Origin of the sequence: Streptococcus ruminantium (genome assembly GCF_003609975.1) — a bacterium.
In the GTDB taxonomy this organism is placed as follows: Bacteria; Bacillota; Bacilli; order Lactobacillales; family Streptococcaceae; genus Streptococcus; species Streptococcus ruminantium.
On sequence record NZ_AP018400.1, the window covers coordinates 270,515 to 317,500 of the forward strand.

Here is a 46,986-nt window from a genome sequence, read left to right on the forward strand (position 1 = left end):
GCAAACAGAACAACATTTTTCGGTCTTAGCTACTAAGAGTCAGCAGGTCAATCAGCAAGAGCGGGAGGTAGCGCAGACCAACTTTATGCAATACACACTATCTTTTTTGGTAGTAGGACTGTCGGTTTTAGGTTTTGCAGGACTTATATTTGACTTGGTGGGAAGAGGTCAGTTGGACTTAGGTAGAGGGGTGGAACTTCTCTTGGCTTTTACGAGTTCTTTTGCCCCTTTCTTGGAACTTAGTCGGCTCCCACTTGGTTTTAAGCGAGCTATGAATGCAGGGCGTCATGTTTATGGGCTGCTGGATGAACCTGAAGCTGAGCAGACGGGGCAGCAAGTTTCGGTGACGGTGGATGAAATTGTGATCTCCGACTTGGATTTTGACTACGATGAGCGTGAGACAGGCCTTTTTCGAGAGCTGTCTGTAATTTTTTGCCAGCCAGGAATTATTGGTCTGGTTGGCAAATCTGGAGCAGGAAAATCAACGCTGATGAAACTCATCATGCGCTGGTATGATTGGCAATCAGGCCAGATTTGCTTATCGGGAATAGATAGTCGTCAAATAGACAAGCGACACTTACAAGGTTCCTTTGCCTACGTGCCACAAGTGCCACAGATTTTTAAACAAACTATTCGGGAAAATCTTATCTTGGGTCGAACAGATGTGTCGGATGAGGAAATCTTGGAACTGGCTGAAAAATGTTATATGAAGGAACGTATTTTGGCGGCACCACAAGGCTTGGATACGGTGGTTCAATCGGCTGGGGATTTTTCTGCCGGTGAGGGTCAGCGATTGGAACTTATGCGAGCTCTTTTAAAAGGAGCGGATTGTTATATTTTTGACGAGCCAACCAGTAACCTAGATTCCTTGAACGAGGCACGTTTTATCCAGTTAATCAAGGAATATTGTGAGGGCATGGTATTCTTGATTTCTCATAGAAGTTCAACCATGGCTTGTGCGGATCATATCTTGCGCTTGGAAGATGGACAGTTATTCTCGTCAAAAGAGGAAATGGTGTGTCGTTAATTTGACCTGATAAGAAAAATCTTTTTTAAATATTTTTAGTTTGCACTTTAACACAGGGGAGGGATAGGAGAGTTCTTGTATTTTTTAACAGGACTTTATCTGCTTCATTTTCCCGCCTTCGATACCCCGCTTTTTCATTTCTTAACGATGACTTTTCTGACGTGACAGTCGAAACTAGTTTAATTGTATAGAGTATTTGGTAAAGGAAAGATATATGAACAAGTTAAAAGTAAAAGATTTGATGGTAACAGGGGCATTTTCCGCCCTCTACTTTGTTTGTGTTGGTTTAGGAACCTTGCTAAGTCTAGTTTTTGACCAAACAGGTAATATGATGTATGCTCCTGCTGGAGCTGCCCTTTTGGCGGGGCCAGTCTATATGTTATTGGTAGCTAAGGTTAATAAGTTTGGAGCCATTAGTTTGGTCGGAGCTGTAATGGCAACCTTTTTCTTCCTGTCTGGCTATATGACTGCTGCTTTTTTACCTAGTTTGACTTTTGGTTTACTAGCTGAATTGGTGGCAAAATGCGGACACTACAAACAGAGATGGAGCAACCTTCTAAGCTATATCATTTTCTCCTTTGGTAATTTAGGTCCGATTTTTCTCATGTGGTTTATGAGAGAAGCTTATGAGGCCAATCTCTTAGCACGTGGGAAATCTGCTGAGTATGTGGCCCGTGTGATGTTAGATTTTACCCCGGCAAATGCCCTCTGGTTATCCACTACGATTGTTTTAACTGCGGTTGTTGGTGGTCTATTCGGTCAGTATCTCCTCCAACGCTATTTCAAGCAATCAGGTCTGGTATCATGAAACTAGATGCTCGTACCAAAATCATATTGGTCATTTTTGCTAGTTTTACCTATAGTATGCGTTTGACCATCTTAGTAAATACCTTGCTGGTCCTTGGATTTAGCCTACTTTTCTGGTTTTCAGGAAAGAAAAAAATAGCAGTTATCAGTCCAATAACTTATATTAGCTTGTGGAATCTATCCTATCTACCTTTTTTACCAGCTTGGTTGGCGCACTTGTTGGTGGTATTGACATATATATGGCCTCCCCTCTTAGCCGGTCATCTGCTTTTGATGACCACCAGTAGTTATGAACTTATCCATGGCTTACGAAAGTGGCATTTGCCTGAGGTTTTTCTTTTAACACTAGGAGTCATGTTTCGTTTTCTACCAGCCATTAAGCAAGATGCTCGTATCATTCATGCTTCCTTGAGGAGTAGGGGAATTTTTTTGCGAAAAAGGGATATTTTTTACCGTCCCCATCAATACCTAGAATACTTCTTTGTCCCTTTGATGATGTCACTGTTGCGAACGGCTCAGGAACTTACTATAGCCAGTCTTACCAAAGGTTTGGCGATGTCTAGAAAGCCACACGAGTTTGTCACATCATCTTGGACTGTGCTAGATTGGAGTCTTTGCCTATGTTGTCTCGGTTTTCTTATTCTTGTCCGGCTCTAACTGTGAGGAATCTGGAATTGACCTATCCAGGTTCTTGCAAATCTGCTCTGTCTATTTCTGAATTGACCATTCCAAAAGGAGAATGTGTTGTCTTATGTGGTCAGAGCGGATCTGGGAAGTCCAGTTTTCTAAAAGTGCTGAATGGTTTGGTACCTGAATATTCTCCAGCAACCCTGTCCGGTCAAATCACCTTAAACCAAACTCCGCTCGGTCAATTGGGAGTGGAAGAACTCTCCTATCATGTGGCTTCGGTTTTTCAAAATCCTTCTACTCAGTTCTTTCATAGTCATGTCCTTCAGGAGTTGGTGTTTCCCTGTGAAAATCAGGGGATGGCTAGGGCAGATATTGAGAAGCGATTGGCTTGGGTCAATCGCCTATTTCAGCTAGAATCTTTTTATACCCGAAAAATTTCTAGCCTATCGGGTGGTCAACAGCAGCGTTTAGCCTTGGCTGTCGCAGCTATGCAAGGGGCGGATTTATTGGTTTTAGATGAGCCGACCGCCAATCTGGATAAAGCAGGCATCGCCATGGTTCAGGAAGCCTTACAGGCATTGAAAGAGCAAGGAAAAACGATTATGATTGCGGAGCATCGATTGTCCTATTTGAACCAATTAGCGGATCGCTATTTGTATTTTCATGATGGTTGCTTGGCTTTGGATATGAGGGGAGAGGAGTTTCTGTCCCAGTCAGATGAAGAGAGACAGAAACGCGGATTACGTCGTCTTATGCCAACTACTTTTCGTTGGGAGACACCAATACAGTCTAGTCAGAGTCGTTCAGTGGGCATTGGCTTGTCCATCCAGCAATTATCTGTCCGACAAGGACAAAAAGAGTTATTCTACATTGAACAGTTGGAGATGACTGCAGGTCAGATAGTTGGTTTGATCGGCCCAAATGGTTCGGGGAAAACGAGCTTGGCTCGTTATCTGGTTGGGCTCCTTGAAGAGAAATCATCTACGATTAAGTGGCAGGGTCAAGCCTTAACCGCTCACCAAAGGTTGGAGAAGACATCCTTGGTCATGCAGGATGTTCGACTTCAGCTTTTTGCAGAAAGCGTAGACCGAGAGCTTATGCTCGGAAAGAAGGTCCGGTCTATTGATGAAAACTTGGTGACTCGATTTGGTTTGGTTGATTTGCTGGATAGACACCCAGTAAGTTTATCAGGTGGTGAGCAGCAACGAGTTATGTTAGTTGCCAGCTTATTGGCGGATAAAGATATTTTTATTTTTGATGAACCAACCAGTGGATTGGATTTAAAACAGATGGAACAAGTAGCTCAGGCCTTGTTGGACTTGAAAAAAGAAAATACGCTGGTCTTGCTTATTTCTCATGATGAGGAATTATTGGAGTTAGTTTGTGATAAAATAGTGGATATTAAACAGTTGAAGTCTAGATAATGAAAAAACAAACCTACAAAGAAATTTTAACGATTGCCTTGCCGAGTATGGCTGAAAATATTCTTCAGACATCTATGGGAATGGCAGATTCCTATCTGGTCGCTATTTTAGGGACAGTTGCTTTATCAGGAGTTGCTCTTGCCAATAATATTCTTGCTGTTTATCAAGCGGTTTTTATTGCCCTAGCAGCGGCTGTGTCCTCTTGCTTGGCTCGGACTGTGGGGCAAAATAAGCTGGAAGAGGTCGGACGTGTTATTGGCGAGAGTTTGAAGGTGACACTATTTATCAGCCTTTTGCTAGGTCTTCTGTCAATTCTTGCTGGTCCCAGTCTGCTTGCAATCTTGGGAGCAGATCTTGAGGTGGGACGGACTGGCGGTCTTTACTTGATATTGGTCGGTGGAGGCATTGTTTTCCTTGCCTTGTCAACCACTCTTAGTGCTATTCTGCGGTCGTTAGGTCAACCTCGCCTGCCTATGTATATTGGTTTGTTGACGAATCTTCTTAATATTCTCCTATCGGCTGTCTCAGTTTTTATTTTCCATGCAGGTGTAGCAGGAGTTGCTATTGGGACAATTCTATCACGATTGCTTGCCTGTTTACTTCTTTGGATGCGGTTGCCAGTCTTTCCAACAGACTGGACCTGGTCCATAGATAGAACATTACTAGAACTTGCCTTACCTGCAACCAGTGAACGCTTGATGATGCGAGCAGGAGATGTGATGGTTGTGTCTCTCATCACCAGCTTGGGAACAACTGTTTTAGCGGGAAATGCTATTGGAGAAACCTTGACTCAATTTAATTATATGCCTGCTTTGGGGGTTGCTACTGCAACTCTTATCTTGGTAGCCCGGCACAGAGAGGACAAAGAGACGATTCATCATATTTATCGAACCAGTCTCAGTCTAGCCCTTGTTTTAATGTTTTTAATAGCTGGGTTAATTTACCTAGTCGGTCCCTCTTTGATTGGATTTTATACCAAGAATAGTCAGGTTAGTCTAGTTAGCCAAACGGTCTTATTATATTCCTTTCTGGGAGTTCCTTTCACTGCAGGCACTCTTATTTTAACTGCTCTTTGGCAAGGTCTTGGAAATGCACGTCTTCCTTTTTATTCAACTAGCTGTGGAATGTGGTTGATCAGAATTGGTATAGCTTATATCTTAATGACAGTTTTTCAGATTGGATTTCATGCCATCTGGATAGGGACCAATTTAGATAATGCTTTTCGAGCAGGATTTTTATATTTTCGATATAGGCGAAAAAATAGATAATGGATTTAGTTTTCTTTAAGTTACAGGTTGTATACTATACCCAAGCTAGAGATAGCGAACAATTTTCTTTTTCATAATAAATCTCCTAGAAAACAGTTGGTTGCGGCCAACTGTTTTCGTGTCTTCTATTCTTTTGTAAAAATGGTATAATAGAATTGATTGTATAAGGAGAAGATTATGACAGCAGTAGGAAAATCGACAGGAAAGATTATTTTAATGGGGGAGCATTCGGTGGTCTATGGACAGCCGGCTATTGCTATGCCTTTTTCTGCTGTGGAGATTACTGCAAGGGTCACTGCTCAAGGAGATGCTCTGAGCGTTACCTGTGACTTTTACAAGGGCCTGGTTCATAAGATGCCCAAAATTTGGGAAGGGCTTAAGCATGCCATTCGTTTTTCTCTCTACCGTATTGGAGCACCGACAGATCCGGCGATTCATATTGAAATCACCTCAACGATTCCAGCGGAGCGAGGAATGGGTTCCAGTGCAGCGGTAGCTGTTGCGGTTGCCCGTGCCCTCTTTGCTTATTATAAAAAAGAACTGATGGACAGCGAATTATGGGATATTGTCCAGTCGTCGGAAAAGATTGCGCATGGGAATCCCTCAGGCATTGATGCAGCAACAACTAGCGGAAACTCTCCTATCTTTTTTATCAAACATCAATCCATCGAGCCTCTCCATCTTCATCTCCACGCATACTTAGTTGTGGCGGATACGGGAGTGACTGGTAATACCCTAGAAGCAATTTCAGATGTCGCAGTTTTATTGAAGGAAAAGCCAGAGGCCATACAGTTGATTGACGAATTGGGGAGCTTAGCTAAAGATGCCAAAGAGGCTTTGGCCAAAGATCAAGCAGAGCTTCTAGGTAGAAAAATGAGTCGAGCCCATGTGCTTTTACAAGAATTAGGTGTGTCTGATCCCAGCCTGGATCAACTAGTGACTCTGGCTCAACAAGCAGGTGCGCTCGGTGCTAAATTAACAGGTGGTGGACGTGGCGGCTGTATGATTGCTCTTGCTAGGACAATAGAAGATGCTCAGTTTATTGTTCAAGCTTTGTCACAAGCAGGTGCACGCCAGACATGGATACAATATTTAGGAGAATAAGATGAATCAGAAAATCGGTATCGCCCGTGCCCATACCAACATTGCTTTGATAAAATATTGGGGTAAACGAGACAAGGAATTGTTTCTTCCCAAGAATTCAAGCTTGTCCCTGACTCTGGCTGCCTTTTATACAGATACCAAAGTTATCTTTGATACAGCATTGACAGCAGATGAGTTTTATCTCAATGAAAAATTACAAAATGAAAAAGAAATTTTTAAAATTTCTCGATTTTTGGATTTGTTTCGCGAATATATAGGTGAGAGGACTTTTGCCCGAGTGGAGAGTCTGAATTTTGTTCCAACAGCAGCAGGTTTAGCTAGCTCAGCATCAGCTTTTGCGGCTTTAGCATTGGCGACTACCACAGCCTTAGGCATCAATTTGTCACCTGCCCAGCTCTCAACCTTTGCCCGTAGAGGCTCAGGGTCTAGCACCCGTAGCTTGTTTGGTGGATTTGTTGAATGGGATATGGGAACAAGTTCAGAAGATTCTATGGCTCATCCGATTGATGATGCAGATTGGGATATTGGTATGTTGGTACTTGCTGTTGATACTGGTCCTAAAAAAATTGCTAGCCGAGAAGGAATGGAGCATACGGTAGCTAGTTCTCCCTTTTATCAAGCTTGGGTGGAGACGGCCCGGTCTGACCTAGAAGATATAAAAAAGGCTATTGCATCCCGAGATTTTGAGAAAGTTGGTCAAATTACAGAGCATAATGGCATGAAGATGCATGCCACAACCCTATCTGCCAACCCACCTTTTACCTATTGGTCAGCCGACAGTCTGCTTGCCCAAGAAGCTGTCCGTCAGGTCCGTGAGGAAAGAGGACTATCCGCCTATATGACTATGGATGCCGGGCCTAACGTCAAAGTTCTCTGTCGAGCAAGTCAGATGGATGAGTTGGTGGAAGCTCTGTCTCATGTATTTCCTAAAGAAAAAATCATTACCAGCTTACCAGGTCCTGCTGCTCATGTCTTGACGGAGAAAGCTTGGCAGGCTTCCCAAGCCACATTTAAAAAAGGATTCTAGTATGAGAGCTCAAGTAAGTGTACCGGGCAAGCTCTTTCTGGCCGGAGAGTATGCAGTAGTGGAGGCAGGTTACCCAGCTATTATTGCAGCGGTTAATCAATACCTGACTGTCAGTGTTGAAGAAGCAATGCAAGGGACGATTCATTCTAGCCAGCAGCCAGATGTCTATCTGGCTTGGAATCGTCAGGATCAGAAAATCCATGTCCAAGGAGATAATCCCTACCAACTAATTACGATGGCTGTTCAAGTAACGGAGGCCTATCTGTACACTAAAGGAGTCGCTTGTCAAGGTTTTTACGCCCTGGATATACAGTCTGAGCTAGATAACCAAAGCTCAGGCACCAAATACGGTCTAGGTTCATCCGGTGCAGTAACGGTAGCAACAGTCAAGGCAATCCTTGCCTATTATGGCTATAGACCAGATAAGCTCCTAGTTTATAAATTAGCAGCTCTAACTCAAGCTAAATTAGGAATGAAAGGATCCTTTGGGGATTTGGCAGCTTCAAGCTTTGGTGGCTTGGTTGCCTATCATTCTTTGGATCGTTCGTGGCTTTTTAAGAAAATGGCAGAGCTATCCGTGGTAGATTTGGTTGAGCTAGACTGGAAAGATCTATCTATTTGCCCTATTTATCTACCTAAGGAGTTGGACCTTGTAGTAGGCTGGACAGGTTCGGCTGCCTCGACAGACCATCTGATTTCGCAGATGGAAGACCAAAAGAATCAAACTGAAAAAGAAGCTATTTATAGTCGGTTTTTGGTCGCTTCTAAGGAATGCGTTGAACAGTTTATTTTTGCCTGTCAGACAGAAAATCAAGCACTTGTTTGTCAGGCGATAACAGAGAACCGTAAGTTGCTACGAGAATTTTCTACAAGTATGGGATTGGTGATTGAAACACCTAAACTAAGCCAACTATGTAACTTGGCTCAAGCTTATGGGGCGGTAGCCAAATCATCAGGTGCAGGCGGTGGCGATTGTGGCATTAGCTTGGTGAATAGTCAGAAACAAAAAGCAGCAATAGAGGAAGCTTGGCGACAAGTCGGTATTTTTCCACTCCCTCTAAGAATTTCAAATGAAGAATAAGGAGAAACGATGTTTTATTTAGAAAAATTTGGTGCCAATCGCAAGGATCAGCATCTTGGCCTAGCCCATCAACAATATAGTTCTCAACCAGCCACGGATTTTACGGAAACCTTATTTGTCCATCATTCTTTACCACAGACAAAGGTGGATGAGGTGGATATTTCGACCCGTGTCGTTGGTTTGGATTTCCAATTTCCATTTTTCATCAATGCGATGACAGGTGGTAGTAAAAAAACGGGAGATATTAACCGCCTTTTGGGGATTATGGGACATTTTGGAAAGATCGCCCTTGCTTCTGGGTCGGTTAGTGCAGCCATTAAGGATCCGTCTGTTGCCAAGACCTTTTCGGTCATGCGTCGAGAAAATCCCTACGGCATCATTTTTGCTAATCTCGGTGCCCACCATGATGTGGATGATGCCAAACGAGCGGTCGATTTACTAGAGGCCAATGCGATTCAAATTCATGTCAATGCTCCGCAAGAGATTATAATGCCGGAGGGAGACCGTGATTTTAGTATGTGGTTGAAAAATATCGAAGCCTTGGTGCGTGAGTTGAAAGTGCCAGTTATTGCAAAAGAGGTTGGTTTTGGTATGAGTCGAGAAACAGTTGCTCAACTGGCTTCTGTCGGGGTTGAAACGATTGATGTTTCCGGAACTGGCGGTACCAATTTTGCCAAGATTGAAAATGTTCGTCGAACGTTCAATGATTACGATTATTTGGAAGATTGGGGGCAGTCAACGGTTATTTCCTTGGTGGAGGCTATGAGTGTTTCTGAAAAAGAGCGTCCAGCTTTGATTGCTTCAGGTGGAATAAAAACGCCTTTAGATATTGTTAAGTCCTTGGCTCTGGGAGCAGATTTGGTCGGTATGTCCAATCGCTTCCTCCAATATGTTAAAGATGTCAGAGGTAATCGCTTTGATGAAGGCTTGCAGGCAATCTCTTCTTTCCAGCGGCAGATAGCTGAAATTATGACCATGTTGGGGGCTAAAAATATTGCAGACCTCCGTAAGAAAGATTTGATTCTAGCACCGAATGTGCAAAACTGGTGTGAGGCACGTGGCATTGATTGGAAAGCTTATGCCAACCGATCACGGAATTAAAATCCATCGAAACCTCCCTTTATAGTGAATCATGATTTCTTCTTTTTCACGATAAGGGGAGCATTTGTGTGTGCGAATGATATTAACAGTTACTGAAAAACAATTCTAGCTTCTCTGGTCTTATTGGTAGGATTGAGGAGGACTTCATCATCACAAAAGATTGTTAGAATAAGCGTCCGACTGTCAACTATGGTGATTTTGTAAAACAAAAAGAGACTTGTTCATTTTCATCTATTTATAAAGTTATAAATAAGATGCGAACAGTCTCTTTTCTTTTTATTAACAGCTAATTGTCCTCACTGGAGTCAGTACTTTTTACCTACTCAGCAACAGAAACAGAGATTCCGTTTCGATCAAATAGTTTAGACTTCATATCCATCGTGAATGGAGTGATTGTTGCCTTGCTACACATCGGTACGTCTTGACAATCTGTTACGTTTGCAGCACCCGTAACAATGCCGATCATTTTACCATTGTAGTAAACGGGAGATCCAGAATTTTGTTCAGCAATATAAAAATCAACGGTTAAAGTTCCGTCCTCTTCTACATTCAGTACAGTTCCTTGAGTCTTAGTCATGTCTCCTTTAAAATAACGTGAGTAACCTATGGTACTGACTGTTTTGCCGACAAGAGACTGTAAATTCTTATGAACAGTGAGAGAAGTAGTGCTTGTATCAAGAGGGATAGAGCTAGGTTCTGTCACTTTGATTAGTCCAACATCATTCTTAAAATCATGGAAACCTGCATAATTCTGCATTGGTTTGAATGGCTTTTTATGGAAAATCGTTTTTTTATACATCTTGAAAGCTACAGTGTGGCTATCAGCGTTTGTTTCCACAGTGGCGCTTTTTGTTGAATTGATGCGACCATTGCGATCTGTCATACAGTGACCTGCAGTTAAGAAGTGATTATTTCCAATGTAGGTTCCTGTACATCTCATTGATCCATTTTCTGACTTATCAATGGTTAATGGATAGATTAAATGATGAGGAGCAACAAGTCTTTCTTCATTCGTAAGTGGTTCCCGTACAGATGCAGTCACGATCGTAACAGGGGCTCTACATGAAACGCAAAATAATAGAAATGCAACAATAGCTGCTACTTTTTTGGACATACTTTTCTCCTTTTAATTACATGACGGACTCCTTTCAGTTGTGAGCATTAGCTGTTCGTATGCCTTCGTTCAAGTTTATTATATTGCTAATATAGCGCTTTGTCAAAGAAAGATAGTGTATAGAGCTTTGACTTTGCACGAACGATGCTTAAAGTCAGGGGAGAATAGAAGAGACTTCAAATAGCAAAAAAACAATAGGGTTTGGATAAATATGTATATATGGAATGTGATGAATAGTGCTTTTCGGATTCGCTCGGCCTCATGGCATTAAAGAAAAAAATGGAACGAGATATGATTCATCAAGTCTATGCGCCTATTCAGTTTTTTAGAAGAGATAGCATAGTGAACCAAAAGAAGAAGGAGATTCAGACATCAGCGGAGGAAACATAACAGGCTATCAGGTTGATTTCAGAACAATTAGACGATAGTATAAAGGGGCAATGGTCTGTTGCGATTGATAGAGAAATTTCTAAGCAATCCAATAAGTATAATGAATTGTAATCTATGGAACAACAAGTTAAACTTGTTGTCAGATTACGTAAGCAATCGGTTTTTTCTGTATGGAAAGTAGTTCATTTGTTTCTACTGTTGTAGTAAAAATGACATTTCTTAGATGATTGTCGAGATAAATAATTCTAGAGACTGCTTCGTTTTGGATAGCCGATAAGATCAATGGGGGTAGGTGATTAGCTATCGGATAATAGGGAAAATCAAGAGGTAAACTACATGTGTCGGCTGCGACAAGAGGTCAAATTTTTGTTATACTAATATATAGTAAGAAAATGACAAGGAGTAACGTATGTCAGAAATAAGATTGTATATTTCGCGTCATGGAAAAACCATGTTCAACACTATTGGCCGTGTGCAAGGTTGGTGTGACACCCCTCTCACTCAAAAAGGAGAAGAAGGTATCCGTGAACTTGGTTTAGGTTTAAAAGAAGCAAACATTGATTTTAAGTTGGCAGTGTCTAGTGATTTGGGACGGACGGTACAAACCATGACAATCGCCCTTCGAGAATTAGGAGAACTAGGGAAAATTCCATATTATCAAGACAAACGAATTCGAGAGTGGTGTTTTGGCAGTTTTGAGGGAATGTATGATGCAGAACTTTTTCAAGGCGTTCTTCCGCGTTTGAAAGGAACAGTGGATACGAGTGGCATGTCTTTTGCGGAGATTGCAACAGGTATTCAAGAAGCGGATACTGCTGGTTGGACGGAATCTTGGGAAGTTTTGAGTAATCGAATTTTGGCAGGCTTCGAGTCCATTGCTCAAGATTTGGAAAAACAGGGTGGTGGTAATGCGCTCGTTGTCAGTCACGGTATGACCATCGCTACCCTGGCTCATCTCTTGGAACCTGAGCGTGGAGCTAATGTCTTTCTAGATAATGGTTCCATTACCGTTTTAAAATACGAAGATGGTGAATTGAAAATTGAAGCTTTCGGCGACTTGTCTTATCGTCAAAGAGGAGCTGAATTGATTGCACAGGGAAAATAGTATTCTACGAAGACTAGAACGATATAGATTAGCGTGTTTTGATGGGTAGGATGTTTTTTAGCCTGTTATCTAAAATCTGAGAAGTAGCAAAGTAACTTTTTGTTTCAAAAATAGGAATTTCCTATCTTGCTTTCGTTATCTTCAAACTCCAATGGTTCGTTCGCTCGATGTAGTTAGCCTGCTTTTGATTTTCATTGAGTATAAAGTATCAAAACCAGAGGTGAAAATCTTTGGTTTTTTTTGATAGATATATCGAAGTGTGATATAATTTTTATATATCGAGGCTCGATGCACATTGGAAGGGAGGAGGTAAACAATGAATGATAAACTAAAGCGAATCTATGTTCCTATGACAGAAACAGCCTTTTATATCCTCTTTCATTTGCAGAAAGAGCGACATGGTTATGACATTGCCCAACAGACAAAGGCTATAACAGCAGGTCAAGTTGTCATTAGTCCAGGAACTATGTATGGTACTCTTTTCAAAATGGAAAAGGATGGCTTGATTGATTTTGTACGAGAAGAAGACAAGCGAAAGTTGTATCGGATAACAGAAGTAGGGCAGGAGATTTTGGAAATAGAATTGGTCAGAATTGAACGCCTCTATCGCAATAGCAAGGGGAGAGACTATGGAAACTAAGAAAGAAATTTGTTTCTTTTTCCTACCTGATTTTGAAAAGGAAGAAAGATATTTAGCTGAACAGCACCTTCAGGGCTGGAAGCTTATTCAAAATAAATTTGGCCTTTTATTTATCTTTGAAAAGTGTCAACCAGAACACGTAGTCTATCGGTTGGATTTCAAACCTAAAACTCAAGATAATCTTGAATATTTGCAGTTGTTCAAAGATTACGGCTGGGAGTATGTTGGTCGTTGTAACCATTTTTCCTGCTTTAGAAAGAGTAAGGTATTAGGGGAGATTGAACTTTATAGTGATCGTCAGAGCAAGTTTGAGATGATTGGTAGAATCATTGGCAGACAATTTCTAATGGCTTTATCCTTGCTTATCTTGTTTACCTTCCTATTCTATTTTTTGGATATGCCTGCGGCTATTATTGGTATGGCTACCCTTGCTATTCCGGTATTGCTGTATTGTTTGGTTGGTTTGCTGCGCTTGCGCCAGAAATATGAGGAGGTTGGATAATGAAAAAACAGAAGTATATCGCAACTGTAATCAACTCACTTTGTATCTTCGCAGTTATTTTTCTAAATAAACATCGTTTGGCTACTCTTGTTTTTATATGTCTGATTATGCTCCTAAATTTTTGGAATCTAATGGATTTAAAGAAAAAGTGTAAATAGTCTAGCCATTTTCGTTTTTAGGGTGGAAATGACCGGTATGGATAAGATGCAATAGAATAGTACTAGGTCCTTAGACTGATTTTTAGCACTCTTGTAAAAAGAGTGCTAATTTTTTGTCTTTTTCCCTTGACTTTGCTTCTCTAAAGAGTATAATAGAGATAGAAACGCTAGCACTCTATGCATGAAAGTGCTAAAGATAATTTGAAGTCATCAAAGTACTGGCTGTCACTCATGAAAGGAGCGAGCATGATTACACAACGTCAAAATGATATTTTGAATCGAATCGTTGAATTGTTTACGCAGCATCATGAGCCAGTTGGTTCCAAAACTTTGCAGGAAATGATAGCTTCTAGTTCTGCCACCATCCGTAATGATATGGCTAAGCTTGAGCAGCTGGGACTGCTTGAAAAAGCCCATACTTCCAGTGGTCGTATGCCCAGTCGAGCAGGTTTTCAATATTTTGTCAGCCACTCGCTCAACCTAGAGCATATTGATGAAGATGATATTTATCAGGTGGTTAAGGCTTTTGACTTTGAAGCCTTCAAGTTGGAAGATATTTTGGAGCGGGCTAGTCAGGTTTTGGCTGATTTGACAAGCTACACTTCTGTCATTCTTGATGTGGAACCAACTAGTCAGCGACTGACTTCCTTTGATATCGTTCGATTGAGTAATCATGATGCCTTGGCAGTTCTGACCCTAGACCAATCTAAACCGGTCACTGTTCAATTTGCCATTCCTAAGAACTTTTTAACAAGGGAGTTGGAAGTGTTCAAACGCTTGGTAGATGAACGGTTTGTGGGGCAGACAGTCCTGTCTATCCATTACAAGTTGCGGACAGAAATTCCGCAGGTGGTACAGCGTTATTTTACACCGACAGATAATGTTTTGGACTTGATGGATTATATCTTTTCAAATCTTTTCCAAGAACTTGTTTTCATTGGTGGTAAGGTTGCCTCTCTTACCTATGGCAATCTTGCGACCTATCAGTTATTGGATAGTCCGCAGGTACTTGCTGCTGAGTTACGAGAAGGTTTGGCACCGGGACAGTCGACTAGGATTGTGGTTGCAGAGCATAGAGATCCAGCCCTTTCGGATGTGACGGTCATTCATCATCGCTTTCCAATTCCTTATCGTGGGGAGGCACAGATGAGCCTACTAGGTCCTGTTGATATGGATTATCGGAGGCAGATGAGTCTGATTAACATCATTAGTCGTGTCTTATTCATGAAACTGACGGATTACTATAGATATTTGAGTAGTAATCACTATGAAGTAAACTAAGATATGAAAGTGCGAAGGAAACGATAGAAAAATAGGAGAGTGACGCTGTGTCATCAGATACAAGACAGTCTATCTTTTTTCTAGGTTTTTAGCCTGAACTCAGTTGGTTAAGATATGAAGCGTTAACGAAACAACAAAAAGAAGAGGTGAGACATTTGTCAGAAGAAGTTAAAGATGAAGAAATGTTAGAGAAAGCAGAAGCTACGCAAACAGAAGAAGTTGTCGAAGTTCCTGAAAAATCTGAATTGGAATTAGCCAATGAGCGTGCAGAGGAATTTGAAAATAAATACCTTCGAGCTCATGCCGAAATGCAAAATATTCAACGTCGTGCTAACGAGGAACGCCAAACCTTGCAACGTTACCGTTCGCAGGACTTGGCGAAGAAAATCTTACCAAGTTTGGATAACTTGGAGCGTGCGCTTGCTGTTGAAGGTTTGACAGATGATGTGAAAAAAGGAATCGAGATGGTACAAGAAAGCTTGATCCAAGCATTGAAGGAAGAAGGTGTTGAAGAAGTTGAAACAACAACCTTTGACCCGAATCTTCACATGGCAGTTCAAACGGTTCCTGCAGATGACGATCACCCAGCTGACAGTATTGCTCAGGTTTTCCAAAAAGGTTATAAACTCCATGAGCGGTTGTTGAGACCTGCTATGGTGGTGGTTTATAATTAGCCACTGGTGATTGGTGCTGAAGCACCAATCACCAGATGGCAACCGCTATGGTGGCTTGCTTAGGATCCACACTAGCTCCACTTGTTCGGCTAGATTATTTTTGTCAGCTTAGAATAAATTATGAGTTTTTTTAGCTCTGCTTTGGGAATAACTTTGTCCGCAATGACGGTAAACTAGGCGGTAAGTCAGATATCTTTGATGTCGTTGACGCACCCCAGCAGGGCTGATTAGGTCTTTCATAGCCCAAAGGTGAAGAAAGACCTAATCAGCTACTGCTAACTAAATTGTTAAAAAAGAAAAAATAAACGAGGTAATTATTATGTCTAAAATCATCGGTATTGACTTAGGTACAACTAACTCAGCAGTTGCAGTTCTTGAAGGAACTGAATCAAAAATTATTGCCAACCCGGAAGGAAATCGCACAACTCCGTCTGTTGTATCTTTCAAAAATGGAGAAATTATCGTTGGTGATGCAGCAAAACGCCAAGCAGTAACTAATCCAGATACAATTATCTCTATCAAGTCAAAAATGGGAACTTCTGAAAAAGTCTCAGCAAACGGCAAGGAGTACACTCCGCAGGAAATCTCTGCAATGATCCTCCAGTATTTGAAAGGCTATGCAGAAGAGTACCTCGGTGAAAAAGTAACCAAAGCAGTTATTACAGTTCCTGCCTACTTCAATGATGCACAACGTCAAGCAACGAAAGATGCAGGTAAAATTGCAGGTCTTGAAGTAGAACGTATTGTCAATGAACCAACTGCGGCAGCTCTTGCTTACGGTTTGGATAAAACAGATAAAGACGAGAAAATCTTGGTATTTGACCTTGGTGGCGGTACTTTTGACGTATCCATTCTTGAACTTGGTGATGGTGTATTTGATGTACTCGCAACAGCGGGTGATAATAAGCTCGGTGGTGACGACTTTGACCAGAAGATTATTGACCACATGGTTGCAGAGTTCAAAAAAGAAAATGGCATTGACTTGTCAGCTGACAAAATGGCCCTCCAACGCTTGAAAGATGCGGCAGAAAAAGCTAAAAAAGATCTTTCAGGTGTGACCTCAACTCAAATCAGCTTGCCGTTCATCACAGCAGGTGCAGCCGGTCCTCTTCACTTGGAAATGACACTTACTCGCGCTAAATTTGATGAATTGACTTATGACCTCGTAGAACGTACGAAAGTTCCTGTTCGTCAAGCACTTTCAGATGCTGGTTTGAGCTTGTCAGAAATTGATGAAGTGATTCTTGTTGGTGGTTCAACTCGTATTCCTGCTGTTGTAGAAGCAGTGAAGGCTGAAACAGGTAAAGAGCCAAACAAATCTGTGAACCCTGACGAAGTAGTGGCGATGGGGGCAGCAATTCAAGGTGGTGTGATTACCGGTGATGTCAAAGATGTTGTTCTACTTGATGTGACACCATTATCACTCGGTATTGAAACGATGGGTGGTGTCTTCACCAAGCTTATCGATCGCAACACAACTATCCCAACATCTAAATCACAAGTCTTCTCAACTGCGGCTGATAACCAACCTGCGGTAGATATTCACGTTCTTCAAGGTGAACGTCCAATGGCAGTAGATAATAAGACACTTGGTCGTTTTCAATTGACAGACATTCCTGCGGCACCTCGTGGTATCCCACAAATTGAAGTAACATTCGACATTGATAAGAACGGTATTGTTTCTGTAAAAGCCAAAGATTTGGGTACTCAAAAAGAGCAGACTATTGTGATTCAGTCAAATTCAGGTCTGACAGACGAAGAAATCGACCGTATGATGAAAGATGCAGAAGCAAATGCAGAAGCAGATAAGAAACGGAAAGAGGAAGTAGACCTTCGTAATAATGTTGATCAGGCCATCTTTGCGACTGAGAAAACAATTAAAGAAACAGAAGGTAAAGGCTTTGATGCTGAGCGTGATCAAGCTCAAGCAGCTTTGGATGAGTTGAAAGCAGCCCAAGAAGCTGGCAACTTGGACGACATGAAAGCGAAACTTGAAAATCTCAATGAAAAAGCTCAAGCACTTGCAATGAAGCTTTATGAGCAAGCGGCGGCAGCTCAGCAAGCAGCAGCTGGACAAGAAGGCGCAAGCCAAGCAGGTTCATCAAACTCTGGTGATGACGTCGTGGATGGAGAATTCACGGAAAAATAAAAAGGTTCGGGGAACCTTTTTATCCCGAGCCAAGAAACCCGAAAGCGAGGTAAGGTAAAGACCGTTTAAAAATCCGTATGAAAATAGGGAACTGACACAGTGTGCTTACACACAAGGAAGTTCATCTCTTTCACTAGGATTTTAGGTTGCACTCAGTTAAAACAGGATGTGTAACTGCTTTATCTCGAACTCGAATGTCATAAACAATAAAATCCAAATCCAGAGGTTGAACCCCAGCCTCTGTTTTTGGGTAATGGAACAAAATTGTCAACTAGGGTGGTGGCTAGCTCTAAAAGGAAACCCTGTAATGTTATAGATAGGAAGAGACACACCGTTTAGAGTTGTTCTTTTCAGAAGTTTAGCTCAGTTGATATGCCTACAACTCTGTGAAAAAATAAATGTTACTTAGGTGTTAAACTTTATCAGACTGTTTCCAAATTTTCTTGAGTTTCTTAGGAGCTTGTCCACAGAAAATCTCTTATAGAAGGGAATACAGGTGTTCTTAGTTGAACCCAGGCTCCTTATAAAATTATTGAAAGAAACTGAACGCGTCCTAAAAGCTGTGTGGAAAGTCAAAAAGCCTAGGGATAGACTTTTTGAGGAACGCCTGTCGCTCATTGTTTTTTACAACGGGGCTGAAAGTGTCCACTGGACACTTTTACTCCCTATTTTCACTTTGCTTAAACTTTTACAGAAAGGAAGTGTTCGTAACTGAAAACGGGCTACTTTCTACATTTTAAGGAAAGGAATATAAGTTCGTTTATTCGAACTCAGGCTTCTTTCTGAGTTTCGTCTATTATTTAACGAAAGGAAATGAACCCGCCCTAAAAGCTGTGTGAAAAAGATAAATCGTCTAGAAAATCAGGATTTTCTGCCGATTTCCTATTTTCACTTTGCTTTTAACGGGCTTGGTATCTTATATGAACAATACTGAATATTACGATTGTCTGGGGGTTTCAAAAAATGCCTCTCAGGACGAAATAAAAAAGGCTTATCGTAAGCTGTCTAAAAAATATCATCCAGATATTAACAAGGATCCGGGTGCGGAGGATAAGTACAAGGAAGTTCAAGAGGCCTATGAGACCTTGAGTGATCCTCAGAAGCGTTCTGCCTACGACCAATATGGTCCAGCTGGAGCTAACGGTGGCTTCGGTGGCGGTGCTGGTGGTTTTAGTGGCTTTGATGGAGCAGGCTTTGGTGGCTTTGAGGATATTTTTTCTAGCTTCTTTGGCGGTGGCGGTGCGACTCGCAACCCAAATGCTCCTCGTCAAGGCGACGATCTTCAATATGCTATCAATCTTAAGTTTGAAGAGGCTATTTTCGGTGTGGAGAAAGAAGTTTCTTATCATCGTGAGGCGGTTTGTCGCACCTGTACAGGTTCTGGTGCTAAGCCGGGAACTAGTCCTGTAACCTGTGGGCGCTGTCACGGTACGGGTGTCATCAACGTTGATACACAAACTCCTCTTGGAACTATGCGTCGTCAGATGACCTGTGATGTCTGTCATGGTCGTGGCAAGCAGATCAAGGAACCGTGTCAAATTTGTCGTGGAACTGGTCATGAAAAACAAGCTCACACGGTAACAGTTAAAGTTCCTGCCGGTGTTGAAACAGGGCAACGGATTCGCTTGGCTGGCCAAGGTGAGGCTGGTTTCAATGGAGGGCCGTACGGTGATCTCTATGTAGTTGTTCAAGTGCAGGCATCTGATAAATTTGAGCGTGAAGGAACGACAATTCTCTACAAACTGGATCTCAACTTTGTTCAGGCTGCGTTGGGAGATACGGTCCATGTGCCAACTGTTCATGGAGATGTTGATATGGTGATTCCTGAAGGTACGCAGACAGGCAAGACCTTCCGACTCAAAGGAAAAGGTGCGCCAAGCATTCGTGGCGGTGCCATGGGTGACCAGTATGTGACGGTCAATGTTGTGACTCCAACAGGTTTGAACGAACGTCAGAAAACAGCCTTAAAAGAGTTTGCAGCGGCTGGCAATATCTCCGTAAATCCACATAAAAAGGGATTCTTTGACAAAGTTAAGGATGCTTTTGAGGATTTGTAAATACTGAAATAAAGACCGGGGACAATCAGTCTCACTGAAAGAGTCATCATTTTGATGACTTTTTTGCGTATGACAGGCATATTGTACATCTGAAGTGCAAGTCTTCTGCGGATACTCGCTACCAGTGGGCTAAATAACGCTGGTTATCGTGGGGGGGAGATTAGATGGTCTAGGGAGAGACCATTTTAAGTCTGACGTTAGAAACCATGACCGTCAGGGGAAGGGATAGCAAAATCATGGTTCTATGGATGGAAATGTGATATTAAGGCGTATATAGCGGATGAGAGGACTCAGGATTCTAAGTCCAAAAAGATCATCGTAATCTATAGGTGTCAATCACGAGAGTAATTGAATTGGGACTATGGTCTTTGTGAAAAAGATAATTTTTCCTAGAGTCTCAGGATTCTTCGTCAGAGCTCCTATTTTCACTTGAACCTTTTAATGTCCTCATATCTTGAGTAAACGAGGAAAACTAAAAACATAAATGATGGCTATTGTGCACAAATGGCTAGTATAAAATAGAATAGGAGTGAGGGAGCCTATGTCTTCTCATTAACAGTTAGTTGAACCACCGTGTGCTAGATTAGCATGCATGGTGGTGTGAGAGGGGATAGAAATTAGTGCCTACTCGATGATGCTAGAGTTGATATGAAACTTCCCTGATGCTTCATTGACTTTAGGTGTCGGACTCTACTTTAGTTTATATGATGTTTGTGGTATCAAAAAGGTGATTTTTACGCTAACTAACAGTTCTGTAAGATGTTCATTTTGTTTTTTAGAAAATATAGGGGATGTATAAAATCAAGGCAAAGGACGTAGACCAAAAATAAAGACAGAGCTTTGTTATCGTTGTGGATCGGAACTTTTCAATATAGAGCTACAAGCAGCGATGATTTTATCGCTCTGAAAAAAATAGAAGCATTTTTTCGATCGCTATAAATAGTCTATGTTACAATAAGGGTAGAAAATGAAAGAGAATCTTACTTGATGAAATCTTGGTTAGCGGATATGAATATAAAGAAGTATGAAGACAGGTCTGGACTTGCGGTTTCCAAGCAGGGACCGCTAGTTTGGACCGAGGTTTTTTTGCGTGAGGTTAATCGTCAATCCGAATCAGGAATGTTACATTTTTGGCCGATGGAGAAGACACTGATTCTTGGAATGATGGATCGTCAGGTTTCTCAATTTACAAATGGTTTAGATTTTATCCGCCAGGCAGGCTATACTCCTATTATCCGCAGTTTGGGTGGTTTAGCGGTTGTAGCAGACCGAGGAGTTTTAAACATAACCCTCATTTTACCCAACCCTCTGGGCTATAAGCTGGATTTGCAGCAGTCCTATCAGGTGATGGTAGATGTGATTAGACAAGCATTAGCAGATTTTCCTGTTGAGGTAGTCAGTGGAGAGATTCGTGCTTCCTACTGTCCGGGGACCTATGATCTGAGCATTAACGGTCGGAAATTTGCTGGCTTGGCTCAGCGAATTTACCAGAATGCCATTGCTATTTCGGCTTATATCAGCGTATTTGGTAACCAAGATAGCAGAGGTCGATTGGTGGCCGGCTTTTATCAAGCCAGTTTTGCATCTCAAGCAGTGCCTGAACGATTCCCACAGATTGATTCTGCTTCTATGGCGACCTTGTCTGAATTAGTAGGAAAAGAGTTGACCATAGAAGGCATGAAAGAACGGATAGAAAGTGTTTTGACAGATCAGGGAGCTATCTTATCAACCTTTTATCCCTCGTCGGAAAATATGTCTGATTTTATGAGTCTAGCTCAAACAATGAAGCAGACGATGGAGAAGGTAGGGATTTAGGAGAAGAGATGCTTTTTTATCAGTCTTTATTTGAAGCTTTGCCCTTAAAACAATCGGTCCTGAGCAATCGTTTTGTCTTGTCCCCTATGGTGACGAATTCTTCCACTGCGGAGGGATTTGTGACCCAAGATGATCTGGATTACGCTCTTCGTAGGGCTGATGCGGCTCCCTTGCAGATTACAGGTGCAGCCTATGTAGATCCGAGGGGGCAGTTGTTTGAATATGGCTTTAGTGTATCCAAGGATGAGGATGTGGCGGGCTTGAGCTGCCTAGCCCAGGTCATGCAGTCCAAAGGAGCCAAAGCCGTTTTGCAGTTGACTCATGCAGGACGTTTTGCCAGTCATGCCTTGAATCGAGATAGACTTGTCTACGGTCCTAGTCCTATGAAACTCCACTCTCCATTTTTTCATGAAGTTAAGGAGTTGACAGTGGTAGATCTAGAGGAAATTGTAGAGGCTTATGGTCAGGCAACTCGACGTGCGATAGAGGCGGGCTTTGCGGGGGTAGAAATTTCCTCTGCTCAGAGACTTCTTATCCAGACTTTTTTTTCTACGTTTTCCAATCAGCGGAAGGATCAGTATGGCTGTCAGAGCCTAGACAATCGCTCTCGCTTGGGTTTGGAAGTCTTGAAAAGGGTCCAGGAAGTCATTGATGAGTATGCGCCGAAAGAGTTTATCCTTGGTTTTCGGGCAACGCCAGAAGAAACCAGAGGTGCCAGTGTCGGTTATTCCATAGAAGAATTTTTAAACTTTATGGATCGAGCCTTGGAACTTGTCAAGCTTGATTACCTAGCGATCGCCTCTTGGGGGCATGATGTTTTTCGTAATCGAGTTCGAGGTGCTGGTTGCTACCGGGGAAGGTTAGTCAATCAAGTGGTTCACAATGCCTTAAAGGGACGGTTATTGATCATGGCAACGGGAGGAATCAATTCGGCAGAGAAAGCTGTAGAAGCCTTGAAACATGCGGATATGGTTGGTTTATCCACTCCTTTCATCACCGATCCTGAGTTTGTTCATAAGATTAAGGCAGGCAGACCGGAGGATATTCAGTTACGGATTCGACCGCAGGATTTATCCCAATTAGCCATACCACATGCTTCTTTTAAGGATATTGTCCCTTTGATGGATTATGGAGAATCCCTTCCGAAGGAGTCTCGCGAACTCTTTCGGAGCTTAGAGAAACATTACGAGGAAAATCAACATGAAAATTAGTCTTTTGGACTATGGTCTACTCGATGAGGGGCGGACTCATCACCAAGCGTGGCAGGATAGTCTGACTTTTATACAGGCAGCAGAGAGGCTAGGGTATCATCGTTTTTGGCTAGCAGAACACCATAATGTTCAGGCTCTGAGCATCGGTAGTCCCGAGGTGGTTATTCCTTATCTAGCTAGTCAGACCCAGCGAATCCATTTGGGATCGGGTGGGATCATGGGGCTTCACTATTCACCATATAAAATAGCAGAGCTAGCAGCCAGCTTGGAAAATCTATTTCCAGGGCGTGTAGACATTGGCTTGGGGAACTCTATCGGTACACCGCTAGTGAAGCAGCATATGAAGAGTCTCTTCCAACCTAACCAGTTTGAGGAATGGCTTCAGCAGTTTACGGGCTATCTGATAGGACAAGATGATAGTATTGGAGTCTCGCCTCGACTGTCGATTTATCCAGAAGTATTTACGCTAGGAATGGGTGGACACTCCCTTTCTTTCTCTGCCCGGCTGGGGTTGGGATATGTCTTTGGTAGTTTTCCTTATATAGACCATGATCCTGTGGAGCAGGCTGGTCGTTTGTCACAAGTTTATCGACAGAATTTCCAGCCTTCCAATGTGATGAAGCGACCGTATTTTGCCCTAGCCCTTTTTGTAGTGATTGCACCAACTAGTCAGGAAGCGGAAGACTTAGCCAAATCGTTGGATATTTGGATGTTAGGTAAAAGAGAGTTTAATGAGTTTTCTCATTTTCCTAGTCTGAAAACCTACCAGTCCTATCCATTAACGGAAGAGGATAGGAAAAAGATTGCCCAACATCGCAGCCGTATGATTGTTGGGAATCCAGTTGAGGTAAAGACTCAGGTTGATCGTTTGATCGCAGCTAGCCAGCCAGATGAAATTCTCTTTATTCCCCTGCTTGCAGGGATTGATAATCGCTTAAAAGCAATCGAATTGTTAGCAGATAGTATAGAAAGTGAGTAATTGTATGAAAAAATTTGCCAACTACCTTTGGGTAGAAAAAGAAGATGAAGTGTATACCATTCGCATGACTGCTGAGTTGCAAGACGATGTGGGAACACTTGGTTTTGTTAGTTTCACAGACAAGGATGTATTAGGAGTTCATGATGAAATCTTAAATCTGGAAGCATCTAAAACAGTCATGGCGATTTTGACACCGTTGGCTGGTCGAGTGGTAGAGTACAATATTGCAGCCATCAACCAGCCAACCTTGCTCAATTCAGAAAAACCTGAGGAGAACTGGTTGGTTCGCCTGACAGATGTTTCAGAAGAAGCTTTTCTAGCGCTCGAAGATGCCTAGAGAAGAGCAGCAGCAACTCCTTCTCATGATTGGTTTATTAAAGACCGAGAAGGGAGAGGAGCAGGATGAACAACTAAAAAACATCAGCTTGAATGAACTGATGCAGACATGGAGAGGACTGGTGAATCAGCGTCCGGCTGGTCCTGTCTCTAAGGCTTATATGGAAGCAGAAGCCCAGTTCTTAACTGCTTATAAGCAGGCACACCAAGTAGGGTTGGAAGAGTGCTTACCGACGAGAGAGGAGCAGGTGTTTCTCTATGAAGGGGATTTGTGTCATTTGCAGGTTGATGCTATTGTCAATGCAGCCAATAGTCGATTGTTAGGGTGTTTTATTCCGAATCATGCTTGTTTGGATAATGCAATCCATACTTTTTCAGGTATAGAGTTACGTCAGTACTGTGCCAAGCTGATGGAGCAAAATAGTGGTCCAGAGGCTGTTGGAAGGGTCAAGGTGACTCCCGCCTTTTATTTGCCAGCGGACTGGATTTTCCACACAGTCGGCCCCTTTATTGCTCCTGGCAAGCCTGTATCACCCATTCGTCGCTCTCTTTTGGAACAATGTTACCGTTCCTGTTTAGATGAGGCCAAGGCGCGTGGCTTGCATAGCATCGCTTTTCCAGCTCTAGCAACTGGAGAGTTTGGCTATCCAAAGGAACAGGCGGCTGAGCTGGCTGTTTCAATTACTCGAAAATGGTTGAGAGATACAGGCTATCGACTAGATATAATTTTTTCAGTCTTCTCATCAGAAGATAGGCTATATTACAAGCAATTATTAGGGAAAAGAGAGGAAGATGTCCATGTGGCAGACGCTTAAACAGAGAAATCGGAGTCAGGCAGAACAGTTGGCTAGTTTGCTGGAAGAAGCAGATGCTGTTGTAGTGGGAATTGGTGCAGGGATGTCGGCGGCAGATGGCTTCACTTATATTGGCCCTCGCTTTGAGAATGTTTTTCCAGATTTTATTGCAAAATATGGCTTTTTGGATATGTTGCAAGCTAGTTTGTTTCATTTTGAAAGTATAGAGGAGTACTGGGCCTTCCAGAGTCGCTTTGTGGCATTGAATTATCTGGATCAGCCAGTCGGACTCTCTTATGTCCGTTTAAAAGAACTGTTAGCAGACAAACCTTATCACATTATAACGACCAATGCAGACAATGCTTTTGAGGCAGCAAATTATGATATGGACAAAGTCTTTCACATCCAAGGGGAATATGGACTATGGCAGTGTAGTCGTCATTGTCACGACCAAACCTATCGTGATGACTCCCTTATTCGTCGAATGATAGCAGAACAGGCTGATATGAAGATTCCTTATGAGTTGATTCCGAGATGTCCCCTTTGCGATGCCCCGTTTGAAATCAATAAGCGCAACGCAGAAAAAGGTATGGTCGAATCACCAGATTTTTTTGCTCAAAAAGCGCGTTATGATGCCTTTTTAGATCATTATCAAACAGGTAAGATTCTTTATCTGGAAATTGGTGTCGGCTTCATCACCCCTCAGTTTATCAAACTTCCCTTTCAAACTAGGGTGCAACAAAATCCACAGTCTCTATTTGTCAGTCTCAATCAGAAACATTACCGCCTTCCTCTTCCTATAAGGGAACGCAGTTTGACATTGTCACAAGATATTGCTCAGCTGCTTGAGGATACTCATACAATCTATTTTAAAGGAGAAAAACGTGTACCTTATTGAACCGATTCGTGATGGACAATATGTCCGTGATGGGGCTGTCGCTCTTGCTATGCAGGTTTACGTCCAGCAGAATATTTTTTTGGATGATGACATCCTCTTCCCTTATTATTGTGATCCAAAAGTTGAAATTGGCAAGTTCCAAAATGCCTTGGTTGAAGTGAATGAGGCGTATTTAAAAGAAAAGAATATCTTACTGGTTCGCAGAGATACAGGTGGTGGAGCAGTTTATGTAGATCAGGGTGCAGTCAATGTTTGCTATCTTATCCAAGACAATGGACTGTTTGGTGATTTTAAGCGAGCCTATCAACCAGCTATCCAAGCTCTGCACGAATTGGGGGCTGTTCAGGTGGAGCAGACTGGACGAAATGACCTTGTGATTGAAGGGAAGAAGGTATCCGGTGCAGCTATGACGATCAGTAACAATCGTATTTACGGTGGCTATTCCCTGCTGTTGGATGTGGATGAAGAAGCTATGTCAAAGGTTCTCAACCCAAACAAGAAAAAAATTGAATCCAAAGGAATCAAGTCAGTCAAAAGCCGGGTAGGAACCATCCGTCCTTATCTGGCAAAAGAATACCAAACTGTCACTACTGAGGAATTTAAAAATCTCATGACCTGTAAGCTATTGGGTATCGATTCAATCGTTCAAGCCAAACGTTATGAACTGACAGCAAAAGATTGGGCAGCTATAGATCAATTAGTAAGGGATAAGTACAAGAATTGGGAGTGGAATTATGGTAATTCACCACAGTATAGCTACCGTAGAGATGGGCGTTTTACTGGCGGAACAGTTGATATTCACTTAGAAGTAGAAAAAGGACGTATCGCTAAATGTCGTATCTATGGGGATTTCTTTGCCAAAGGCAATATCAATGAAGTAGAAGCCAAGTTAATTGGTATTCGTCTGTTGGAAGAGGATCTTCTGGCAGCCCTGGCAGATCTGGATATGGAACATTATTTTGGAAAGATTAGTGCAGAAGAGTTGGTTGGTCTTATTCTGAGCGAAGGATGAAATAGAAAGGGAGATCCAGATGGAATGGAAAGATGCAACAGCCATTGCTCAGGCTGTTAACCAAAAAGAAGTATCAGCTAAGGAACTTGTCCTTGAGACCATTGATAAGATAGAAAAGCTCAATCCTCAGTTAAACGCAGTCATCACTAAGCAATACGAACAGGCTCTGGCGGAGTCTGAAAAAGAAGATTATCTGGGTAAGCCTTTTGCAGGGGTGCCGTTTTTACTGAAAGATTTGGGGCAAAATGAAGCTGGACAGCCATCTTCTTTGGGTTCGAGATTGTTTGCTGGGCAACCAGCAGGTCATACCGATGCTTATGTTCAGCGCCTGAAAAACTTGGGATTCATCATCCTTGGTCGGACCAATACTCCTGAATTTGGCTTTAAAAATATTTCGGATGCTACAATTCACGGACCTGTTAATCTTCCGGCAGATAAAAGTCGTAATGCTGGCGGATCAAGCGGCGGAGCAGCAGCAGCGCTCGCATCTGGCATGGTTTCTATTGCAGCTGCATCAGATGGGGGTGGCTCTATCCGTATCCCTGCCTCTTTCAATGGCTTAATTGGACTCAAAACCAGTAGGGGACGGATTCCGGTCGGACCAAAAGCCTATCGAAGCTGGCAGGGTGCTGCTGTAAGTTTTGCCTTAACCAAGTCTATTCGCGATACCCAGAGACTGCTCTATCATTTACAAGATTACCAAGTCGAAGCTCCTTTTCCCCTAGCAAAATTGAGAGAGGAAGAGATATTTGGTCAATTGCAGCGTCCTCTAAGAATTGCCTACTATACGCAGTCGCCAGTCGGAAGTCAGGTTAGCTCAGACGCCAAACAAGCGGTAGTGGACATCTGTCAGATTTTGTCGGATATGGGGCATGAAGTGGTAGAATTGGCTGCCTATCCTCTTGATGGGATTGAAGTCATGAAGTCTTATTATTTGATGAATAGTGTTGAAACAGCCCAAATGTTTGATGATATCGAAGGAACTCTCGGACGAAAGATGACCTTGGATGATATGGAGCTTATGACTTGGACCATTTATCAAAGTGGGCAGACCATCCCGGCTAAGCTATACTCGAAGGCCTTGAAAGCTTGGGATCAGTATGGAGTCGCTATGTCAACCTTTCATCAGACCTATGATGTGTTTCTAACGCCGACAGTAGCAGACGTAGCTCCTAAGCATGGACAATTTACTTTATCTGTTGATCTGCGTGACCGTCTCAGGCACACTCAAGAATATTCCATGGAAGAGCAGCAAGCACTCATATGGGAGATGTTTGAGGACAGTCTCGCTCTGACTCCCTTTACGCAGGTAGCCAATATTTGTGGACAACCAGCCATTTCACTTCCGACCTATGTACGAGCAGATGGTCTGCCAATAGGTGTTCAACTCACCGCTGCCAAGAGTCGTGAAGATCTTCTCTTGCAGCTAGCTAGCCAGTTAGAGCAAGCAGGTCTATTTTCCTCGTAAGAGCTTGTAGTTTCCGGTTCAATTATTTGCCAAAACGCTTTTAAAATGTTACCTTGTAAAAGTTGGTGGGTTAACACCAGAAAAGAAAAAATAGAAGTAACGGACTTCTAAAGGAGATGACGATGTTGAAAAAAGTTTTGGCCTCAGCGTTTTTGGTTTCTACCTTGGCCTTGGCAGCATGTTCTAGTTCAAACTCGAACACAGGTAGTTCTTCTACTGGGCAAAATCAGTGGAAAAAAGTGGAGGAAGCAGGTGTTTTGAAGGTGGCGACACCCGGTACCTTATTCCCAACTTCTTACCACAATGATGCTAAAGAATTGGTCGGCTACGAAGTTGATATGATGAATGAAATCGGCAAACGTTTGAAGCTGAAAATTGATTTCCAAGAGATTGGTGTAGCAGAAGCATTCACCGCCGTAGATAGTGGTAAGGTTGACCTTTCTGTAAATAATTTTGACATGACACCAACTCGCAAAGAAAAATACAATTTCTCTATCCCTTACAAGTATTCTGTTGGTGGCTATATTGTTCGTGAAGATGGTTCGTCAGGTCTTCAAGCACCGGATCTGAGTGACTGGACCGGCAAAAAAGCTGGTGGTGGTGCAGGCACGCAGTACATGAAGATTGCTGAAAAGCAGGGAGCAGAACCAGTCATTTATGACAATGTTACCAATGACGTTTACTTGCGAGATGTATCAACGGGGCGTACAGACTTTATTCCCAATGATTATTTCACCCAAGTGATGGCGGTCAAATGGGCTAAAATCAATTTTCCTGATATTAAGGTAAAAATGGGAGAGGCTAAGTATAACCCAACCGAGCAGGGAATTGTGATGAGCAAGACAGACGATAGCTTGAAAAAGAAAATTGATGAAGCTTTAGAAGCCATGAAGGCAGATGGAACTTTAAAAGCCATTTCAGAGAAATACTATGCAGGTCAAGACCTGACAGTTCCAGTTGAGAACGCAGATAAATTACCAATTATTGAAGTAAAATAGACCGCTCTCAAACCCAATAGCATACTTTAAGACCTTAGGAATCTACCTCCTTTGTCTTCCAGCCAGTTTTTAGCGAATATGAAATGAAAGAAGGAATGATGAATATCAATTGGCAGGCAGTTTTCAATATAGATATTGCAAGAGAAGCCATTCCCCAAATATTGGAAGGCTTACCTCACACTCTTTCTCTGTCTTTGATTGGTTTTGCTCTGGGAACTTTCTGCGGTTTCTTTGTAGCATTGATGCGGATGTCCAAGTTTTTACCATTTCGCTGGTTGGCTATGGTCCATATCTCGTTGATGCGGGGAATTCCGCTCATGGTTTTACTTTTTTTCATCTATTTTGGTTTGCCATTTATGGGTCTCCAACTAGATGCGTTTGCCGCTTCCATTATCGCTTTTACTTCCATGTCCAGCGCCTATATTTCTGAAATTATTCGTGCCTCCCTTTCAGCGATTGATAAGGGACAATGGGAGGCGGCGCAATCTTTGGGGTTGCGGACCAGTGTGGTTTACCGCAAAATTATCATTCCTCAGGCCTTTCGGATTGCTCTTCCCCCGCTCAGCAATGTTCTTTTGGATATGGTCAAAAGCACTTCTCTGACAGCCATGATTACTGTGCCAGAGATTTTCAATAAGGCTAAGATTGTCGGTGGTGCCAAGTCAGACTACATGACAGTTTATATCTGTGTTGCCTTCATTTATTGGGTCATCTGTACTCTTTACGCAGTTGGGCAGGTTCATCTGGAAAAACGCTTGTCTACTTACTAGGTCAATATCCAGAAAAAAAGCTGGGAAAATCCAGCTTCATTCTTCAGAATTTGCGTCACCATCTCAGTGTAGTGATCGCTTGGTTTTAACAAATAGGGGTCGGAGATAGAGTTTACAGAACCTATCTTACCAATGGACGTTTCTCATTCCAAATCTGATTTATACGAGTGTTGCAAAACTTGTCCGCTCCATCTCCAAAGGTTTCCCAAACCTTCGGAGTTATGTGAAGGGAGTAACACGTTCTGGATTTAGTTTGATAACCCAAAATGAAGGCTTGTCAACGAACTTTTCTTTTATACAAAAACTAAAAAGAGAACAAGCATTCTTCCCTATGATACAATCAAGGAGAAGATATTTATTTAGGCTGCGTGCTCATTGCTAGTAGCCTTTTTTGTGCTAAAAATTCAGACAGCTTGTACATTTAAGGAGATAGGAGCTATTTTTTAGCTGATGTGTAAGTGCAATAGTCATATTTTGCGAACCATATCTATTTAAAATTTGATAGGCTTATTCAGCTACTGGTCCTCATTTTATTATCTAGTATCGTAGATAATCAGATAGAGGCAGGGCTTATCGTACTGGATATTGCCTCTTGACCATAAACAAAATAATCCCCTCACTAAGATTACTCCTAGTGAGGGCTTTATGTCTATTTTTTTATTATTCTGCGATTGAGGAAGAAACTATCTAGGTGGTCTGTTTCCGCTTCCTTTTTCGATATATCAATATAAATGCAAAAGTCTACCGATTCCTAATGTTCTCACTCGTTGTTTTTACTTATTTAAAGTACAGCAATCGTAATCCGTTTAAAATGACAAGAATTGTCGAACCTTCGTGGCCAATCACGCCGAGAGGAAGGTTGATCGCTTGAGAAAGATTAGAGATGAGAAGAAGAGTGATGACAGAAAGAGCAAAGATAATATTTTGCTTGATGATTGTACGCATTTTTTTGGATAAGCGGACAGAGTAAGGAATACGTGTTAAATCTTCCATGAGGACAATATCAGCAGACTCCATGGCGATAGCTGTTCCGCTTCCCATAGCATAGCTGATATTGGCCTGAGCCAAGGCGGGGGCATCATTGACACCGTCACCGACCATCCCTACATAAGAAAACTCTTTTTGCAGCTCCTGAATAACAGTGGCCTTATCTGTTGGCAAACAGTTGGCAATCACTCGCTCAATACCAATTTGGTTTGCCACATAGCGAGCTGTTTTCTCTTGATCGCCAGTCAAAAGAATTGGGGTGATCCCCATTTTTTTAAGCTGGCTAATCAGTAATTTACTCTCAGGTTTCAGGCTGTCCTCCACTAAAAAGATTGCCATAAGTACATCATTTTGACTGACATAAACCAAGGTTTTTCCAGTGCCCTCGGCAGTATGAACATCCTTTTGTAACTCGGTAGATAGAGCCCTCATGAGACTGGTTGTCACAAAATCTGATTTCCCAATTTTCCATTCTTGTCCCTGATAGCGAGCTATCATCCCCTCTCCAGTTAAATCATAACATTCCTCTAGGGAAATGGCAGAGCTAGCAGCAGTATAGGCCAAGAGAGCCTGAGCAATTGGATGACTAGATTGTTTTTCGACAGCTTGAACGACTTCCTTAATGATTACTTCATCGCCAAAATACATAGCGCCTACCACCTCGGGTTTCCCCTTGGTCAATGTACCGGTTTTATCAAATACAATAGCATCCAAATTGGCGATACGATCTGCAATGTCCCCTCCTTTGATGATCATCCCCTTTCTAGCTGCTCGACTAATAGCAGAAAGTGTCGCCGGTGAAGAGCTGGCTACGAGCGCACATGGAGAGGCAATTGTTAAAAGAATCATGCTACGATAAAAAGAGGTTAACCAATCCCAGCCGAGAACAAAATGTACAAAAAGATTGAAAAGAGGCACAGCAATAAGGACAACCTTCACATAGATATCTTCCATATTCTCAATGAAAGTGGTCGTTTTTGATTTGGACTCCTGTGCTTGCTGTACCATCTGGATAATCTTGTCAAAAAGAGCATCTCCTTTTTCAGCGGTTACTTGAACAGTAACAGTAGGACCTTGGTTAATAGTACCACCAATAATAGTATCCCCAGCTTCTTTTTCAGCCGGCAAAGGTTCTCCCGTAATCATAGACTCATCAAAAATGGATTGTCCACTGATGAGAGTAGCATCTAAGGGAACAGTGTCTCCCTTGCGGACCTGTAAAAAATCACCGACACGGATGTCAGTTGTATCCAGAGTCGTTATATCCCCGTTTAACTCGATTTTACGGGCGGTTGGTGGAGTCATTTTCATAAGAGTTGCGATAGCGTTTTTACTCTTTTCCATAGCTAACTCTTCAAGGGTAGAAGAAAGAGAGAAGATAAAGATGAGTAAGGCCCCTTCCAACCAATAACCGATAATGCCAGAACCAACGGCTGCTAAAATCATCAGTACATCAACAGACAAATGCTTATTGAAGACGAGATCGGTAAGTCCTTCCTTGGCAGACTGGTAGCCACCGATGATAAAGGCTGTTATGAATAGTAGCGCTGTGACAGCTTTTTGACCCGTATGGATGAGAAGAAGGCCGGTAAGAATAAAAAATAAGCAGAAAGCAGTTGCTAAGATTGGCCTACCCTTTTTTAAAGTGAGTACAAGGTTCATGGCTTTGCTCCTTATTTAGAATAATTATTATCTTTTTTATTTAATTATAGCAATTCTAAATAAAGAAGTCAAGTTTAATTATAATCATTATAAATAACAAAAGTCAGATAATTCTTAGGAAAAAACAAAAAAGCGACGGTCCAAGTCGCTTCGGTGCTAAGTTTTTAAGTTCTGACAATCAGGGCAGATACCGTAGATGGATAAAACCTCTTTGGTAATTTTATACCCTGTTTGGTTGTGGGCTTCTTTTTTTAGGCTAGGGATTTCAACATCCATAAAATCAGTGATTTTACCACAGACCTCGCAGATAACATTTAAATGTTCGTGGCCCATAAAGTCGTAATAGGTCGTGTTATCATTGGTTCGTTTAATCTCTGTCACAAACCCCTCTTCCAGAAGAAGCTTGAGATTGTTATAAACCGTTGCAAGACTCATATTTGGATAATCAGGCAATAAATTTTGGTAAATCATTTCAGCGCTAGGGTGGTCATCACTTTCGATGATATAGGTTATGACGGCTTTCCGAGTTTCAGTGATACGAACCCCTTTTTCTTTTAAATGCTGAATAACATGTTCAAAAGCGGTCTGATTTTCAGCATTGAGGTGGGAATGAAGTTCCATAGCTCCCTCCTTTCATTTGTTCTTTCATAATAATTCTCAGTTACAATACTCGGTTTCATTATAGTTTATTTAAAAAGGTGTGTCAATATAGGAGTAAATCAGCATCTGTGCTAGTACAGAATAGCTTTATTAGCCTTGTTTCCCTCCTTTTCCTATGCTACAATCAAAACATGGCAAGATATAAAGCAATTATTTCCTACGATGGTTATGGGTTTTCGGGTTTTCAGCGCCAGCCCCACGCCCGTACGGTTCAAGAAGAGATTGAAAAAACTCTCAAGCGCTTGAATAGCGGCCGGGAGGTTATTGTTCATGGAGCAGGTCGTACGGATTCGGGCGTCCATGCCTACGGTCAGGTTATTCACTTTGACCTATTTGGCAGTCGAGATGCTGAGAAGCTACGCTTTGCCCTCGATACCCAAACTCCAGAGGATATTGATGTGGTTAAGGTAGAGCAGGTGGCGGACGATTTTCATTGTCGTTATGCCAAACACAGCAAGACTTACGAGTTTTTAGTAGATATTGGACGCCCTAAAAACCCTATGATGAGACATTATGCTACCTTCTATCCCTATGACCTAGACCTGTCTTTGATAGAGCAGGCCATCAAAGACTTGGAAGGGACACATGACTTCACTGGTTTTACCGCTTCTGGAACCTCTGTAGAAAATAAGGTGCGAACGATTACGACAGCAACCGTTGAATATGACCCGCAGCGGCAATTTTTGATTTTTACTTTTTCGGGCAATGGTTTTCTCTACAAGCAGGTCCGAAATATGGTCGGTACCCTGCTCAAGATTGGCAATGGTCGGATGCCAGTTGGACAAATCAAGCGGATTTTAGAAGAAAAAAATCGAGACTTGGCAGGACCAACAGCAGCAGGCAATGGTTTATATTTAAAGGAGATTATTTATGAAGACTAATTATGTTTTGGCTCTTTCAGGCAATGATATTTTCAGTGGTGGTGGTCTCTACGCGGATTTGACTACTTATACTGTTCATCAGTTGCATGGTTTTGTGGCAGTGACTTGTCTGACAGCTATGACGGATAAGGGGTTTGAGGTCATCCCGACTGATTCCCATGTTTTTGCTCAGCAGCTTGCTAGCTTGAAGGACGTTCCTTTTTCAGCGATTAAAATTGGTCTGTTGCCTAATGTAGAAATAGCAGAGCAGGCTTTGGAAGTTATTAAGTTGCATCAAGATATTCCTGTGGTGTTGGATCCAGTTTTGGTTTGTAAGGAAACGCATGATACAGAAGTCAGCCAATTACGTGATGAGCTCTTGAAATTTTTCTCTTATGTAACCATTATCACTCCAAACTTGGCAGAAGCTCAGCTATTGACTAATAGAGACATCAAAACAGTGGAGGAGATGAAGCAGGCAGCTCTTATCTTACATGACTTGGGTGCCAAACATGTCGTAATCAAAGGTGGCAATCGCTTGAGTAAGGAGAAGGCGATTGATGTTTATTATGATGGTCAAGATTTTATCGTATTGGAGTCACCGATTCTTTCTAGCAACAATGTCGGAGCAGGCTGTACTTTCGCCTCTAGTATTGCAAGTCAGTTACTGCTGGGAAGAAGCCCACTTGAGGCAGTTCGTTTATCAAAGGACTTTGTTTTCCGTGCTATCGAAACTTCAGATGACTATGGAGTGGTGCAGTATGAGAAGTAAAAAGATAAGGATAATGGTCTTGCTATCTCTTTTGATAGCCCTAAGTTTAGCTCTGGCACATGTTTATATGCCGACACCAAATGGTTTCACTTCACTTTTAGATGTAGGAATCTACTTCACAGCCTTCTATCTCGGTAAGAAGGAAGGAGTCATTGTAGGCAGCTTATCAGGACTATTGATTGATTTCTTGTTAGGCTATCCTCAATGGGCCTTCTTCAGCTTGCTTTTTCACGGAGCGCAAGGCTATTTTGCGGGGTGGACAGGCAAGCAACGCTATCTTGGTATCTTCTTAGCTAGTCTTTCCATGGTTGGGGGATATTTTGCAGCCTCAAGTCTTCTGTATAATGTAGCCACTGCAATCAAAGACGTTCCAGCTAACTTCTTGCAAAACACAGTCGGTCTAGTGCTTGGCTACATCTTGGCTCAAGCGGTAGAGAGAATAGGAGTGATCCGTCATGTCACTAAAGGAAATTAAAGCTCAAACTAAGCAACTTGTCGAGGAAGTATTAGGACTCAGCAATCTTCAAAAGGGACAGATTTTTATCCTCGGCTTGTCATCAAGTGAGGTTATCGGTGGATATATCGGGAAAAATTCTAACCTAGAAGTTGGCGAAGCAGTCGTGGAAACGACTCTAAGCATCCTAGAGCCCAAAGGAATTTATCTGGCTGTTCAAGGTTGTGAACACCTCAATCGTGCCTTGGTGGTCGAGCGAGAATTGGCCATCCAGAAAGACTTGGAGATTGTCAATGTTCTACCGACCCTTCATGCAGGAGGATCTGGACAACTAGCGGCTTTCAAGTATATGAAGGATCCTGTCGAAGTGGAATTTATCACTGCTCAGGCAGGTATCGATATTGGGGATACAGCTATCGGCATGCATGTCAAACATGTTCAAGTTCCCATTCGGCCAAGCCTGCGAGAAATCGGGCAGGCTCATGTCACAGCCCTCGCTAGTCGGCCAAAACTCATTGGTGGAGCGCGTGCAGCCTATCAGGAAGATGGGATTCGTAAGCAATAAAGATTCTATAATAGATAAAAGGAGTAGATGATGAGAGCTTTCTTGACAAAGGATTTACAGTGGACACGTCCACCCCAGACATTTACTATCACAGAAACAGAGATTTCCATAACAACAGAGCCGTACACCGATCTTTGGCAAAAAACTTACTACCATTTTGTAAATGACAATGCACCGGTTTTACAGATGGAGACGGAGGAGGAATATTTTTCATTTACTGTCAAGACAGATTTTTCTGCTAGCCATACCCGCTTTGACCAATGTGGAATCGTGGTTTATCAGGACTCCGAAAATTGGCTAAAATGCTCTATTGAGTACGAAAATGAAGACTTCCAGCACCTAGGTAGTGTGGTGACTAATCATGGCTATTCAGATTGGGCTACCACTGAGATTTCAGCAACTGTCAAGTCCATGTGGTTCCGCCTCAGCCGCAGAGGGGCGGACTACTGCTTTGAAAATTCTGAGGATGGAATCCATTTTAGACAAATGCGTATATGTCATTTTTATGAGGGAAGAGGAAAGATTTCCTTTGGACTATACGCCTGCTCACCAGAAGACTCTAGCTTTACAGCTACATTCTCAAATATGAAGCTGACAGATTGTCAATGGCAGCCTCATGATGGACAACAGCCTGATGATGAATTGTGAGAGATAACCATCTTCAAAACAAATATTTCAGTAGGTTTGTTTGGTTTGTAAGCAGTAAGGATACAAGGGCGGTTGCTAGGTAAAGAAACATGGCATTACCCAAAGCAGGTTATAAAATCGTTGAAATCCCTGTCATTTGTGTTATAATGAAGAGTATGCAATAAAATTTTAAGGAGAATGACAGAATGTCTGTATCATTTGAAGCAAAAGAAACAAACCGCGGTGTTTTGACGTTTACAATTAGTCAAGAAGTAATCAAACCAGAATTGGATCGCGTTTTCAACAAAGTAAAAAAAGATATCAATCTTCCAGGTTTCCGTAAAGGTCACTTACCACGTGCCGTTTTCAATCAAAAATTTGGTGAAGAGGCTCTTTACCAAGATGCTGTTAATGCGCTTTTACCAACTGCTTATGAGGCAGCGGTTGCTGAAGCAGGACTTGAGGTGGTTGCACAACCAAAAATTGATGTTGTGTCAATGGAGAAAGGTCAAGACTGGACAATTACTGCAGAAGTTGTTACAAAACCTGAAGTGAAATTGGGTGATTACAAAAATTTGGTAGTTTCAGTAGAAGCTACTAAAGAGGTAACTGATGAAGAAGTAGATGCTAAGATTGAACGCGAGCGTAACAACTTAGCTGAGTTGGTGATTAAAGAAGGCCCAGCAGCCGAAGGCGATACAGTTGTTATTGATTTTGTTGGATCAATTGATGGTGTTGAGTTTGATGGTGGCAAGGGTGAAAACTTCTCACTTGGACTTGGATCAGGTCAATTCATCCCAGGTTTTGAAGCCCAGTTGGTTGGTCACTCGGCTGGAGAAGAGGTAAATGTCGAAGTTACTTTCCCTGAAGATTACCAAGCGACTGATCTTGCAGGCAAACCAGCCCTCTTTGTAACAAAAATCCACGAAGTAAAAGCAAAAGAAGTTCCTGCCTTGGATGATGAATTAGCAAAAGACATTGACGAAGAAGTAGAAACACTTGATGAATTGAAGGCAAAATACCGCAAAGAATTAGAGGCTAGCAAAGAAGTTGCCTTTGACGATGCGGTTGAAGCAGCGGCTCTTGATTTAGCAGTAGAAAATGCTGAAATTGTTGATTTGCCAGAAGAAATGATTCACGAAGAAGTTCATCGTTCTATCAATGAGTTCTTGGGTGGTATGCAACAGCAGGGTATTTCACCAGATATGTACTTCCAAATTACTGGTACAACTCGCGAAGATCTCCACAAACAACACGAAGTTGATGCTGAAAAGCGTACAAAAACAAACTTGGTTGTCGAGGCAGTAGCTAAAGCCGAAGGCTTTGAAGCAACTGAAGAAGAAATCAACAAGGAAATTGAAGAGTTGGCAACAACCTATAAGATGGATGTTGCGCAAGTTCGCAGCCTACTTTCACCAGAAATGTTAAAACATGACATTGTCGTTAAGAAGGCAGTAGAACTAATCACTAGCACAGCAACTGTAAAATAATAGCCTGATAAAAGCTCGACTGCGGTCGAGTTTTTTCTTTGGAGAAAAATATTCTCGTAGCATTTTATCTATGTTTGCGCATGCGATTTTGAATATGACCAAGATAGGAAATTCTATCTTCAAAAAATGACGTTTCAACAATTTTATATAAAAAAGTTATTGGGATTTTTGATTAGTGTTAGTACACTCTTGAGGAACTCGCATTTTTCAAAATGGATATATATAAAATAATCTATAAGTGTTTTTCATTTGTGTAGTGTACATTTTCCGGAAATAACTTGACTGGTTAACTTTCTTGTGATATAGTTAACTGATTAACAAGAGGAGGAAAATATGTTAAAGAAAATTATAAAGCCATTCTTATTGACCTTGTTGGGTTTGGTTTTAGCATCATGCTCAGTTCAAAAAGGAGCAAATCAAACTCAAACTGGCTTAAAGATTGTCACCTCGTTTTATCCTATTTATTCGTTGGTTAAGGAAGTATCTGGTGATAAGAATGATGTTCGTATGATTGGCTCACGGAGCGGAATTCATTCTTATGAACCTTCTGCTGCTGACATAAAAGCAATACATGATGCAGATGTATTCATCTATCATTCTAGAATTTTAGAGTCATGGGCAGGACGACTAGGGTCGAATCTGCAAGGTTCATCTGTCAAGGTTCTGGAAGCTTCGACAAATTTACCTTTAGCTAAAGTTCCAGGTTTAGAGGATATGGAAGCAGGGCAGGGGATTGATGAAGCGACGTTATATGATCCTCATACTTGGCTAGACCCCATTTTAGCAGGACAGGAAGCCCTTGAGATAGGAGACCTACTTGCCAAAAGTGACCCTACTAATGCTGAGTATTATAAAAAAAATGCCGAAAAACTGAAGGAAGCTGCACAAAAATTAGCTGATAAATATAGCCCTATTTTTGCTAAAGCCAAATCAAAGACTTTTGTAACACAACATACAGCTTTTTCTTATACAGCTCAACGATTTGGACTTAAGCAGTTGGGGATTGCTGGGGTATCCGAGGAAGAACCTAGTCCGAGAAAGCTAGCAGAAATAAAAGAATTTGTTGATACCTATAAGGTTAAAACGATTTTTACAGAAAAAGGTTCGTCAGACAAATTGGCTAAAGCTTTAGCCAGTTCAACTGGGGTTAGCTTGAAGATATTAGATCCTCTAGAAGCTGATCCAGAAAATAATCTATCTTACTTGGAAAATCTAGAAAAAGTCTTAGAAACTTTAGCCCAAGAATTAAAGTGAGGGATTAGAGGTCAGTTCAGATGAAGACAATATCCAAAATGATTTGTTCTTAGAAATTCCTTTTTTCTACTTTGAGCTTTAGTAAGAATGCTCATCTTATCTTTGACTATTTAGCCATTTTAGCGTAAAATAGGAAGGAAAGACAAAAAAGGAGAAAAACCTTGGAACTTAATGTATTTGCAGGACAAGAAAAAAGTGAACTTTCCATGATTGAAGTAGCTCGTGCTATTTTGGAAGAGCGTGGACGTGACAATGAAATGTATTTTAATGACTTAGTTAATGAAATACAAAATTATCTTGAAAAGTCAAATAGTGAGATTCGTGCAGCGCTCCCAATCTTCTATTCTGATTTAAATGTAGATGGCAGCTTTATCCCTCTTGGTGAGAATAAATGGGGACTTCGTTCGTGGTATGCCATCGATGAGATTGATGAGGAAGTTATCACACTCGAAGAGGATGATGAAGACGCACCAAAACGTAAGAAAAAGCGTGTGAATGCTTTTATGGATGGTGATGAAGACGCAATTGACTACGGAAACGATGATCCGGAGGATGAAGACAACTATTCTGGGGATTCATCATCAGAATACGATGATGAATCTCCAGATGATGAGAAGGATGAAGTCGAATCATACGACTCAGAAATTAACGAGATTATTCCAGATGCTGATTTGGAAGATGAAGACGTTGATTTAGGAGAAGACGATGATGAATACTCGGATGAAGAAGTGGCTGACGAGTAGATTTTGATTTGACAAGATTATCAAACTGCGATAAGATATTATCGGGCGCCTCTTTTTGAGGTCGGAGCTCCCTAGTGATTAGGGAGCTGTTTTTGTTTTTTCCTCATGGTACTGAGGGTAAACCCAAGCCTGCTTTCGGTTAACATGAATCATAGAAAAGGAGTTTGCATGACAAAATATATTTTTGTAACAGGTGGTGTTGTTTCTTCCATTGGAAAAGGTATTGTAGCAGCCAGCCTTGGGCGCTTATTGAAAAATCGTGGTTTAAAAGTTACCATTCAGAAATTTGATCCCTATATAAATATAGATCCAGGAACGATGAGTCCTTACCAACACGGAGAAGTTTTTGTGACAGATGATGGTGCAGAAACAGATCTGGATCTTGGACACTATGAACGCTTTATTGACATCAACCTTAATAAATATTCCAATGTTACAACAGGAAAAATTTATAGCGAAGTTCTCCGTAAAGAACGTAAGGGAGAGTACCTTGGTGCGACTGTTCAGGTTATTCCCCATATCACAGATGCTTTGAAAGATAAAATCAAGCGTGCCGCTTATACAACGGATGCAGATGTTATTATTACAGAAGTGGGTGGAACAGTTGGTGATATAGAAAGTTTGCCATTTCTTGAAGCTCTCCGTCAGATGAAAGCGGATGTAGGCTCAGATAATGTTATGTATATCCATACTACGCTTTTGCCATATCTCAAAGTAGCAGGTGAAATGAAGACAAAACCGACTCAGCATTCTGTAAAAGAGCTGCGAGGTTTAGGCATTCAACCCAATATGCTTGTTATTCGCACAGAGCAACCAGCAAGTCAGAATATCAAAAATAAATTGGCTCAATTTTGCGATGTGGCTCCAGAAGCGGTTATTGAGTCCTTGGATGTAGAACATCTCTATCAAATTCCACTCAATATGCAGGCGCAAAATATGGATCAAATCGTTTGTGACCACTTGAAATTAGATGTGCCTCCTGCGGATATGACGGAATGGTCAGCTATGGTGGATAGGGTTCTTTCCCTTAAGAAGACTGTTAAAATCGCTCTGGTTGGCAAGTATGTGGAATTGCAAGATGCCTATATATCAGTTGTTGAGGCTCTCAAGCATTCTGGTTATGCCAATGATGCAGCCATTGACCTAGACTGGGTTAATGCCAATGATTTGACAGCTGAAAATGTAGCGGAACATCTTGGACGAGCCCAAGGGATTATCGTTCCTGGTGGTTTTGGACAACGTGGTACAGAAGGGAAAATTCAAGCCATTCGCTATGCCCGTGAAAATGATGTTCCCATGTTAGGAGTTTGCCTTGGTATGCAGCTTACCTGCGTAGAATTTGCTCGTCATGTTCTCGGCTTAGAAGGAGCCAATAGCTTTGAATTAGATCCAGATACCAAGTACCCAATCATTGACATTATGCGCGATCAAATTGGAGTGGAAGATTTGGGTGGAACTTTGCGCGTAGGTTTATATCCAAGCAAGCTTAAACAAGGTTCAAAAGCTGCTGCTGCCTACGATAATCAAGAAGTAGTGCAGCGTCGCCACCGTCACCGCTATGAGTTTAATAATGATTTCCGTCAACAATTTGAGCAAGCTGGTTTTGTTTTTTCAGGAGTATCGCCAGATAACCGATTGGTAGAAATTGTAGAAATTCCAGAAAATAAATTTTTTGTAGCTTGTCAATACCATCCAGAACTCCAATCTCGCCCTAACCGTCCGGAAGGTCTTTACACCGCCTTTGTAACAGCTGCCATCAAGAATGAAAAATAAGCTACTACTCAAATAAGAACAATATAAAAAATAGAAGAGGTGGGAATACACTTAAATTGCCCCAAATGGTAGACAGAAAAACTAACTTTTGGGAGCGATATACAGAATCCTGCCTCTTTGTAATTACTGTAAATGTAAGTAAGAGGGAAAAGACCTCTATTTTCAATGGAATATCTTACTGCTTTGAAGTCTCGTTGCTCATGTTTATCAAGAAAATATTTTAAAAGGCTATCATTGATAGAACTAAAAATGAATAACTAAGTTTTAATTTTAGAGTAGCCCTCTAAAATTGAAAATAATGATTTTTTAAGTATTTTTCAAAAAAGTATTGACAAGAGGATATTCCCGTGATATACTGTTTCTTGTGTTAAGCGGGGATGGCGGAATTGGCAGACGCGCAGGACTAAGGATCCTGTGACCGCTTTAGGTCGTGTGGGTTCAAGTCCCACTCTCCGCATGGTGGACTAGCTCAGGCTAGTCTTTTTTTGTTGTGACGAAAAGAGTTAATCATAATCCCTAACCTTTGTTAAAATATCATTGCTTTTCTTTTAATGAAAAGATATGTGAAAATTTTCTCAAAACTAGATGATTTCAGCTAGCATTTTCAAAATAAAAATGGTAGAATAGAAAGGTATGAGGTGTAACCTCAAAAAATATTAGGAGGCTATCGAAATGCCATTAGTTTCAGCAGAAAAATTTGTCCAAGCGGCGCGTGACAACGGTTATGCAGTTGGCGGATTTAACACAAACAACCTTGAGTGGACTCAAGCTATCTTGCGTGCAGCAGAAGCAAAACAAGCTCCAGTGCTTATCCAAACTTCTATGGGTGCAGCTAAGTATATGGGTGGTTACAAAGTAGCTCGTAACTTGATTGCAAATTTGATTGAATCAATGAATATCACAGTTCCTGTTGCAATTCATCTTGACCATGGTCACTACGAAGATGCACTTGAATGTATTGAAGTTGGTTATACTTCTATCATGTTTGATGGTTCGCACCTTCCAGTGGAAGAAAACCTTGCAAAAGCTAAGGAAGTTGTTGAATTAGCACACGCTAAAGGAATCTCAGTTGAAGCTGAAGTAGGTACTATCGGTGGTGAAGAAGACGGTATCGTAGGTAGCGGTGAGTTGGCTCCAATTGAAGATGCAGTAGCAATGGTTGCGACTGGTATTGACTTCTTGGCAGCTGGTATTGGTAACATCCATGGTCCATATCCAGCAAATTGGGAAGGTCTAGATCTTGATCACTTGCGTAAACTGACTGAAGCAGTTCCAGGTTTCCCAATCGTATTGCACGGTGGCTCAGGTATTCCAGATGAGCAAATCCAAGAAGCTATCAAGTTGGGTGTTGCTAAGGTTAACGTTAATACAGAGTGCCAAATTGCTTTTGCAAATGCAACACGTAAATTTGCAGCTGCTTATGAAGCAAACGAAGCAGAGTACGACAAGAAAAAACTTTTCGATCCACGTAAATTCTTGGCAGACGGTGTGAAAGCTATCCAAGCTTCTGTTGAAGAGCGTATTGATGTATTCGGTTCAGCGAACAAAGCGTAATAAACCAATTAAAGTCCTTCAAAATGAGGGACTTTTCTCTATTTAAATAATAGAATAAATAGGAAACGTCCTAATGGAAAGTATCATTGCTTGATCCAAAATAATTGTAAATAATTTTAGAGATTAGTATTGATTCCTTTTTCAATGTTTACGTGCAACATTTGGCAGAGCAAAAAGAATGCTTGCCAGAGAGCGACTCAGTATGATTAGCAATTACGAACTTATTAGAAGAGTAACACAGGTGTGGGCTATCTAGACAGTTTTCCCAAGTGAGCTAACAAAAGACACTTGAACTTTGGTGGTTTTGTAATCAAAGGATTCTTAACTCCTTAAAATACAATCGCTTCGTTGTGCCATATCCATAATCTATAATACAAAAAAATGAAAATAATCCTTGCCAAGAACAAAAGATTCTGTTAGAATGTTATAGTATGTGGTGCTAGCACATCCGATATATTTGATCAAATGAGGAGGAAGACATAAATGGCTAAAGTATGTTATTTTACTGGTCGTAAGACTGTATCAGGTAACAACCGCTCACACGCTATGAACCAGACTAAACGCGCAGTTAAACCAAATCTTCAAAAAGTTACTGTTTTGATTGATGGTAAACCTAAAAAAGTTTGGGCTTCAGCTCGTGCTCTTAAATCAGGCAAAGTTGAACGTGTATAAATATTGTAGAAGTCGTTAGTCTAAACTAGCGACTTTTATAGTATCCCTAAAAAGAATTTTACTTACAATCTCTTTAACATCCTTTCCTCCATTTTGAAGATAGTAGCGAGTCGTAGGTTAGAATTTTAAAGGAAAGGATAAAAAAAGGTATTGACAGGAGCTTAATAAGGTGATAGAATGAATGAGTTGTCACGAGGAGTAATTCATAGTGTCAGATATCAAAATTGAAAAAAAGCAAAAAAAAGTAAAAAAAGATATTGACAAAGTTAAGTAGACGTGATAAACTAAGATAGTTGTCTCGTGAGAAGCGAGGACAAGTAATAAGACCTTTGAAAATTGAAGAAGACGAACCAAACGTGCAGGGTGGACTTTTAAAGATAGAAGTCCGTCAATGAACAAAAACAATAAGTCAGTCAAGACTGACCAGAAAAAAACTTTATATGAGAGTTTGATCCTGGCTCAGGACGAACGCTGGCGGCGTGCCTAATACATGCAAGTGGAACGCAACTTTTCATCCGTTTCTTCGGAAACATCTGAGAAGTTGAGTCGCGAACGGGTGAGTAACGCGTAGGTAACCTGCCTGATAGCGGGGGATAACTATTGGAAACGATAGCTAATACCGCATAAGAGCTTTAGTGGCATCATTGGAGCTTAAAAGGAGCAACTGCTTCACTATCAGATGGACCTGCGTTGTATTAGCTAGTTGGTGGGGTAAAGGCCTACCAAGGCAACGATACATAGCCGACCTGAGAGGGTGATCGGCCACACTGGGACTGAGACACGGCCCAGACTCCTACGGGAGGCAGCAGTAGGGAATCTTCGGCAATGGGGGGAACCCTGACCGAGCAACGCCGCGTGAGTGAAGAAGGTTTTCGGATCGTAAAGCTCTGTTGTAAGAGAAGAACGTGTGAGAGAGTGGAAAGTTCTCACAGTGACGGTATCTTACCAGAAAGGGACGGCTAACTACGTGCCAGCAGCCGCGGTAATACGTAGGTCCCGAGCGTTGTCCGGATTTATTGGGCGTAAAGCGAGCGCAGGCGGTTTCGTAAGTCTGAAGTAAAAGGCTGTGGCTTAACCATAGTACGCTTTGGAAACTGCGGAACTTGAGTGCAGAAGGGGAGAGTGGAATTCCATGTGTAGCGGTGAAATGCGTAGATATATGGAGGAACACCGGTGGCGAAAGCGGCTCTCTGGTCTGTAACTGACGCTGAGGCTCGAAAGCGTGGGTAGCGAACAGGATTAGATACCCTGGTAGTCCACGCCGTAAACGATGAGTGCTAGGTGTTGGGTCCTTTCCGGGACTCAGTGCCGCAGCTAACGCATTAAGCACTCCGCCTGGGGAGTACGGCCGCAAGGCTGAAACTCAAAGGAATTGACGGGGGCCCGCACAAGCGGTGGAGCATGTGGTTTAATTCGAAGCAACGCGAAGAACCTTACCAGGTCTTGACATCCCAGTGACCGCCCTAGAGATAGGGTTTCTCTTCGGAGCACTGGTGACAGGTGGTGCATGGTTGTCGTCAGCTCGTGTCGTGAGATGTTGGGTTAAGTCCCGCAACGAGCGCAACCCCTATTGTTAGTTGCCATCATTCAGTTGGGCACTCTAGCGAGACTGCCGGTAATAAACCGGAGGAAGGTGGGGATGACGTCAAATCATCATGCCCCTTATGACCTGGGCTACACACGTGCTACAATGGCTGGTACAACGAGTCGCAAGTCGGTGACGGCAAGCTAATCTCTTAAAGCCAGTCTCAGTTCGGATTGTAGGCTGCAACTCGCCTACATGAAGTCGGAATCGCTAGTAATCGCGGATCAGCACGCCGCGGTGAATACGTTCCCGGGCCTTGTACACACCGCCCGTCACACCACGAGAGTTTGTAACACCCGAAGTCGGTGAGGTAACCGTTAAGGAGCCAGCCGCCTAAGGTGGGATAGATGATTGGGGTGAAGTCGTAACAAGGTAGCCGTATCGGAAGGTGCGGCTGGATCACCTCCTTTCTAAGGATAAGCAAGTAATGAGAACGTTACGAAATCCGTATGAAGATGGGAAATTCGTGTAGAAGTCAGTAGACTTCAAGGGAATTTATCATTTTCACTAGGAATTTAGTTCGAATACACTTGCTCGGAATCCTGTACGTAGTCTTCTTCAATTTTGAGAGGTCTGTGGGGCCTTAGCTCAGCTGGGAGAGCGCCTGCTTTGCACGCAGGAGGTCAGCGGTTCGATCCCGCTAGGCTCCATCGGTAACGAAAGTTACCAAACAGAATACAAAGGTTCAAGTAGTTGAACACGACCTCATTTTCTAGGAAAAGAGATAAACTTCCTAGTGTGCAAGGCACACTTCGTCAGTTTCCTATTTTTCTACAAAAATGTCCCATTGTGGGAATGGTCTTTGTATCCTATCTTTGTCCATTGAAAATTGAATATCTATATCAAATTCCATTTATTTTAAGAAATAAATGAATAGTAACAAGAAAATAAACCGAAACGCTGTGAATTAATGAGAATTCTAGTTAAAAGAACTAGGTTAATAAGGTTAAGTTAATAAGGGCGCACGGTGGATGCCTTGGCACTAGAAGCCGAAGAAGGACGTGACAAACGACGAAATGCCTTGGGGAGCTGTAAGTAAGCATTGATCCATGGATATCCGAATGGGGGAACCCACTAGCTAGATGGCTAGTATCCACATCTGTTAAGGATGTAGGAGGGAAGACGCAGTGAACTGAAACATCTAAGTAGCTGCAGGAAGAGAAAGCAAAAGCGATTGCCTTAGTAGCGGCGAGCGAACCGGCAGGAGGGCAAACCAGAGAGTTTACTCTCTGGGGTTGTAGGACTGCGATGTGGACTTATGATTGATAGACGAATGACTTGGGAAGGTCAGCCAGAGGAGGTAATAGCCCTGTAGTCGAAATCGATGATATACCTAGCAGTATCCTGAGTACGGCGAGACACGCGAAATCTCGTCGGAATCCGGGAGGACCATCTCCCAACCCTAAATACTCTCTAGTGACCGATAGTGAACCAGTACCGTGAGGGAAAGGTGAAAAGTACCCCGGAAGGGGAGTGAAATAGAACCTGAAACCGTGTGCCTACAAGAA

39 protein-coding genes, 2 tRNA genes, 2 rRNA genes and 1 pseudogene (2 of these 44 only partly in view) are annotated in these 46,986 nt (G+C 42.0%); 41 read left to right on the forward strand and 3 right to left on the reverse strand.

From position 1 onward, the window contains the following. The 9 genes from SR187_RS01430 to fni form a co-directional block, all read left to right on the forward strand. A protein-coding gene (locus tag SR187_RS01430) for an amino acid ABC transporter ATP-binding/permease protein (RefSeq protein WP_120171292.1) crosses the window boundary here: on the forward strand, positions 1-1,027 show its 3' portion. It extends 662 nt beyond the left edge of the window; only the last 1,027 of its 1,689 coding nucleotides appear in the window; its start codon lies beyond the left edge, outside the window; it ends in the stop codon at positions 1,025-1,027. 214 nt (positions 1,028-1,241) lie between these two features. Beyond that, a complete protein-coding gene (locus SR187_RS01435) occupies positions 1,242-1,835 on the forward strand; it encodes an MptD family putative ECF transporter S component (RefSeq protein WP_024532144.1) in 594 nt (197 codons plus the stop codon). Continuing rightward, positions 1,832-2,491, forward strand: a complete 660-nt coding sequence (locus SR187_RS01440) for an energy-coupling factor transporter transmembrane component T (RefSeq protein ID WP_024532143.1) — start codon at positions 1,832-1,834, stop codon at positions 2,489-2,491. The genes SR187_RS01435 and SR187_RS01440 overlap by 4 nt, the downstream gene beginning before the upstream one ends. Further along, positions 2,455-3,888, forward strand: coding sequence for an ABC transporter ATP-binding protein (locus SR187_RS01445; RefSeq protein WP_120171293.1), 1,434 nt, complete (start codon positions 2,455-2,457; stop codon positions 3,886-3,888). The genes SR187_RS01440 and SR187_RS01445 overlap by 37 nt, the downstream gene beginning before the upstream one ends. Beyond that, positions 3,888-5,156 (forward strand): MATE family efflux transporter, encoded by a 1,269-nt coding sequence (locus SR187_RS01450; protein WP_120171294.1) that lies wholly within the window; start codon positions 3,888-3,890, stop codon positions 5,154-5,156. Before SR187_RS01445 ends, SR187_RS01450 begins: the two co-directional genes overlap by 1 nt. A gap of 177 nt (positions 5,157-5,333) precedes the next feature. Beyond that, positions 5,334-6,260: a mevalonate kinase gene (gene mvk / locus SR187_RS01455; protein WP_120171295.1), complete on the forward strand. Its 927-nt coding sequence runs from the start codon at positions 5,334-5,336 to the stop codon at positions 6,258-6,260. 1 nt (position 6,261) lies between these two features. After that, on the forward strand, positions 6,262-7,287 hold the full coding sequence (mvaD, locus tag SR187_RS01460) for a diphosphomevalonate decarboxylase (RefSeq protein ID WP_120171296.1): 1,026 nt from the start codon (positions 6,262-6,264) through the stop codon (positions 7,285-7,287). 1 nt (position 7,288) lies between these two features. Then, positions 7,289-8,368 (forward strand): phosphomevalonate kinase, encoded by a 1,080-nt coding sequence (locus SR187_RS01465; RefSeq protein ID WP_024532138.1) that lies wholly within the window; start codon positions 7,289-7,291, stop codon positions 8,366-8,368. Between the two features lie 9 nt (positions 8,369-8,377). Beyond that, the gene (fni, locus tag SR187_RS01470) at positions 8,378-9,469 is read left to right on the forward strand and encodes a type 2 isopentenyl-diphosphate Delta-isomerase (RefSeq protein WP_120171297.1); all 1,092 of its coding nucleotides are present in this window, start codon (positions 8,378-8,380) and stop codon (positions 9,467-9,469) included. A 319-nt stretch (positions 9,470-9,788) separates the two neighbouring features. Here fni and SR187_RS01475 read toward each other — a convergent pair whose 3' ends face one another. Beyond that, entirely contained in the window at positions 9,789-10,583 is a 795-nt protein-coding gene (locus tag SR187_RS01475) for a trypsin-like serine peptidase (protein ID WP_120171298.1), read from the reverse strand. 799 nt (positions 10,584-11,382) lie between these two features. Here SR187_RS01475 and SR187_RS01480 point away from each other — a divergent pair. The 17 genes and pseudogenes from SR187_RS01480 to SR187_RS01565 all read left to right on the forward strand — a co-directional run bounded on the left by SR187_RS01480 (position 11,383) and on the right by SR187_RS01565 (position 29,820). Then, positions 11,383-12,078 carry a histidine phosphatase family protein gene (locus SR187_RS01480; protein ID WP_024532134.1) on the forward strand — a complete coding sequence of 232 codons (696 nt, stop codon included), beginning with the start codon at positions 11,383-11,385 and terminating at the stop codon, positions 12,076-12,078. Positions 12,079-12,394: 316 nt separating this feature from the next. Further along, positions 12,395-12,718, forward strand: a complete 324-nt coding sequence (locus SR187_RS01485) for a PadR family transcriptional regulator (protein ID WP_024532133.1) — start codon at positions 12,395-12,397, stop codon at positions 12,716-12,718. Then, complete coding sequence (locus SR187_RS01490; protein WP_120171299.1) at positions 12,708-13,220, forward strand: DUF2812 domain-containing protein; 513 nt, start codon at positions 12,708-12,710, stop codon at positions 13,218-13,220. Before SR187_RS01485 ends, SR187_RS01490 begins: the two co-directional genes overlap by 11 nt. 404 nt (positions 13,221-13,624) lie before the next feature. Next, positions 13,625-14,659: a heat-inducible transcriptional repressor HrcA gene (hrcA, locus tag SR187_RS01495; protein WP_024532131.1), complete on the forward strand. Its 1,035-nt coding sequence runs from the start codon at positions 13,625-13,627 to the stop codon at positions 14,657-14,659. A gap of 134 nt (positions 14,660-14,793) precedes the next feature. Continuing rightward, positions 14,794-15,333: pseudogene (gene grpE / locus SR187_RS01500) on the forward strand (nucleotide exchange factor GrpE); the annotation flags it as partial. A 319-nt stretch (positions 15,334-15,652) separates the two neighbouring features. Next, on the forward strand, positions 15,653-17,482 hold the full coding sequence (gene dnaK, locus SR187_RS01505; RefSeq protein WP_024532129.1) for a molecular chaperone DnaK: 1,830 nt from the start codon (positions 15,653-15,655) through the stop codon (positions 17,480-17,482). A gap of 920 nt (positions 17,483-18,402) precedes the next feature. After that, entirely contained in the window at positions 18,403-19,539 is a 1,137-nt protein-coding gene (gene dnaJ, locus SR187_RS01515) for a molecular chaperone DnaJ (RefSeq protein WP_120171302.1), read from the forward strand. Positions 19,540-20,526: 987 nt separating this feature from the next. Beyond that, positions 20,527-21,354 carry a lipoate--protein ligase family protein gene (locus SR187_RS01520; protein WP_120171303.1) on the forward strand — a complete coding sequence of 276 codons (828 nt, stop codon included), beginning with the start codon at positions 20,527-20,529 and terminating at the stop codon, positions 21,352-21,354. An 8-nt stretch (positions 21,355-21,362) separates the two neighbouring features. After that, positions 21,363-22,565, forward strand: a complete 1,203-nt coding sequence (locus SR187_RS01525; protein ID WP_120171304.1) for an NADH-dependent flavin oxidoreductase — start codon at positions 21,363-21,365, stop codon at positions 22,563-22,565. Continuing rightward, positions 22,555-23,544 (forward strand): MsnO8 family LLM class oxidoreductase, encoded by a 990-nt coding sequence (locus tag SR187_RS01530; RefSeq protein WP_120171305.1) that lies wholly within the window; start codon positions 22,555-22,557, stop codon positions 23,542-23,544. The genes SR187_RS01525 and SR187_RS01530 overlap by 11 nt, the downstream gene beginning before the upstream one ends. 4 nt (positions 23,545-23,548) lie before the next feature. Next, positions 23,549-23,881, forward strand: a complete 333-nt coding sequence (locus SR187_RS01535; protein WP_120171306.1) for a glycine cleavage system protein H — start codon at positions 23,549-23,551, stop codon at positions 23,879-23,881. Next, positions 23,874-24,695 (forward strand): protein-ADP-ribose hydrolase, encoded by an 822-nt coding sequence (locus SR187_RS01540; protein WP_120171307.1) that lies wholly within the window; start codon positions 23,874-23,876, stop codon positions 24,693-24,695. The genes SR187_RS01535 and SR187_RS01540 overlap by 8 nt, the downstream gene beginning before the upstream one ends. Beyond that, on the forward strand, positions 24,673-25,572 hold the full coding sequence (locus SR187_RS01545; RefSeq protein ID WP_120171308.1) for an SIR2 family NAD-dependent protein deacylase: 900 nt from the start codon (positions 24,673-24,675) through the stop codon (positions 25,570-25,572). Before SR187_RS01540 ends, SR187_RS01545 begins: the two co-directional genes overlap by 23 nt. Continuing rightward, a complete protein-coding gene (locus SR187_RS01550) occupies positions 25,559-26,584 on the forward strand; it encodes a lipoate--protein ligase (protein WP_120171309.1) in 1,026 nt (341 codons plus the stop codon). The genes SR187_RS01545 and SR187_RS01550 overlap by 14 nt, the downstream gene beginning before the upstream one ends. A 19-nt stretch (positions 26,585-26,603) precedes the next feature. Next, positions 26,604-28,052, forward strand: a complete 1,449-nt coding sequence (locus tag SR187_RS01555; RefSeq protein ID WP_120171310.1) for an amidase — start codon at positions 26,604-26,606, stop codon at positions 28,050-28,052. 122 nt (positions 28,053-28,174) lie between these two features. Next, positions 28,175-29,050 carry a transporter substrate-binding domain-containing protein gene (locus SR187_RS01560; RefSeq protein ID WP_120171311.1) on the forward strand — a complete coding sequence of 292 codons (876 nt, stop codon included), beginning with the start codon at positions 28,175-28,177 and terminating at the stop codon, positions 29,048-29,050. Between the two features lie 98 nt (positions 29,051-29,148). After that, a complete protein-coding gene (locus SR187_RS01565) occupies positions 29,149-29,820 on the forward strand; it encodes an amino acid ABC transporter permease (RefSeq protein ID WP_024531628.1) in 672 nt (223 codons plus the stop codon). 777 nt (positions 29,821-30,597) lie between these two features. Here the strand turns inward: SR187_RS01565 and SR187_RS01570 are convergent. Together SR187_RS01570 and SR187_RS01575 are read right to left on the reverse strand one after the other, a co-directional pair. After that, positions 30,598-32,469 carry a heavy metal translocating P-type ATPase gene (locus SR187_RS01570; RefSeq protein WP_120171312.1) on the reverse strand — a complete coding sequence of 624 codons (1,872 nt, stop codon included), beginning with the start codon at positions 32,467-32,469 and terminating at the stop codon, positions 30,598-30,600. Between the two features lie 156 nt (positions 32,470-32,625). Continuing rightward, positions 32,626-33,090, reverse strand: coding sequence for a Fur family transcriptional regulator (locus SR187_RS01575; protein ID WP_120171313.1), 465 nt, complete (start codon positions 33,088-33,090; stop codon positions 32,626-32,628). 170 nt (positions 33,091-33,260) lie between these two features. On the opposite strand from SR187_RS01575, the gene truA reads away from it, so the two are divergent. From truA to SR187_RS01650, 15 genes are all read left to right on the forward strand, one after another. Further along, on the forward strand, positions 33,261-34,010 hold the full coding sequence (gene truA, locus SR187_RS01580; RefSeq protein ID WP_120172448.1) for a tRNA pseudouridine(38-40) synthase TruA: 750 nt from the start codon (positions 33,261-33,263) through the stop codon (positions 34,008-34,010). Then, complete coding sequence (locus SR187_RS01585; RefSeq protein ID WP_120171314.1) at positions 34,000-34,761, forward strand: bifunctional hydroxymethylpyrimidine kinase/phosphomethylpyrimidine kinase; 762 nt, start codon at positions 34,000-34,002, stop codon at positions 34,759-34,761. Before truA ends, SR187_RS01585 begins: the two co-directional genes overlap by 11 nt. Then, positions 34,751-35,236: an ECF transporter S component gene (locus SR187_RS01590; protein ID WP_120171315.1), complete on the forward strand. Its 486-nt coding sequence runs from the start codon at positions 34,751-34,753 to the stop codon at positions 35,234-35,236. Before SR187_RS01585 ends, SR187_RS01590 begins: the two co-directional genes overlap by 11 nt. Beyond that, the gene (locus tag SR187_RS01595) at positions 35,217-35,780 is read left to right on the forward strand and encodes a TIGR01440 family protein (RefSeq protein ID WP_120171316.1); all 564 of its coding nucleotides are present in this window, start codon (positions 35,217-35,219) and stop codon (positions 35,778-35,780) included. Before SR187_RS01590 ends, SR187_RS01595 begins: the two co-directional genes overlap by 20 nt. Before the next feature lie 30 nt (positions 35,781-35,810). Continuing rightward, entirely contained in the window at positions 35,811-36,428 is a 618-nt protein-coding gene (locus tag SR187_RS01600; protein WP_024531621.1) for a DUF1349 domain-containing protein, read from the forward strand. A 185-nt stretch (positions 36,429-36,613) separates the two neighbouring features. After that, positions 36,614-37,897, forward strand: a complete 1,284-nt coding sequence (gene tig, locus SR187_RS01605; RefSeq protein WP_120171317.1) for a trigger factor — start codon at positions 36,614-36,616, stop codon at positions 37,895-37,897. A gap of 333 nt (positions 37,898-38,230) precedes the next feature. Continuing rightward, positions 38,231-39,151: a metal ABC transporter solute-binding protein, Zn/Mn family gene (locus SR187_RS01610; RefSeq protein WP_120171318.1), complete on the forward strand. Its 921-nt coding sequence runs from the start codon at positions 38,231-38,233 to the stop codon at positions 39,149-39,151. 161 nt (positions 39,152-39,312) lie between these two features. Continuing rightward, the gene (rpoE, locus tag SR187_RS01615; RefSeq protein WP_120171319.1) at positions 39,313-39,894 is read left to right on the forward strand and encodes a DNA-directed RNA polymerase subunit delta; all 582 of its coding nucleotides are present in this window, start codon (positions 39,313-39,315) and stop codon (positions 39,892-39,894) included. Between the two features lie 168 nt (positions 39,895-40,062). Next, complete coding sequence (locus tag SR187_RS01620; protein WP_120171320.1) at positions 40,063-41,667, forward strand: CTP synthase; 1,605 nt, start codon at positions 40,063-40,065, stop codon at positions 41,665-41,667. A gap of 371 nt (positions 41,668-42,038) precedes the next feature. Beyond that, positions 42,039-42,124: transfer RNA gene (locus SR187_RS01625), tRNA-Leu, on the forward strand. 215 nt (positions 42,125-42,339) lie between these two features. After that, positions 42,340-43,221 (forward strand): class II fructose-bisphosphate aldolase, encoded by an 882-nt coding sequence (locus SR187_RS01630; protein WP_024531616.1) that lies wholly within the window; start codon positions 42,340-42,342, stop codon positions 43,219-43,221. A 483-nt stretch (positions 43,222-43,704) separates the two neighbouring features. After that, a complete protein-coding gene (gene rpmB / locus SR187_RS01635) occupies positions 43,705-43,893 on the forward strand; it encodes a 50S ribosomal protein L28 (RefSeq protein WP_001140948.1) in 189 nt (62 codons plus the stop codon). A 436-nt stretch (positions 43,894-44,329) separates the two neighbouring features. Beyond that, positions 44,330-45,888 (forward strand): 16S ribosomal RNA (locus tag SR187_RS01640). Positions 45,889-46,055: 167 nt separating this feature from the next. After that, positions 46,056-46,128: transfer RNA gene (locus SR187_RS01645), tRNA-Ala, on the forward strand. Between the two features lie 294 nt (positions 46,129-46,422). Next, a 23S ribosomal RNA gene (locus SR187_RS01650) occupies positions 46,423-46,986 on the forward strand; it runs 2,339 nt beyond the window's last position. Together the 16S and 23S rRNA genes with 1 tRNA gene alongside form the textbook arrangement of a ribosomal RNA operon.

What these genes read in the sequence shown, in the direction of transcription:
- SR187_RS01520 (WP_120171303.1), top strand. Translation starts at nt 20,527, where the DNA reads ATGAAATCTTGGTTAGCGGATATGAATATAAAGAAGTATGAAGACAGG.
- SR187_RS01560 (WP_120171311.1), top strand. Translation starts at nt 28,175, where the DNA reads ATGTTGAAAAAAGTTTTGGCCTCAGCGTTTTTGGTTTCTACCTTGGCC.
- SR187_RS01630 (WP_024531616.1), top strand. Translation starts at nt 42,340, where the DNA reads ATGCCATTAGTTTCAGCAGAAAAATTTGTCCAAGCGGCGCGTGACAAC.
- SR187_RS01475 (WP_120171298.1), bottom strand. Translation starts at nt 10,583, where the DNA reads ATGTCCAAAAAAGTAGCAGCTATTGTTGCATTTCTATTATTTTGCGTT.
- SR187_RS01535 (WP_120171306.1), top strand. Translation starts at nt 23,549, where the DNA reads ATGAAAAAATTTGCCAACTACCTTTGGGTAGAAAAAGAAGATGAAGTG.
- dnaK (WP_024532129.1), top strand. Translation starts at nt 15,653, where the DNA reads ATGTCTAAAATCATCGGTATTGACTTAGGTACAACTAACTCAGCAGTT.
- SR187_RS01485 (WP_024532133.1), top strand. Translation starts at nt 12,395, where the DNA reads ATGAATGATAAACTAAAGCGAATCTATGTTCCTATGACAGAAACAGCC.
- SR187_RS01490 (WP_120171299.1), top strand. Translation starts at nt 12,708, where the DNA reads ATGGAAACTAAGAAAGAAATTTGTTTCTTTTTCCTACCTGATTTTGAA.
- SR187_RS01565 (WP_024531628.1), top strand. Translation starts at nt 29,149, where the DNA reads ATGAATATCAATTGGCAGGCAGTTTTCAATATAGATATTGCAAGAGAA.
- SR187_RS01585 (WP_120171314.1), top strand. Translation starts at nt 34,000, where the DNA reads ATGAAGACTAATTATGTTTTGGCTCTTTCAGGCAATGATATTTTCAGT.
- tig (WP_120171317.1), top strand. Translation starts at nt 36,614, where the DNA reads ATGTCTGTATCATTTGAAGCAAAAGAAACAAACCGCGGTGTTTTGACG.
- SR187_RS01445 (WP_120171293.1), top strand. Translation starts at nt 2,455, where the DNA reads ATGTTGTCTCGGTTTTCTTATTCTTGTCCGGCTCTAACTGTGAGGAAT.
- SR187_RS01480 (WP_024532134.1), top strand. Translation starts at nt 11,383, where the DNA reads ATGTCAGAAATAAGATTGTATATTTCGCGTCATGGAAAAACCATGTTC.
- SR187_RS01545 (WP_120171308.1), top strand. Translation starts at nt 24,673, where the DNA reads ATGTCCATGTGGCAGACGCTTAAACAGAGAAATCGGAGTCAGGCAGAA.
- SR187_RS01530 (WP_120171305.1), top strand. Translation starts at nt 22,555, where the DNA reads ATGAAAATTAGTCTTTTGGACTATGGTCTACTCGATGAGGGGCGGACT.
- SR187_RS01570 (WP_120171312.1), bottom strand. Translation starts at nt 32,469, where the DNA reads ATGAACCTTGTACTCACTTTAAAAAAGGGTAGGCCAATCTTAGCAACT.
- SR187_RS01590 (WP_120171315.1), top strand. Translation starts at nt 34,751, where the DNA reads ATGAGAAGTAAAAAGATAAGGATAATGGTCTTGCTATCTCTTTTGATA.
- SR187_RS01610 (WP_120171318.1), top strand. Translation starts at nt 38,231, where the DNA reads ATGTTAAAGAAAATTATAAAGCCATTCTTATTGACCTTGTTGGGTTTG.
- mvaD (WP_120171296.1), top strand. Translation starts at nt 6,262, where the DNA reads ATGAATCAGAAAATCGGTATCGCCCGTGCCCATACCAACATTGCTTTG.
- dnaJ (WP_120171302.1), top strand. Translation starts at nt 18,403, where the DNA reads ATGAACAATACTGAATATTACGATTGTCTGGGGGTTTCAAAAAATGCC.
- SR187_RS01465 (WP_024532138.1), top strand. Translation starts at nt 7,289, where the DNA reads ATGAGAGCTCAAGTAAGTGTACCGGGCAAGCTCTTTCTGGCCGGAGAG.
- mvk (WP_120171295.1), top strand. Translation starts at nt 5,334, where the DNA reads ATGACAGCAGTAGGAAAATCGACAGGAAAGATTATTTTAATGGGGGAG.
- SR187_RS01525 (WP_120171304.1), top strand. Translation starts at nt 21,363, where the DNA reads ATGCTTTTTTATCAGTCTTTATTTGAAGCTTTGCCCTTAAAACAATCG.
- hrcA (WP_024532131.1), top strand. Translation starts at nt 13,625, where the DNA reads ATGATTACACAACGTCAAAATGATATTTTGAATCGAATCGTTGAATTG.
- SR187_RS01600 (WP_024531621.1), top strand. Translation starts at nt 35,811, where the DNA reads ATGAGAGCTTTCTTGACAAAGGATTTACAGTGGACACGTCCACCCCAG.
- rpmB (WP_001140948.1), top strand. Translation starts at nt 43,705, where the DNA reads ATGGCTAAAGTATGTTATTTTACTGGTCGTAAGACTGTATCAGGTAAC.
- SR187_RS01620 (WP_120171320.1), top strand. Translation starts at nt 40,063, where the DNA reads ATGACAAAATATATTTTTGTAACAGGTGGTGTTGTTTCTTCCATTGGA.
- SR187_RS01435 (WP_024532144.1), top strand. Translation starts at nt 1,242, where the DNA reads ATGAACAAGTTAAAAGTAAAAGATTTGATGGTAACAGGGGCATTTTCC.
- truA (WP_120172448.1), top strand. Translation starts at nt 33,261, where the DNA reads ATGGCAAGATATAAAGCAATTATTTCCTACGATGGTTATGGGTTTTCG.
- fni (WP_120171297.1), top strand. Translation starts at nt 8,378, where the DNA reads ATGTTTTATTTAGAAAAATTTGGTGCCAATCGCAAGGATCAGCATCTT.
- SR187_RS01450 (WP_120171294.1), top strand. Translation starts at nt 3,888, where the DNA reads ATGAAAAAACAAACCTACAAAGAAATTTTAACGATTGCCTTGCCGAGT.
- SR187_RS01540 (WP_120171307.1), top strand. Translation starts at nt 23,874, where the DNA reads ATGCCTAGAGAAGAGCAGCAGCAACTCCTTCTCATGATTGGTTTATTA.
- SR187_RS01440 (WP_024532143.1), top strand. Translation starts at nt 1,832, where the DNA reads ATGAAACTAGATGCTCGTACCAAAATCATATTGGTCATTTTTGCTAGT.
- SR187_RS01575 (WP_120171313.1), bottom strand. Translation starts at nt 33,090, where the DNA reads ATGGAACTTCATTCCCACCTCAATGCTGAAAATCAGACCGCTTTTGAA.
- SR187_RS01595 (WP_120171316.1), top strand. Translation starts at nt 35,217, where the DNA reads ATGTCACTAAAGGAAATTAAAGCTCAAACTAAGCAACTTGTCGAGGAA.
- SR187_RS01555 (WP_120171310.1), top strand. Translation starts at nt 26,604, where the DNA reads ATGGAATGGAAAGATGCAACAGCCATTGCTCAGGCTGTTAACCAAAAA.